41 protein-coding genes (1 of these 41 cut by a window edge) are annotated in these 57671 nt (G+C 58.8%); 7 read left to right on the top strand and 34 right to left on the bottom strand.

The window, feature by feature from the left end; translation table 11 throughout:
* The 15 genes from HMPREF2942_RS03405 to HMPREF2942_RS03475 form a co-directional block, all read right to left on the bottom strand.
* Positions 1–637 (bottom strand): type I restriction-modification system subunit M N-terminal domain-containing protein (locus HMPREF2942_RS03405; protein ID WP_246824343.1); only part of this gene is annotated, 637 nt, incomplete at its 3' end.
* Between the two features lie 443 nt (positions 638–1080).
* Positions 1081–3558 (bottom strand): RelA/SpoT family protein, encoded by a 2478-nt coding sequence (locus tag HMPREF2942_RS03410; protein WP_070688392.1) that lies wholly within the window; start codon positions 3556–3558, stop codon positions 1081–1083.
* 281 nt (positions 3559–3839) lie between these two features.
* A complete protein-coding gene (secF, locus tag HMPREF2942_RS03415; RefSeq protein WP_070688393.1) occupies positions 3840–5039 on the bottom strand; it encodes a protein translocase subunit SecF in 1200 nt (399 codons plus the stop codon).
* A 2-nt stretch (positions 5040–5041) separates the two neighbouring features.
* Entirely contained in the window at positions 5042–6733 is a 1692-nt protein-coding gene (gene secD / locus HMPREF2942_RS03420) for a protein translocase subunit SecD (protein WP_070629820.1), read from the bottom strand.
* A gap of 99 nt (positions 6734–6832) precedes the next feature.
* Positions 6833–7192, bottom strand: a complete 360-nt coding sequence (gene yajC, locus HMPREF2942_RS03425) for a preprotein translocase subunit YajC (RefSeq protein WP_070688394.1) — start codon at positions 7190–7192, stop codon at positions 6833–6835.
* 366 nt (positions 7193–7558) lie between these two features.
* A complete protein-coding gene (gene ruvB / locus HMPREF2942_RS03430) occupies positions 7559–8545 on the bottom strand; it encodes a Holliday junction branch migration DNA helicase RuvB (RefSeq protein ID WP_172855776.1) in 987 nt (328 codons plus the stop codon).
* A 171-nt stretch (positions 8546–8716) separates the two neighbouring features.
* A complete protein-coding gene (ruvA, locus tag HMPREF2942_RS03435; protein ID WP_049350132.1) occupies positions 8717–9337 on the bottom strand; it encodes a Holliday junction branch migration protein RuvA in 621 nt (206 codons plus the stop codon).
* A gap of 214 nt (positions 9338–9551) precedes the next feature.
* Positions 9552–10241 (bottom strand): crossover junction endodeoxyribonuclease RuvC, encoded by a 690-nt coding sequence (gene ruvC / locus HMPREF2942_RS03440; RefSeq protein WP_070643479.1) that lies wholly within the window; start codon positions 10239–10241, stop codon positions 9552–9554.
* 280 nt (positions 10242–10521) lie between these two features.
* The gene (locus tag HMPREF2942_RS03445; protein WP_070506196.1) at positions 10522–11280 is read right to left on the bottom strand and encodes a YebC/PmpR family DNA-binding transcriptional regulator; all 759 of its coding nucleotides are present in this window, start codon (positions 11278–11280) and stop codon (positions 10522–10524) included.
* A 133-nt stretch (positions 11281–11413) separates the two neighbouring features.
* Complete coding sequence (locus HMPREF2942_RS03450) at positions 11414–12181, bottom strand: type 1 glutamine amidotransferase (protein WP_070688395.1); 768 nt, start codon at positions 12179–12181, stop codon at positions 11414–11416.
* Positions 12181–13464, bottom strand: a complete 1284-nt coding sequence (locus tag HMPREF2942_RS03455) for a Mur ligase family protein (protein ID WP_070688396.1) — start codon at positions 13462–13464, stop codon at positions 12181–12183. The genes HMPREF2942_RS03450 and HMPREF2942_RS03455 overlap by 1 nt, the downstream gene beginning before the upstream one ends.
* Positions 13465–13542: 78 nt before the next feature.
* Positions 13543–14721: a hypothetical protein gene (locus HMPREF2942_RS03460; protein WP_070688397.1), complete on the bottom strand. Its 1179-nt coding sequence runs from the start codon at positions 14719–14721 to the stop codon at positions 13543–13545.
* A 493-nt stretch (positions 14722–15214) separates the two neighbouring features.
* Positions 15215–15790: an HIT family protein gene (locus HMPREF2942_RS03465; protein WP_049350129.1), complete on the bottom strand. Its 576-nt coding sequence runs from the start codon at positions 15788–15790 to the stop codon at positions 15215–15217.
* Between the two features lie 87 nt (positions 15791–15877).
* A complete protein-coding gene (locus HMPREF2942_RS03470; protein WP_012903445.1) occupies positions 15878–16525 on the bottom strand; it encodes a hypothetical protein in 648 nt (215 codons plus the stop codon).
* 493 nt (positions 16526–17018) lie between these two features.
* Positions 17019–18701, bottom strand: coding sequence for a potassium channel family protein (locus HMPREF2942_RS03475; RefSeq protein ID WP_070688398.1), 1683 nt, complete (start codon positions 18699–18701; stop codon positions 17019–17021).
* Between the two features lie 113 nt (positions 18702–18814).
* Here HMPREF2942_RS03475 and HMPREF2942_RS09350 point away from each other — a divergent pair, with 113 nt between their 5' ends.
* The 3 genes from HMPREF2942_RS09350 to HMPREF2942_RS03485 all read left to right on the top strand — a co-directional run bounded on the left by HMPREF2942_RS09350 (position 18815) and on the right by HMPREF2942_RS03485 (position 23431).
* A complete protein-coding gene (locus HMPREF2942_RS09350) occupies positions 18815–19045 on the top strand; it encodes a hypothetical protein (protein ID WP_141755591.1) in 231 nt (76 codons plus the stop codon).
* A 140-nt stretch (positions 19046–19185) separates the two neighbouring features.
* Positions 19186–20181 carry a restriction endonuclease gene (locus HMPREF2942_RS03480; protein ID WP_070688399.1) on the top strand — a complete coding sequence of 332 codons (996 nt, stop codon included), beginning with the start codon at positions 19186–19188 and terminating at the stop codon, positions 20179–20181.
* Between the two features lie 340 nt (positions 20182–20521).
* Positions 20522–23431 (top strand): FAD-binding and (Fe-S)-binding domain-containing protein, encoded by a 2910-nt coding sequence (locus tag HMPREF2942_RS03485; RefSeq protein ID WP_070688400.1) that lies wholly within the window; start codon positions 20522–20524, stop codon positions 23429–23431.
* A 258-nt stretch (positions 23432–23689) separates the two neighbouring features.
* Here HMPREF2942_RS03485 and HMPREF2942_RS03490 read toward each other — a convergent pair whose 3' ends face one another.
* From HMPREF2942_RS03490 to HMPREF2942_RS03515, 6 genes are all read right to left on the bottom strand, one after another.
* Positions 23690–26083, bottom strand: coding sequence for an AIPR family protein (locus HMPREF2942_RS03490; protein ID WP_168165843.1), 2394 nt, complete (start codon positions 26081–26083; stop codon positions 23690–23692).
* 1107 nt (positions 26084–27190) lie between these two features.
* Entirely contained in the window at positions 27191–29224 is a 2034-nt protein-coding gene (gene thrS / locus HMPREF2942_RS03495) for a threonine--tRNA ligase (RefSeq protein WP_070688402.1), read from the bottom strand.
* A 132-nt stretch (positions 29225–29356) separates the two neighbouring features.
* Positions 29357–29800: an ArsR/SmtB family transcription factor gene (locus tag HMPREF2942_RS03500; RefSeq protein ID WP_070688403.1), complete on the bottom strand. Its 444-nt coding sequence runs from the start codon at positions 29798–29800 to the stop codon at positions 29357–29359.
* Positions 29801–29917: 117 nt separating this feature from the next.
* Positions 29918–32635, bottom strand: coding sequence for a Rib/alpha-like domain-containing protein (locus tag HMPREF2942_RS03505; protein ID WP_070688404.1), 2718 nt, complete (start codon positions 32633–32635; stop codon positions 29918–29920).
* Between the two features lie 869 nt (positions 32636–33504).
* Complete coding sequence (locus tag HMPREF2942_RS03510) at positions 33505–34395, bottom strand: fumarylacetoacetate hydrolase family protein (RefSeq protein ID WP_005505816.1); 891 nt, start codon at positions 34393–34395, stop codon at positions 33505–33507.
* A 68-nt stretch (positions 34396–34463) separates the two neighbouring features.
* Complete coding sequence (locus tag HMPREF2942_RS03515; RefSeq protein ID WP_070688405.1) at positions 34464–35162, bottom strand: lipoate--protein ligase family protein; 699 nt, start codon at positions 35160–35162, stop codon at positions 34464–34466.
* Between the two features lie 142 nt (positions 35163–35304).
* Here HMPREF2942_RS03515 and HMPREF2942_RS03520 point away from each other — a divergent pair, with 142 nt between their 5' ends.
* Complete coding sequence (locus HMPREF2942_RS03520) at positions 35305–36804, top strand: glycoside hydrolase family 1 protein (RefSeq protein ID WP_070688540.1); 1500 nt, start codon at positions 35305–35307, stop codon at positions 36802–36804.
* Positions 36805–36960: 156 nt separating this feature from the next.
* On the opposite strand, the gene HMPREF2942_RS03525 is transcribed toward HMPREF2942_RS03520, so the two are convergent.
* The 10 genes from HMPREF2942_RS03525 to HMPREF2942_RS03570 all read right to left on the bottom strand — a co-directional run bounded on the left by HMPREF2942_RS03525 (position 36961) and on the right by HMPREF2942_RS03570 (position 52570).
* On the bottom strand, positions 36961–38088 hold the full coding sequence (locus HMPREF2942_RS03525) for a GNAT family N-acetyltransferase (RefSeq protein ID WP_070688406.1): 1128 nt from the start codon (positions 38086–38088) through the stop codon (positions 36961–36963).
* A 45-nt stretch (positions 38089–38133) separates the two neighbouring features.
* Positions 38134–41022, bottom strand: coding sequence for an excinuclease ABC subunit UvrA (gene uvrA, locus HMPREF2942_RS03530; RefSeq protein ID WP_070688407.1), 2889 nt, complete (start codon positions 41020–41022; stop codon positions 38134–38136).
* Positions 41023–41148: 126 nt separating this feature from the next.
* Positions 41149–41922, bottom strand: coding sequence for an MBL fold metallo-hydrolase (locus HMPREF2942_RS03535; protein WP_070688408.1), 774 nt, complete (start codon positions 41920–41922; stop codon positions 41149–41151).
* A gap of 1356 nt (positions 41923–43278) precedes the next feature.
* Positions 43279–44991 (bottom strand): formate--tetrahydrofolate ligase, encoded by a 1713-nt coding sequence (locus HMPREF2942_RS03540; RefSeq protein WP_005508799.1) that lies wholly within the window; start codon positions 44989–44991, stop codon positions 43279–43281.
* 231 nt (positions 44992–45222) lie between these two features.
* Positions 45223–46266: a zinc-dependent alcohol dehydrogenase family protein gene (locus HMPREF2942_RS03545; protein ID WP_070688409.1), complete on the bottom strand. Its 1044-nt coding sequence runs from the start codon at positions 46264–46266 to the stop codon at positions 45223–45225.
* A 311-nt stretch (positions 46267–46577) separates the two neighbouring features.
* Positions 46578–47555, bottom strand: coding sequence for a class 1b ribonucleoside-diphosphate reductase subunit beta (gene nrdF / locus HMPREF2942_RS03550; RefSeq protein ID WP_049352870.1), 978 nt, complete (start codon positions 47553–47555; stop codon positions 46578–46580).
* A gap of 147 nt (positions 47556–47702) precedes the next feature.
* Positions 47703–49883 carry a class 1b ribonucleoside-diphosphate reductase subunit alpha gene (nrdE, locus tag HMPREF2942_RS03555; protein WP_049356802.1) on the bottom strand — a complete coding sequence of 727 codons (2181 nt, stop codon included), beginning with the start codon at positions 49881–49883 and terminating at the stop codon, positions 47703–47705.
* Positions 49856–50386: a class Ib ribonucleoside-diphosphate reductase assembly flavoprotein NrdI gene (gene nrdI / locus HMPREF2942_RS03560; RefSeq protein ID WP_049338466.1), complete on the bottom strand. Its 531-nt coding sequence runs from the start codon at positions 50384–50386 to the stop codon at positions 49856–49858. The genes nrdE and nrdI overlap by 28 nt, the downstream gene beginning before the upstream one ends.
* 74 nt (positions 50387–50460) lie before the next feature.
* Complete coding sequence (nrdH, locus tag HMPREF2942_RS03565; protein WP_005505794.1) at positions 50461–50685, bottom strand: glutaredoxin-like protein NrdH; 225 nt, start codon at positions 50683–50685, stop codon at positions 50461–50463.
* A 775-nt stretch (positions 50686–51460) separates the two neighbouring features.
* Positions 51461–52570: an App1 family protein gene (locus tag HMPREF2942_RS03570; RefSeq protein ID WP_049338467.1), complete on the bottom strand. Its 1110-nt coding sequence runs from the start codon at positions 52568–52570 to the stop codon at positions 51461–51463.
* A 177-nt stretch (positions 52571–52747) separates the two neighbouring features.
* On the opposite strand from HMPREF2942_RS03570, the gene HMPREF2942_RS03575 reads away from it, so the two are divergent.
* The 3 genes from HMPREF2942_RS03575 to HMPREF2942_RS03585 all read left to right on the top strand — a co-directional run bounded on the left by HMPREF2942_RS03575 (position 52748) and on the right by HMPREF2942_RS03585 (position 55655).
* Complete coding sequence (locus HMPREF2942_RS03575; RefSeq protein WP_049338468.1) at positions 52748–53869, top strand: polysaccharide deacetylase family protein; 1122 nt, start codon at positions 52748–52750, stop codon at positions 53867–53869.
* A gap of 215 nt (positions 53870–54084) precedes the next feature.
* Positions 54085–54825, top strand: a complete 741-nt coding sequence (locus HMPREF2942_RS03580; RefSeq protein WP_070688410.1) for a DsbA family oxidoreductase — start codon at positions 54085–54087, stop codon at positions 54823–54825.
* A 251-nt stretch (positions 54826–55076) separates the two neighbouring features.
* The gene (locus tag HMPREF2942_RS03585; RefSeq protein ID WP_083313458.1) at positions 55077–55655 is read left to right on the top strand and encodes an excalibur calcium-binding domain-containing protein; all 579 of its coding nucleotides are present in this window, start codon (positions 55077–55079) and stop codon (positions 55653–55655) included.
* 97 nt (positions 55656–55752) lie between these two features.
* Here the strand turns inward: HMPREF2942_RS03585 and HMPREF2942_RS03590 are convergent, their stop codons facing one another.
* From HMPREF2942_RS03590 to HMPREF2942_RS03600, 3 genes are all read right to left on the bottom strand, one after another.
* The gene (locus HMPREF2942_RS03590; protein ID WP_246824345.1) at positions 55753–56025 is read right to left on the bottom strand and encodes a hypothetical protein; all 273 of its coding nucleotides are present in this window, start codon (positions 56023–56025) and stop codon (positions 55753–55755) included.
* A gap of 46 nt (positions 56026–56071) precedes the next feature.
* Entirely contained in the window at positions 56072–57082 is a 1011-nt protein-coding gene (locus HMPREF2942_RS03595) for a polysaccharide deacetylase family protein (RefSeq protein WP_070688412.1), read from the bottom strand.
* 307 nt (positions 57083–57389) lie between these two features.
* Positions 57390–57671, bottom strand: partial view of a glutaminase gene (locus tag HMPREF2942_RS03600; protein ID WP_070688413.1) — the final stretch only. The gene runs 1119 nt beyond the window's last position; 282 of the gene's 1401 nt are visible here — the last part of the coding sequence; its start codon lies beyond the right edge, outside the window — the gene reads right to left on this strand; it ends in the stop codon at positions 57390–57392.

Here is a 57671-nt window from a genome sequence, read left to right on the forward strand (position 1 = left end):
CGCCGCCGCTCTTACCCGCATTCGCCGCGTACATACCCATCAGGAACTCGTAGGCGTCACCGAAAGCGTCATTCTCGCTATCCTCGTAACCCTTCTCCAGGTTCATGTCAGCCACAGCGTCCATGAGCTTGAGCAGGTTCTCGTGACGAGCCGCCGGGCTCACGCCCAGCTTGTTCGAGTCCAGCACGAAGTCGTCAAAAAGGCCCTTCACGTTATTCTCAGACTCGGTACCACGCGCCGACTCCTCAAACGCCTTGAACACGTTCGCCAGGGTCTCGTTCAGGTTCTGGTCCTGGCGAGCCTTCGCATGCACCACAGAGAACAACTGCGAAGGCAGCAGCAAGAAGCCGCGCTCCTCCACCAACATGCGGCGAGTATCCTCGTCAAAAGCCTCATCAGGAATCTGCTCAAAAGCCTGATCCAAACCGTACTTCTTCTCCACAAAGCGCACCTGGCTCTCAGAGAGATAACGGTAGAAAAGCATACCCAGCACGTACTGCTTAAAGTCCCAGCCATCTACCGAACCGCGCAAGTCATTCGCAATACGCCAAATCGTAGAGTGCAGCTGCGCACGCTCAGCGTTGCGGTTACGGTGCTCGTCAGTAGTAGCGGAAGAATCCGTAGACTGCGTCGTCATAGGGGCGGTCAACCTCTCATCAGTAATCGTTTCTACAATCGAAGAAACGCCAAACATTCGGGACCCGTGCGGTCCCGGTCGTACACATGCGCCAGCGCGGGTCTAGATGCTGTACTCGGTGGGAGCGTTCGTAGCTTCCACAAGCCATTTCGTACCCGGCGGCGCGAACTCTTTCAGTATACGGGTTCCCCAGACCCTGCACTCGCCAGTTCGTCACCGCTGAGCCTCCACCACCCCTCCCCGTAAACGGCGAGAAGCCACATGTGTTTCGAGAAGCCACCAAAGAAGTGGCTTTTCGAAACACATGTGGCTTCTCAATGTAAAGACCAGAAAATAGAAATCCGGCCCGTCTACTCCATCAAGAGTAGCGGGCCGAACGGTTAACTCCAGAGTACAAAAACCAGCACCCCAAAATCAACACATGAAGGATATTTCTAAAGAGCCTACGCCTCCGAGGGCTTCGCGCCGGTCAGGCGGTACGCCTTGTACACGCCCGTCACGTTACGGACCACGTTCAGCACATGCTCCAGCATGAAGCGGTCACCCAACTCCAGGGCGAAGCGGTCCACCACGGTACGATCCTCCGAGGTGTGCACGCGCGCATCCAGGATGTTCACGCCCGACTCAGAAATCGCGCGAATCAGGTCGCTCAGCAGGCCCTTACGGTCCAGCGCCTCCACCTGAATCTGCACACGGTACGTAGCAGTCGGCGAAGACGCCCACTCGACCGTGGTCACGCGCGGCTCCTCGTCGGCGTTACGCATGTTCGGGCAGTCGCGGCGGTGCACCGAAATGCCGTTGTAACGGGTCACAATGCCGATAATGTCATCCGGCGGGACCGGGGTGCAGCAGCGCGCAATCTTCGTCAGCACACCCTCAGCACCCGGCACGACCACGCCGTTATCGCCAATCGCTTTGCGGGTCGACTTCAGCAGCGTCTCGTCAAAGTCGCTGACCTCAACCTCGGGTGCCGGCTCGTCGCCGCGGTGCACCTCAACGAGGGTGTCAATGACCTGCTTCGGCGCGATCTCGTGCTCACCAATCGCACGGTACAGCGACGCCACATCGTTCTTGTGCAGCAGCTGAGCCACCTGAGTCATGATCTCCGGGCTCATCATCTTCTGCAGCGGCAGCTCACTATTACGCATGCTCTTGGTGAGCATCTCGCGGCCGGCGAGCAGCGCCTCCAGGCGGCGTTCCTTCGCGAAGTACTGGCGGATCTTCGTGCGAGCGCGTGAGGAGCGAACGAACTTCAGCCAGTCCTCGCTGGGTCCGGCGTCTTCGTTCTTCGTGGTCATGATTTCCACGGTCGCGCCGGTGGGCAGGACCGTGTGCAGCGGCACGAGGCGGCCGTTGACCTTCGCACCGACGGTGCGGTCGCCGACCTCACTGTGGATGGCGTAGGCGAAGTCCACGGGGGTGGAGCCGTTGGGCAGGGCGATCGCCTCACCGTTGGGGGTGAGGACCACGATTTCGTCGGTGTCGAGGGTGTCAGCGAGCGACTCGTAGAACTTCTCTGACTCCGGGTTGGAGTTCGAAATCTCGGCAATGGACTGCAGGATGCCGACGTTCATCATCGCCGAGGTCTGGGTGCCCGGCTCCTTCGGGTCCTTCGCGGGCGCGCCGCCACGAGCCGCGACCTTCTCGCCGCGCGATGCCGCCTTGTAGCGCCAGTGCGCCGCCACACCGTACTCAGCCTCTTCGTGCATCTTGTAGGTGCGGATCTGAATCTCAAGCGGCAGGTTGCCCGGACCGTACACGGTCAGGTGCAGCGACTGGTAGTTGTTGTTCTTCGGGTTCTTAATGTAGTCCTTGAAGCGGCCGGTCATCGACGGCCACAGGGACAGCACATGGCCGAGCACGGTGTAGCATTCCGCCTCTTCCTCAACCATGATGCGCACGGCGAGGATGTCATTAATCTCGTCGAAGCTGCGGCCCTTCGTCTTCATCTTCTGATGAATCGAATAGTAGTGCTTGGGGCGGCCGGTCACGGTCGCGTCGATGCCCACCTCTTTCAGACGCTCCGTAATCTTGGTGCGCGCCTCATTCAGGAACTTTTCGAGCGCGGGGGTGCGTTCGCCGACCATGCGCACCATCTCGGCGTAAATCTCCGGGCTCATGGCGGCGAAGGACAGGTCCTCAAGCTCCCATTTGATCGTGTTCAGGCCCAGGCGGTGCGCAAGCGGCGCGTAAATCTTCAGGGTCTCTTCTGCCTTCTTCGCGGCAGAAGCCTGCGGCACAAAACGCCAGGTGCGGGCGTTGTGCAGGCGGTCGGCAAGCTTGATGAGCAGCACGCGGATGTCCTTGCTCATGGACAGCACAAGCTTGCGGATTGTCTCGATGGAGGCGTTCTCGCCGTAGGTCATCTTGTCCAGCTTGGTCACGCCGTCGACCAGGTAGGCGACCTCCTCACCGAACTCTTCGGTGAGCTGCTCCATCGTGTAGTCGGTGTCTTCCACCGTGTCATGCAGCAGGCCGGCGGCGAGCACGGGGCCGGTCGCGCCCATCTCCGCAAGAATCGCAGTCACGGCGACCGGGTGGGTGATGTACGGGTCGCCACTCTTACGCTTCTGACCCTCGTGGCAGCGGTTCGCCACCTCGTAGGCACGCTGCAGCACCTGAATGTCCTCATCCGGGTGGTAGCGGCGCACGGCACGCACGACCGGCGCAATCATCGGGGAGAAACGGATGGTGCCGCCGTGCGAATCGGACGCCTCCATCGTGCTGCTGCGGCTACCGAAGACGAGGCGGTTCGGCACACGTCCGCCAGCAGCCATGACGCGGTGCGAGCCGCGTTTCTTCTTTGCGTCAGACGAATCAGTTTCAGGCAGAGGAATCGGGCCAGCGGGCCGAACCGCGGGCTTCTCGGCGGTCCCTGCAGGGTTCTCAGCGTTGGTGTTCACGGCAGGTTCTGCACTCATTCCAGGCTCCTTCGGACTCAAGATAATCAGCCGCACACTCAGGTTCCTCATCGTTGAGGGCTATACCGGCCAAACCAGCCATCAGCAGGCTCAAACGCGAGCGCACAGTATCTTCACTTCTTATCCTACCCAGCGGTCTGGAACGCGCCAAACTATGCGACGTTTTAACACACCAGAGCGCGTTGTTTAGGAAATAATCGGGCACGCTAAAGGGGAGCCGACACCTTTCGGTATCGACTCCCCTATCGTTAGTAACGCCAGTAGCGCTGGCGGAACGTTGGCTAACCGTTCAGGTTCACGCGGTGAATCTCAATGGTTGCACGTGCCGGCTTCTTAGCGGGCTTCTCGGTTGCCTTCTCGGCTGCGTTGTCCGCATCGGTCGCCTCGTCGGCAGAGTCCGCAGACTTGCTGGACTTCTCAGGCTTAGAAGCCTCGGCGGGCTCCTCCGAGCCCTCAGCATCGGCCTCGTCAGCATCCTCAGCGTCCTTGAAGCTGCCGCTCTCCACCTTCGCGGTGTGCTCACGAATCTGAGGCTCACCCAAACGCAGCGAAGCATACAGCGGCGCAGACACGAACAGCGTACCGAACATGCCCACCAGAATACCCACGAACAGCGACAGGGACAGGTCCTGCAGAGTACCCGCACCCAGGATGAACGCACCAATGAACAAGATCGCGCCCACCGGCAGAACACCCACAATAGCGGTGTTAATCGAACGGACCAGAGTCTGGTTCACCGCCAGGTTAATCTGCTCGGCAAAGGTCGTGTCGCGGCGTTCCAGCACATCCTCGGTGTTCTCACGGATCTTATCGAACACCACCACCGAGTCGTACAGCGAGTAGCTCAGAATCGTCAAGAAACCAATAATTGCACTCGGAGTGATCTCGAAGCCGAACGCGGCGTACAGGCCAACCGTCACCACCACGGTGAAGAACAGGCCCGCAATAGACGCCAGCGACATCTTCCAGGTGCGGAAGTAGAACGCCATACCAATCAGCGCAAGCACCACAAACGCGACCAGACCCCAGAACGCCTGACGGGTCACATCCGCACCCCAGGTCGGGCCCACAAACGAAGAGGTCACGTCATTCTCAGAGACGCCGTAACCCTCCTGCAGAGCCGCCTTCACCTGCAGAGTCTCATCATCGCTGAGCTTGCTCATCTGGGCACGAATCGTACCCGGCGCAATATTGGTCACGCGAACATCCGAAGCGTCCTTCGCCTTCTCGTGAATAATGCGCTCACCCGTAGCAGTATCAACGTGCGCGGTCTTCGAGACCACGAACTCCGAACCGCCACGGAAATCAATACCCAGGTTGAAGCCGCCACCAATAGCCGGAATCAGAACCGAAACCGCCATCAGCACAGCCGCAAGCAGCAGCCACAGGCGGCGCTTACCCACGAAGGGGTACGAGCGGGCACCCGAATGCAGGTCATTACCGAAGCGGGCAAAAGCATTAGGTTTCACATCGGTAGCCATGCTTAGCTCTCCTTCTTCTCATCAGAAGCAGACTCGTCAGCCTCAGCGGCGGCACGCTCTGCACGGCGACGCTCAGCAATGCTCAGCTGCTTCTCCCCCGGGCTGCGGAGGCGACCGGCACCACGGTACAGCGGCGTAGCACCCAGCGACTCAGGCGACAAGCCCGAGTGGCGGTGACCCTCACCAAAGTAACGAGTATTCGCCAGCAGAGTCAGCATCGGATGGGTGAACAGGTACACGACCACAAGGTCAGCAATCGCAGTCAAACCAAGGGTGAACGCGAAGCCCTTCACCGAACCAACCGACACCACGTACAGCACCACAGCAGCCAGCAGGTTCACAGCCTTCGACGCCAAAATAGTGCGGGATGCACGCTGCCAACCGTGATTCACCGCCGACGGGATCGTGCGGCCCGCACGGATCTCATCACGGATACGCTCAAAGTAGACGATGAACGAGTCAGCCGTAGCACCAATCGCCACAATCAGACCCGCCACACCAGCCAGGGACAGGCGGTAGTTCAACGCCCAACCCAGCAGCGCAATCGCCTCATACGAAATGATGCCTGCAACAATCAGCGACATCATCGTGACAAAACCCAGCAGACGGTACTGGAACAGCGAGTACACGAACACCAGCAGCAGACCAATCAGGCCGGTCAGCAGACCCACACGCAGCTGCTCCGAACCCAGGGTCGCAGAAATCTGCTGCTCCGACTGGATCGTGAAGCTAATCGGCAGGGCACCGTACTTGAGCTGATCGGCGAGAGCCTTCGCCTCCTGCTCGGTGAAGTTACCGGTAATCTGCGGCTTACCGTCAGAAATCACTGCCTGCGACACCGGGGAAGACAGCACCTTGCCATCCAGCAGAATTGCGAAGCGGGCACGCGGATCATTTGCGTTCTTCGCACGAATCGCGTTCAGGCGAGAAGTAATGTTCTGGAACTTCTCACGAGCCTCATCGTTGAACTGAATGTTCACAGCCCAACGGCCCGTAGTCACGCCCTGACCGCTCGTCTCCTGCGAGTGGCTTGCGGTAGAAATATCGCTACCGCTCAGCTCCACAGGACCCAGAATGTACTTCTCCTGACCGTCAGTGGAGCACGCCACCATCGGCTTAGTCGGGTCAGCACTATCGGCATCCTCATTACGTGCCGCGGTGCAGTCCTTCGCCTCGTACTGCTTGTACAGCTCCGGAGTAATCCAGTTGCGGTCCGAACCGTCAGTCGGCTCCGCAGACGGCTTGGGCAGCTTATCGTCCGCAGTGCGGGCATCCTCAGCCACCGCAGTACCGGCACCAGAAAGCAGCACCGGGCGGAACGTCATATTTGCAGACGCCTGAATCAGCTGACGAGTCTCAGCGCTAATCGTTCCGGGAACCGAAACAACCACGTTATTGCCCGAGCCGAAGGAGGTGGTAACCTCCGCCTCCGAAACGCCGGCACCATCAACGCGCTGACGAATAATCTCAACCGCCTGGTTCAACTGCTCCTGGGAGACGTTCTCATCCGAAGAGCCATTGACCTTCGGAGAAAGAATCATCTGAGTACCACCCGAAAGGTCCAGGGCGAGCTTCGGTGCCCAAGAACCTCCCGCGTAGGTGGTGCCGAAAATACCGGCAGCCATAACAACCATGAGCAGGACCATCGAGAGGAGCGCCCCTCGCGCGGCTGCAAGCGGTGAACGCTTAGCCATAATGTTCCTTCTTCGTGTGAATAGTATTGAGTGTTCTACAGATTCCGTAACGCGAAAACCCGACGCCGCTCACTGGGCGCCGGGCTCATACGCGCTGAATTACTTAGCAGTATCAGAAGAGGTATCGGAAGCGGGAGCTTCGGATGCGGTAGCCTCGTACACGTCCTCGGTCAGGGGCGCTACGGGGGCTTCCTCCTCAACGACGGCCATAATCGCGTTCAGTGCCAGGGTGATAACAACACCGTCCGCAATCTGAAGCTGCAGCTTGTTGTTCTCAAGGTCAGTGCTGACAACGGTGCCGTAGATGCCGGAACCAGTCATCACCTGGGTGCCGGGGACGAGAGACTGCTGCATTGCGCGCAGTTCCTCCATCTGCTTACGCTGACGCTTCTGGGCGGAGAACATCATCCATGCCAGCAGCGCCATCATGGCGATCATAATCAGGAGGTTAAAATCCATGGTCTCACTTTCACATCCGCACCCGTGCCGCTCACCGCGAGGGTTGAGCGTACCAGAAGGTGTGGAATCGTAGATACAGTACGTATCCATCCTACGCGAGAGCATGAGCTTTAGCGCCCCGAACCAGCGTTTTTGTGAGGTTAACCTGAGTTTTGGACTCTCTCGGCGTAATTTTATGTCGCCGACAGAGCCGGGCAGAGCTCGATGGAGCCTGCAGAACCGGTAGAAGAGCTTGCCGCGCCTGCAGAAGAACTACCGCCCCTGCAGAAGAGATACCGGGGGCACAGAGAAGCCCGCGGGAGGTTACTGCCTCCTACGGGCTACTACAGTGTTATCAGCTGGTGCCGACCTAAAGCTGATACGGATCTAGAGCTGAATCTCCGGGGCTTCCAAGCCGAGGTGCTCCCACGCCGCGGGCAGAGCCACACGACCGCGCGGGGTACGACCGATCAGGCCCTCACGCACCAGGTACGGTTCGGCAACCGTCTCCACAGTCTCCGTCTCTTCACCCACCGCAATGGCGAGGGTGGACAGACCCACCGGGCCACCGCCGAACTTGTGAATCAGCGCCTCCAGCACGGCGCGGTCCAGACGGTCCAGGCCGCGCGAATCTACCTCGTACATGTCCAGCGCGGTTGCGGCATCGGTCGCATTGATGCGGTCCACGCCGTTCACCAACGCCCAGTCACGCACACGACGCAGCAGGCGGTTCGCAATACGCGGCGTGCCGCGGGAACGACCGGCAATCTCCGTGAAACCCTCGGAGGTAATCTGCATATCCATCAGACCAGCGCTACGGCGCAGCACCAGCTCCAGCTCCTCCACCGAGTAGAACTCCAGGTGACCGGTAAAGCCGAAGCGGTCACGCAGAGGACCGGGTAGCAGACCCGCACGGGTCGTCGCACCCACCAGAGTGAACTGCGGCAGCTCCAGCGGAATGGAAGTCGCACCCGCACCCTTACCGACCACAATGTCCACACGGAAATCTTCCATCGCCATGTAGAGCATTTCCTCAGCCGGGCGGCTCATACGGTGAATCTCATCCAGGAACAACACCTCACCGGGAGTCAGCGAAGACAGAATCGCCGCCAAATCACCCGAATGCTGAATCGCCGGGCCGGAGGTGATGCGCAGCGGCGCCTCCATCTCTGCCGCAATAATCATCGCGAGAGTGGTCTTACCCAGACCGGGAGGGCCCGACAGCAGCACATGGTCGGCGCTACGGCCACGCATCTTCGAAGCCTCCAACACCAGGGACAGCTGCTGACGCACGCGGCGCTGACCCACAAAGTCGTCCAGGGACTTAGGGCGCAGTGCTGCCTCAATCATCTTCTCTTCAGGCTCTTCTTCCATCGCCACCAGGCGCTGGGCGGGAGCTGAAGACGCCTGAGTGCCGGGCACCTGACCGGGAAAATACCCGCCGGAAACCAGGGACGCCGCGGGCTGCGGCTCATAGGGATTCTGGCTCATAGAATTCTTCTTTCACAAAAGTTTGAGTGGGATACGTCGAACAGGGCGCACCGCTTAGTGGCGGCCCACCGTGTTCTGAGTACCCAAGGAGGCGAGCACACCGCGCAGAGCCACACCCACCGGCTCAGTCTCTGCGGCAGGGTTGTGCTGCACGTAAGCGTCAATAGCGGCGGAAGCGTCCTTCTCGCTCCAGCCCAGAGAGGTGAGAGCGTCAAGCACCTGCGGCTTCCAGACAATGCCCTGGCTCAGCGGCAGCTCATCAGTCTGACCATCGCTGAGAATCAGCTTGCCGGCAAGCTCCAGTACAATACGGCGGGCACCCTTCGGGCCAATACCGGGAACCTTCGTGAACGCCTTATCGTCACCGGTCGCCACGGCGCGCTCCACCTCAGCGGCAGTGTGAACACTCAACACCGCCAGAGCAATACGCGGACCAATACCGGAAACCGAAAGCATCATATCGAACACTTCACGCTCGGCAGGCTCCGAAAAACCGTACAGAGTCATCGACTCTTCACGCACAATCATGGTGGTCAGCACGGTAGCTTCCTCACCGGTGCGCAACTTGGAGAGAGTACGCGCGGTAGCGTACACGAGCATGCCGAAACCGTTCACGTTAATCACCACATGATCAAGGCCCACCTGAGCCACACGACCGGTCAGGGATGCAATCATTTCTCTCCACCTTTCAACACCGCGCCCCGAATCAGGCTCGCGGCAGTGTGAGGGCACCGGACACTCCGGCACCCACAGAACGCACTCCCCCAGTTCAACGGGGAGACACTACAAGTATATTAGAATATTTCTTCTGAAATCAAGCATATATTCGAACTTCTTAGCGAATACATGCGAGCCAGCAAGAGGTACGAAAAAGCCCACGAATGCGCCTCTAGCGGCGAGCGCGCGCCTCCGCCTCCATCCAGGCACGCTGCGCCGGAGTCAACGACCCGCCGCGGCGAGCCTGCGCCGGGCGTGAACCCTGGTGAGTCTGCGTCTGAGCGGACATGTTAATGCCCGAACCGATGCCACCGCCACGCCAGCCGTGACAGATCGCAATCGCCAGGGCATCAGCAGCATCAGCGGGCTTCGGCATGGAATCCAGCCCCAAAATGCGGGTCACCATGCGGCCCACCGACGCCTTGTCCGCGCGGCCGCTACCGGTCACCGCCGCCTTCACCTCCGAGGGGGTATGGAAGAACACCGGCACGCCGCGCATCGCCGCAGCAGAAATCACCGCGCCCGAAGCGTGCGCCGTACCAATCACCGTGTTCACCTGCTCCTGAGCGAAGATACGCTCAATCGCCAGGGCATCCGGCTTGTAGGTGTCGAGCCAGTGGGAGGCGGCGTTGAAAATCCAGAGAATACGCTGGTCCAGGGACTCCGCCGGGATTGTGCCGGCAACACCCACGTTCACGAAGTGCGCCTTACGGTCGGCAGTCATGTCGAGCATGGAGAAGCCGCAGCGGGTCAGGCCCGGGTCAACACCCATGATGCGGGTTGCACCCGGCACACGCTCCACGGCGGTGGCAGCATGGTTCTCACGCATGCTATCGCGTGCGGCAGGTTGAGCGGCGGCCATCATCTCCCCTTTCGACAAACTCCCTCTAGAATCTCTAGATTCTAGCCCTTCAGAATCCTAGCACCCGGCACCGGGGCGTGCCACGAGCGCGGTCATAACGAGCACAGTCACCACAAGTACAGCCACCGTGCGCCCCGCGAAAAGCACCCAGCGCATCCCCCAAATAGCCCCAAGACGCTAAGAAGCCACTCCCCCAACCAGCCACCCTACGGCGGCTCGGTTAAAGGAGCGGCTTCTTCAAGCATCAGATATCAGAACCCGAGTGATTACTCAGCTATGATTACTCAGCTTCCAGCTCTGCCATAACCTCGTCAGAGACGTTAGCGTTCGAGTAGACGTTCTGAACGTCGTCGAGCTCTTCAATAGCATCTGCCAGCTTCATGAACTTCTTAGCACCCTCAGCGTCCAGGTCAACCTGCATGGTCGGGCGGAAGACCGGGTCGTCGTTGTTGTACTCCAGGCCAGCCTCGTCCAGTGCCTTACGGATCTCGGGCAGGTCGGTCGCTGCGGAAACAACGGTGAAGATATCGCCCTCGTCCAGAACCTCTTCAGCGCCTGCATCCAGAACAGCCATCAGAACGTCGTCCTCGGTCAGACCGTCAGTCTTGGTGACCTCAGCAACGCCCTTACGCTCGAACAGGAACGCAACCGAACCCTGGTCAGCCATGGTGCCGCCGTTACGGGTCACAGCCAGGCGAACCTCAGACGCTGCACGGTTACGGTTATCGGTCAGACACTCAATGTACAGAGCGGTACCCTGCGGGCCGCGTGCTTCGTACATGATTTCGGTGTAGTCAATGGTCTCACCGGTCAGGCCAGCGCCACGCTTGATTGCGCGGTCAATGTTGTCGTTAGGAACGGAGTTCTTCTTCGCCTTCGACACAGCCAGGTCAAGAGCGGGGTTACCAGCAATATCAGCGCCACCCATACGTGCCGCAACTTCAATTGCCTTAATGAACTTCGCGAAAGCCTTCGCACGCTTAGCGTCGATAGCAGCCTTCTTGTGCTTAGTAGTCGCCCATTTAGAGTGACCGGACATTCGTATCTCCCTTAGTCAAAACCTCTGCACGGACACGGCGAAACGCCCCGCGCACTGTACTATAACTCAATCAACTATACCGTAGCGGAGGCGCACACCACCTCAGAAAGTGCACGCCACCGCCAGGAATAGGCTAGCGGGGGCGGGACGCAGCCGAAGCGCGCGCCTTCTCCACCAGCGAGTCGTCAATCGTGTTCGGCGTGAACTCGCCAAACTTACGCTGAGCCGCCTGCTTAATCAGGTAGTCCGAAATCTTCGGGTTCTTCGGCAGCAGCGAACCGTGCAGGTAAGTGCCAATCACGTTGTGCACGCGCGCACCCTCATACGCATCGGTCACGTTGTTGCCCTCACCCTTAGTGACGGTAGCCAGCGGGGTGCAGCCGGAACCCAGGTAAGTCAGGCCCGAGTGGTTTTCAAAACCAATCACGGTGCCGAACTCCTCAGACTCCTCAACAATGTTGCCGATCAGTCGGTCATCGCCGCCGACCGTGTGCGCATCAAAAATGCCGATACCCTTCAGCACCTCACCCTCACGGGTGCGGAATTCCTTGCCGAACAGCTGGTACAGGCCACAAATGACGAGCATCGGCACGCCAGCCTCAGCCAGCGAGCGCAGCGTGTCACCGTTCGCGTGCAGGTCATCCTGAATCACGGACTGACCCGAGTCCTGGCCGCCGCCACCCAGAATGATGTCAACATCTTCCGGGAAAGGCTGACCGGGGTTGTGGTCCAGAATCTGCACGTCAAAGCCGTGCGCCTGCGCGCGACGAGCCAACGCCAGAGTGTTACCCCAGTCGCCGTAAATGTTCATGTCGAGCGGGTACAGCTGCAGAATACGCAGAGTCTTACCGTTATTGGGGCCGGAGGCGGGGGTGCCCTCAAAAGTGTGAGTTGCCGTCATTAGGAGACCCTCTCAACGTCAGTGATCTTTGCGAGCTCTTCACGCAGAGCCAGCATTGCGGTGTAGGTGCAGAAAATACGCATGGGCGCGTTACCGCTGGAGGCGATGAAGCCCTTGAGCGCATCGGCGAGGTTCTCGTTAACATCGTCAACCTTCACGCCGTCATGCTCCAGACGCAGCGCCATATCCCAGGCACGCACACCCGAAACCATCTGCACGCCGGTCTTCTTCAAGCTGTCGAAGTCAACATCCCACAGCCAGGACACGTCACGACCGTCAGCGTACTGGTCGTTGATCGTAATCATGGTGGCGTAGTCGTCAGCGTTCGCGCTCGCCAGGGACAGGCGGAAACCGCTCGGGTTCTTCACCAGCAGCAGCTGCAGCGGGCGGCCGTTCACGTTCAGGGTCTCACCGCGACCGAAGGCGGGGGTAATCTTCGCCAGCTCGGCGATGAGCTTATCTTCGTTGAGCTTCTCGCCCATGACGGCGCGGGTCAGCGCCATAGCGCCTGCCGCGTTGAAGATGTTGTAAATGCCGTAGAGGTTGATTTCGCCGACTCGCTCCACGCCCGCCAGGTCGAAGGTTGCGGAGGTGCCGGAGAACGCGGTCAGGGTGACGTCGGCATCGGGCAGGGTTGCCTTCGCGACGGTGCCGCCGCGCATCTCATCGTCCGAGGGGAAGTACGAGCGCAAGGACTCATCCAGACCGTAGTACTTGACGGTCACGCCCGGCTGCACGTTCTCAGCGAGGGAGCGGATGCGCGGATCCTCACGGTTGAGCACCACGGTGCCGGTCGTTGCGGAGGCGACAGTCGCCAGCATGCGGCGGGTCGTGTCAATCTCACCGAAACGGTCCAGCTGGTCACGCAGAACGTTCAGCAGCAGAGCGTAATCGGGCTTGACGGCCTTGACGAAGTGCACGGCGTGCGCCTCGTCCAGCTCAAGCACAGCAATATCAGCGTCAAGCTTGCCGCCGAGGGTCATCTCGCCCAGCAGGGCCGCGGCGACACCGCGCACAAAGTTCGAACCGGTGCGGTTAGTGAAAACCTTCAGACCCTGAGCTTCAAGTAGCTGCACAGCCATCTTCGTGGTGGTGGTCTTACCGTTCGTGCCGGAGACAACAACCACGCCGTAGGGCAGCTTCGCGAGCTCTTCAGCGACGAAGTCGGGGTGCAATTTTTCCATGACAAGGCCGGGGAAGGCGGAGCCGCCGCCGCGAAGCTTAGTCGCGGCGCGTACGCCCTGGCCGAGAAGACGAATGAGGGGTTTGGACATGCTTTCCATTTTAGTACACGCACGCCAGCGGCTGAATGGTTCGCCCGGCTCGTTCGCTCATGCCGGACGGGGCGGCAGACGGCGGTATTAGAACAGCGAGCCCTGCACCCTCACCCGCGTGAACTCCTGCGCCGGCTCCACCAGCACGTTCCGCCACGCGGCAGTGTTCACCAGGAACGCCGCGTCAGCATCGCCGGTGTGAGCGCTCAAAAACTGACCCGCCGCGCCCGTACAAAAGAAGCCAGCTGCCCCGCTCTCCAGACCAGATTCACAGGGTGCCAGCGGTTCGGGTGATTGCGCACGCAGAGCTGCGTACGGGCGGTTCATGGCGAGCGACGGAATCCACGGCTCATCCAGGGCGGTGAGTGGCACTTCCGGCTCGGTGCGCGCCAGTTCGGCGAGCGCTTCGCGGGCGCGGGCGACCGCCTCCTGATGGGCGGTGCGAAGCTGCGCGCCGGGCAGCGGGTTCGTCCAGGCGCGGTACTTGCTCGCCATCTGCTTGACCTGCGGAATCTTCGCGAGGGCGGTCACGGCGTCCTCGGCGCGGCGAATGGCAAGGCCGTCGGGTGCGAGCGCAATGTAGGTGGCGGTGGCGACCGCCTGCTCATCCAGGCGGCGCGGGGTCGAATGTAGGGAGCTGGTGCCGACCTTGTGCGTGCCGTCGGGGAAGGTCGCGATGTAGAGGCGATGCTCCAGCATGGCGTAGGCGCGCATGGATTCGGTGAGCGTTCCGGGGTACAGGTGCGCGCTGTGCAGGGCGGTAAATTCGTCACGGGCGGTGCAACGCGGGCACTGCTGGCCACGGTGGATGCGGGTGCCTTCGGGGCAGGGTACGCGGCGGATTCCGGCGGAGGCTCCCCCAGCCTCGGGGGCGGCGTCATTGCTCGTGCCGGTGGTGTAGCCTGCGCAGTAGCGGTACAGCTCCCCTTCGCTATCGCGCGGAATGCGCAACCCCAGGTAGGCGCCGGGGGTCAACGGAATCTGGATGCGAACCCCGCTCGGAACGCCAGGCTGCGCGAGGCTTCTTTCCTGGTTAGGGGTGCTCTCCCCCGTCATATGGGGCGCCCCCGCCGCTTGAGATGCCCGGTTATGAGCTCCTTCAGCGACCCCTCCGGGCACGACCGGTTCCACCTCAATGAGCGGGCGGCGGTTGGCCCAGCGGACCTGCCTCCAGATGAGCAGCTGCGGCGTGCCTGCAGAATTACCGGCGGCAGGCGCAGTAGCAAACTCGTCAAAAGCAGTCTCAAGCAGGTTGGGGTACTCCATAGCATTCCACTCTAGCGGGTCTGGCAAGTTCTGGCGTTCTCTATACAACTTCCCTGGCGCATCCTCAGGCGTTCAGTACAGGCGCACATCCTCGGAAAACAAAAAAGAGGCCAGCGTCCTTCACGCTGATCCGCACCCCCGCAGTGTTGCCGTGCGTTCACGCACGACGGGGTGGGTTCTCAGCTGAGGCGCTGACCTCTGTGGTTGAGGCAGGGCGCTTACCCTGCCAAGCCCGAAAGCGATCGGTGACCGCTATTTTTCGGTGAGCTATGCGGTGTTCATGGAAGCCGGAAGCTTCCCCGAAGCGTCGCTGCATTTAAAACTTTGCCATATCCAATGGACATAACATCATTCAAATACGCATCGACTGCCCAATCTGCGCATTTATGACGCAGAATTTCTGTGCACTAGCTGGCAAATTGAAGCAATTAGTGCAAAATTTCAAAATCACCAAGCCGCTCAGCCGGACTATCTGACGGATGAGCCACGCCATCTAGCTGAGGCGGGCAAACCCCTCCGCGATGGCCACACGCATATCGTCCAGCGTGCGGGACATAGTCTTGGTGTGAGCGATAATCGGCAGGAAATTCGTGTCTCCACTCCAGCGCGGCAGAATGTGCTGATGCAGGTGATCAGCAATGCCCGCGCCGCCAACCTTGCCCTGATTTATGCCAATGTTGAAGCCGTCATTATGCGACACCTCGCGCAGAACCTTCATGGCAAGCTGCGTCAGCTGCGCAATCTCCATGGTTTCTGCCTCGGTCGCATCGTCATAGAACGGGATGTGGCGGTACGGGCAGACCAGCAGGTGACCGGGGTTATACGGGTAGAGGTTGAGAATCACGAAGGCATGCTCGCCGCGGTGCACAATCAGCGACTCTTCGTCACTGCGGCTGGGCGCGGTGCAGAAGGGGCAGGTCTTCTCGGTGTAGTCCTTCTGGCCACCGCTCACGTAGGCGGTGCGGTGAGGGGTCCACAGGCGCTGGAACTGGTCCGGTGCGCTGGGTAGCTCGAAGGAATCCTGCACCGAGGCTGCGGTGCCATGCTCGGGGGTCGTGTTCTCGCTCATAGTCCCATTCTATAGCCCGCACGCGGCAACGGGAACGCCCCGTCCGTCATGCGTGCCAGATATGAGATAACTCCCCCGGCAGCGCGCTTAGCTGTGCTGCTTTTCCAGGTGAATGATGCGGGTGGCACCCTCAAAGGTCATGGGGAAGCTCAGCACGCCGTCCTCCATGACGAATTCCTTGGTTTCCTTATCGGAGGCGTACGGTGCGTGGCTCAGCTTCGCGTGGTCCACGTGCGAAATGTAGCTGAAGTTGCCGGTCTTCGCCTCGAAAGTGCCAGCCCAGAAGGGGGTTGCCAGCTCTTCGTGGTTCAGGTGGTAGGTGACCTCGATAATGCCGTCGTGAATGACTGCGTCCATGTAGTTCTCAAGGTTGGTAGAGTCCTGCTGAACCCAGGTGCCGTCCATGATTTTCTGCGAGCGCGCAACGGCTGCCGAGGAAGGCATGGGCGCCGCGGTGTATGCGGCAGGCTCCTGGTTGCTCGTGTTGTCCGGCGCGGGGGTCTCAGTGGGCTGGGTCGCAGCCGGGTGAATCGACGGGTCATGCGAGGCATTAACCGCCGCCTTAATTCCGGTGCTGTCATCGCCGGGGGCGGAAACGGCACTAGGCTCGACGGTTTCAAAAGCTGCGGGGTCAACAACCGCACTTGCGGAGGCGTTATTCGGTGCGGGTGCACACGCGGTGAGAGAGAGCGCGCCGAGTAGAGCGAGCGCGCCCAGAGTGGACTTAGGTACCACGAACGTGTCCTAACAGAGTATGTGTTTGAGTGAGTTTGTGAGTTGAGTGGTGCCTCCCCGTGAGTGAGGTGGGGATACGACGACACCCCGTAGCGCATTGAGGCTACAGGGCGTTCGATAACCGGCACGGTAGATAGTTTATAGGCTCTGGCTAGGAGTTTCACCAGTGGCGGCCATTTTTAAAAGATAGTTTGGTCACATTAGATCTTAAGTTGAGGGGTTTTTCGCGCACACGAGCCCCAATTTGCACTCTCCACGGGCTAATTTTGCCTCGACAAGGCGAAATATCCCGCACGGTGGCGTGGGCGGCAATTTTCTTGCCTTCGTCTTGCCTTCGCGTGGGCTCGGCACCCAAACCCACCGCTTCAATAAGTATGCGGTGTGGGTTTGAGCGCCAAGCCTCAACTGAACTGTTATATCTGCGCTGCTATCTGCGCTACCGCAACCGAGCCGCTACAGCCCGGTTACTGTCCGCAGGGTATTTGCGAGCGGACTACTGCTTGCGGGAACGTAGCGAGAACTTCTCACGAATAATCGTGAACGTCTGGCGGGTCTCCTCCAGCAGGGCGACCGGCTCCTGCTCGCGCACCGCAACCTCATGAGATGCCGAGGAGTCGGCAGGTTCACCAGCCCGCGCGGCGCCGGGCGCGGTGTTCGGGGTAGCCTCCGCAGAAGCTGCCGCAGCAGCACCCGGAGCGCCAGGAGTACCAGGGGCAGTAAAGCCCGCGGCGGCGCTGAAACCGGCGCGGCGTGCCGCCTCCGCTTCCGAAGGAACCGGGTGCACACCGTCTTCATCCACGACCTCACGCAGCGTGTAGTCGTGGGCTTCACGGCGCGCATACTCACGAGCCAGCAGGGCACGCAACTCAGAAATCTCCTGGCGAAGATCGTCCACGTCAGCCTTGGTTGCGGGGTACTCCTGCTCCTCCCTGCCACCAAACTTTTCGATAATCCAGCTCGCGAGCGCACCGGTAGCAACCGCGACCAAGCCCCCGCCGTACAGCATGACGATCACGGCGATGACCCTGCCGATACCGGTGACCGGGTAAACGTCTCCGTAGCCGACCGTGGCGAGGGTCGTGAACATCCACCAGTAGGCGGTGGGCAGGTCACGAATCATCGCGCCCGGCTCGGAGGACTCCACCGAATAGATCGACAGGGCAAACATGATGATGAAGATCGCGGTGTATCCGAAGAGCTTCACCGCCAGCTCTGAGAGCCTCTTATATTGGCGGTTGGCGGTCATATAAATCATGGAGAGGAAGCTGACAATACGCCACGCGGGCAGCAGCACAATCGCCAGGTTCATCAGGTTATGCGTGATGAAGTAGAGTCGCCGCGGCGCCAAGTACAGGCGAATGCAGTAGTCGGCGGCGAATAGGCCCCACAGGATCATCTGAATGATGTTGAGGTACGCGTCGTACGGCTCCTGAATGCGTGTGCTCATGATGGGCGCGGCGAACGCGAGCAGGTACAGTACGGACGCCACGAACATGGGCGTGGAGGAGCGTTCCTCCCACGCCGCCAGGTTCTTCTCGCCGCGGTACTTGCTGAGCGTGCGGAACAGGCGGGTGCGCGGGGCGCGACGCGGCGGGTCCGTGACGGTGCGGGTGACCGTGCGGATAGTCGTGGTGTGCGTTTCAGGTTCGCCTACATCAATAATCTCGGCGTCACCATCGGGGTTACCCTGGGTGCCCGCTTTCTGGTCGCCCTTGCTGTGCGGGTGATGCGTGGTGCGGGTGATGCGACGCTCCTCGCGGTGCGTACCGTCCGGCGCGTCGGTGGTGGCGTATTCTTCGACGACCTCTTCGTAGTCGTCGGGGTCCAGGTCGGTGGAGTAGACGGAGTGGGTGCTGTCCAGGCGGGCGCTATCAATCTGCACGGCATCAACCTGTACTGCCTCCATGCCGGGGGCGGTAGCCTCTGCGGGGCTACTTGCTGCAGCACTAGTTTTGGCGGCACTGGATTCTGCCGGTGCCGACTGGGTATAACCAGCCTTCGTGGTATTCTCAGCGGCGGCTTCAGATGCGGTAGTTTCAGATGCAACAGTTTCAGGGCGCGCAGACGCACCCACCGGGCTGTTCCCCGGAATATTGCCCGAGGTATTCCCCGAGGTATTGGGTGCTGTGCCGTTCTTTACCGTGTTGTCTGTCTGGTTCTGTTCTGCCTTATCCATAGTGTGAATGATACTCCACGCCGTTGCGTTTGCGTTTCTATTTCGTTGCACTGTGACCTTGTGCTGTGACCTTTGGGCGGCGGTCTTTACACCGCGGTTTTGTGCACGATACTGTGTCGAAATCGGGCGGCGGTTCGGTTGCGGTGGAGAACCGTTCGGGTGCGAAGATGACGGTGTATTGTGCGGGTGTGGATCGTAAGGAGCGTAGTGTGCCTGCGGGTGGCCGCGTGTTTGTGGAGGATTTGGGGGTGCGTGCTTCGGCGGGTTCTCCCCTATTTTGTGGTGTGGTGACTTCTGATAGTACTGCTAGCTGGAATGTTACGACCCTCGGCGGGCGTGCCTAAGAGCAGCTGCGGCGCTAATAAAGCCTGCACAAGGGAAAACAGGCACCTCTGGTAACGATTATCTTTTGTATTAGAGGTATATTAAGAACGGACTACCCGCCGTTATTAACCAGCCGTTATCAATCAATGGAGATACACCGATGACCGCTCAGTCGCCTGATACCACTGAGGTTGAACTTCCCAAGTTCTACGAATTCATTCCCAGCATTCTTGCTTACCTATCTGACGGCAACTCCCCCACCAATAAAGAGATTTATAGCGCTGTAGCAGAGCGCTACCCGCTTTCTGACGAGCAGCTACTACCCTACCTGCCGAACGGCAAGCGTCCCGTCTATGTGGACCGCATTAGTTGGGGCTTGACCTATCTCAAGATGTTCGGTGCGGTTGATTCCCCTCGCCGCGGTCAGCAGGTTATTTCTGACGAAGGCTTGAAGCTGATTGAGGCTCATCCTGGGGGCATCCCCGATGATGTCGTCGCGCATATCGTTCGTTCCGCCCGCAGCACGCGTGAGCGTTCCCAGTCTGATAGTTCCGAGCAGGACCCGCAGGAAACCCCGAAGACCGCTACCAAGACTGTTGCCGTCACGACTGCACCCTCTGAGGTGTCTGATAGCACCCCGCAGGAACTCATTGATGAAAGCATCACTCAGATTGAGTCCGCGCTGACGCACGATATTTTGGAACGCGTCCGCGCAATGTCTCCGACTGCTTTTGAGCATCTGGTGGTGGATGTTCTGTTGGCGATGGGCTACGGCGGCCCGGCAGGACGCGGCACCGTTACTCCGGCTTCCAATGACGGCGGCGTGGACGGAATCATTGACCAGGATGCGTTGGGTCTTTCAAAGATTTATGTCCAGGCTAAGCGTTACGCCAAGGACAATGTGGTGGGACGCCCTGCCCTTCAGAGCTTTGTGGGCGCACTGCATGGCAAGGCAACGCAGGGAGTGTTCATCACGTCGAGCTCCTATACGTCTGACGCACGCGGCTATGCGGAGGAACTTGGTGGCGGAGTTTCCCTCGTTCTGATTGATGGTGAGCACCTGGCGCGCCTCATGATTAAGTACGGTGTTGGCGTACAGGTGGCACGCACGTACACCATCATGAAGCTTGATGAGGACTTCTTCGACGAAGCCTAAACGTTACACAAGCGTGGGGTGGAAAGCATGTAGCTTTCTGCCCCACGCTTTCTTTTGGGTTAGCCGCCTTTTGGGTTAGCCGCTGGAATGTTACAACCCTCGGCAGCCGCGCCTAAGAGCAACCGCGGCGTTCAGAGTGTGGTGGGTGCGCCTCCGCAGGCCCGGGCGTATTCCCCCGGAAAGCCAGCAAATACGCGGCAAACCACCGCATCAGCACGGTGTATAACCCACCCCCTTTATGGTGACAAGTAGTCGCCAAGCTTAGCCATAGCTAAGCGGAAAAGACGGTGTTCAAGAGCACATACTGAAAGGTAAGACAGTCTCACTAAGGAGATTCATCATGACCACCGTTGTGTCAAACACTTCCAAAGCACTCAAGTCCCCCTACGAGGACACCCTCAAGCGTCTACTCTCCGATGCGCGCGCAGAAGCCGTCGAATCCAGCGTCTCCGAACTCGAGCGCCTGGCAATCTCCCACGACGCATCCCACTACCTGCTCGTGCCCGCCGGCCTGGTCCGCCCCGACTCCGCCGAAGACGTCGCCAACATCTTCCGCGCAGCCGGCGACCTCGGTCTGCCGCTGACCTTCCGCTCCGGCGGCACCTCCCTCTCCGGCCAGTCCAGCGGCGACGGCCTCATGGTCGACACCCGCCGCCACTTCAAGAAAATTGAGGTCCTTGAAGACGGCAAGAAGGTGCGCGTGCAGCCCGGCGCGACCATCATGATGGTCAACAACTACCTGGCACCCTACGGCTACAAGCTCGGCCCCGACCCGGCATCTTGGTCCGCCTGCACCATCGGTGGCGTGGTCGCGAACAACTCCTCCGGCATGTCTTCGGGCACCAAGTACAACACGTACAACACCCTCGACTCCATGGTGTTAGTGCTGCCCAGCGGCACCATCATCGACACCGCCGAGCCGGACGCCGACCAGAAGCTGCGCTCCCTCGAACCTGAACTCCACGAGGGCCTGCTGCGCCTGCGCAAGCGCGTGCTTGAGAACCCCGAATCCATGGCGAAGATTCGCCAGCAGTACTCCATGAAGAACACCATGGGTTACGGCCTGAACTCCCTGGTCGACTTTGAAACCCCCGTGGACATTCTGCAGCACCTGCTGATTGGTTCGGAAGGCACCCTCGGTTTTGTTGCTTCGGCTACCTACCGCACCCTGCCGATTCTGAAGAACATTTCCACCGGCCTGCTCGTGTTCGACAACCTGATTGATGCTGCACGCTCCGTACCCGAGCTGGTTGCCAACAAGCTGGCCACCGTCGAGCTGATGGACGCCACCAGCATCCGCGTGGCTCAGCGTACCGGCCAGGCTGCGGAGGCGCTCGCCGCCATTGACGTGAAGGACCACGCCGCCCTGCTGGTTGAGTTCCAGGGCAACTCCGAGCAGGAGCTGAACGACCTGGCTGCCGCTGCGGCACCCATGTTTAAGAGCCTGCCCGTGGCGTCGCCGGTGTCGATGACCAGCAAGCTGTCTGAGCGTAACGCACTGTGGGCTGCCCGCCGTGGCCTGTACACCACCGTGGCGGGTAACCGCCGTTCCGGCACCAACGCACTGCTCGAAGACGTGGTTGTGCCCGTCGAGGTTCTGGGTAACACCTGTAGCGACCTGACCAAGCTGTTCGATTCGCACGGCTACAAGGATTCCGTGATCTTCGGCCACGCGAAGGACGGTAACATCCACTTCATGCTGAACGAGCAGTTCCGCGACCCGAAGCAGCTGGACCGCTACCGCGAGTTCACCGAAGAAATGGTTCAGCTGATTCTTGCCGCTGACGGCTCGCTGAAGGCTGAGCACGGTACCGGCCGCATCATGGCGCCGTTCGTGAGCCGCCAGTTCGGTGAGGAACTCTTCGACGTGATGCGCCAGATTAAGCGCCTGATTGACCCGAAGGGCTTCATGAACCCGGGCGTTCTGCTGGTTGAGCCGGACACCGACTACGTGACCGACCTGAAGGTCGCTGAAACCGTTGAGGAAGAAGTCGACCGTTGCGTGGAGTGCGGCTACTGCGAGCCTGTCTGCCCCTCCCGTAACCTGACTTTGACCCCCCGTAAGCGTATTGTGCTGCGCCGTGAGATTGCTGCCGCTGAGGCGAACGGCGATCACGAGCTCGCTGAGCGCCTGCGTAAGGAGTACGAGTACTACGGCATTGAGACCTGTGCTGTGGACGGCATGTGCCAGACCCGTTGCCCCGTGAACATCAACACCGGTGACCTGATTCGCCGCCTGCGTTCTGAGAACCAGGACAAGCTGGCCGCTACCGGCTGGAAGATTGCCGCACAGCAGTGGGGCATCATGGATAAGGTTGCCGGTAAGTCCCTGACTGTGGCGAAGAAGCTGCCGTTCCCCGTGGTGCACGGTACCACCAACATTGCCCGTAAGGTCATGGGCGACGATATGGTTCCTTCCTACAAGAAGGACCTGCCGGTCGGTGGCCCGGCACGTAAGCCGCACAAGGACGCAACCGCTGAGATTGTGTTCTTCCCCGCCTGCGTGAACTCCATGTTCGGCGGCGTGGACGGCGACGGTAAGCACGACCCGGTCAACGCAACCCAGGCGTTCATCCGCCTGTGCGAGCGTACCGGCGTGAAGTACCGCATCCCGGACAATATTGGTGAGATGTGCTGCTCCACCCCGTGGAAGTCGAAGGGCTTCACTGACGGCTACTCGATCATGAGCGACCGCGTGCTGAAGTCCCTGTGGGAGGCTACTGACGGTGGCCGCCTGCCGGTCGTATGTGACGCTTCGTCCTGTACTGAGGGCCTTGAGGTGATGCGTGAGAAGGTTATTAAGGCGCTTGAGCACAAGATCGTGAACGGCCTGAAGCCGGGTGAGCCGGACTACTCGCGTCTGCGCATGTACGATGCGGTGCAGTTCGCCGCGGACAACATGCTGGACAAGCTGACCGTGTCCGCTCCCCTGCCGTCGGTCGCTCTGCACCCGACCTGCTCCATGACGCACCTGGGTACTCAGCCTGCGTTTGAGAAGATTGCGAACGCGATGAGTGCCGACGTGTACGTACCGAAGCACTGGGGTTGCTGTGGTTACGCGGGTGACCGCGGTATGCTGCACCCGGAGCTGACTGCGAGCGCTACGGAGGCGGAAGCTGCGGAGCTGAGCGAGCAGAAGCAGTTCGCCGCATACATTTCGGCAAATCGCACCTGTGAGCAGGGCATGACGGAGGCGACCGGCCACAGCTACCAGAACGTGCTGCAGCTACTGGAACGCACCACCCGCTAAAAGCGGTTGAGCGCATAGCAACGGCGTAAACAAAGGGACCCGGCGGGCTATCTTATGTGATAGTCCGCCGGGTCCTTACATTTTTCTTTATACTGAGCGCTCTTCCCCACAATTTGGATATAGCAGTAAAAATAGAAAAAATAAAGTTGGACACAATATCTATCTTAATAAATGACAAATTGACAAGAAGTCTCTCTAAATCACTAAACCCGGTGAATGTCTTATTTAAAGACATCCACCGGGTATATTTACACAAAACTAAATTACATTATTTTTTACCATATAGGTTTTTGAAATAATATCACTTATCAATCGCGACAGTTCATCCGAAGAATTATGAGAGAAAATTACAAGAGCATGCTCATGCTTATTCGCTCCAATCTTCTGCTCAGAGAGGTCACATGTAAAACCTTCCACCCCTCTTTTCAGGAAATCATCGTAGAAATTCGGGTTATCTTCAAGCTGCTTATTTTGCAAACCTAGGTCAATCCTGAAATCTTTACTTCGCAATCTATATTTAATCTCTCCAACCTTTGTGGAGGAAGAGTTGGCTTTAGAATTATCTGAAACATATATAGTAAATTTATATTCGTTTTTCTCCCTCGCGGAATTTGTCCAACCGAAATGAATATTCTCTTGTTTTACTGCATAATCAAATATCCGGTCAAACAACCCAGAAACAGACTCCCCCCATTTTTGCTTCAGGAGATTAGAAAGCTCATTCATTTCATATGTCTCAGGACCAGGAGATACGCTTTCATTTATACCAACTGCCTCCATGGAATAATTAAGGAATATATCTTCTTTTTCCTGATTCCAGCTTTTTTTCAATGAATCAACATGACTCTTTAAACGCCTTGTAAAATCCTCCCTCTTATTTAGAGTTCGAACAGGCATATCGGAGTACTCGGGGTTTTTTTGAATAAATTCAAGAACAACATTATTTGCAATCAAAAGATTATCAACCGAAGCATTTCTCTTAATTTTCTTAATCTCATCATCTAGCTTAAAACTCCTTCGATTACACTCATTCCTTGTATAGTACTTACCAAAAATTATATTGTGTGTCATTAGAGTATGCCACCTCAAGTTCTTATTAAACCTCTTTTCAGACTCATACTGACGGTAAGCATACGCTGCGGAGAAGAAATTAATCGGGTGATTTTCTTCATTAAAAACACGCTCAAGATTTTCTGCGGTCTTAAGCACCTTAACATATCTTGAACTTTTATGCGGCAAGTATAAATATGTCGCTGAATATATAGATAGCATTTTTTCATGCTTTATGACACGTGACTTAATTACACTCTTATCATACGCATATTCATTACTCCGTCGCTCATAATACATATCTTGTTTATCATTATCGCCCCGAATCTCATTAAAGAAATCCTGAACTTCCCTAGCAACAGAAGTCAAAGCATACAGCTGCTCTGAATTTATGCTTGTCTGATTATTAGTTGACTCCACAATTCTTGAAGTCAGCTCACTATTACTAACCTCAATGATTTTAAGAGGGACAGAAACTTCCTTTAGCTTACTTATCAAAGCATCCTTTGATTCACATTCGTCTCGGAGGTACTGATAGTACCTGTACAACATGTTACTAGTCTGACATCCATTAATAATTTGGGGATCATGAACCGCGAATTCTGTGTTTGTATTGTCTGGAATCACTTTCTCTGCAATCATGGTGATACCATTATTGAGGATAAAGAATTTTTGCGCGTCTCCATTTTTGAGGGTATCAAGAATTTTTGAATTAACCTCATTCTTCTCCCCCTGAAAACTTCTAACATTTTCTTCAAAAATTGTTTCATTTAACTTACTATTCCTGTCCTCGACATTAATTTTTTTCTCGCTAGTGAATATAATATTTAAAAATTCATCAAGGCTAGTGTAGGTCATATAGGACTTTGCAATCCCTTCGACTGCTGGCAATGGAAGTGCATCATTAACGCTAAACCTTGCTTTCTGCTGGAATTGAGAATACTTTTTATACATTTCTATCACACCAATTGCACCACAAGGAATAAACCTAAACTCTCCACAGGTATACCCATAATCCCCAATAACATCATTACGGGTTCTTAAAATTTCTGATTCAAATTTTTTAATTTCACCTGAATCAATATTGCTTTTAGCCTGACTCATATAGTACATATAAACATTAATCTTTTCAATGTTTTCTATTTTGTTATCTAGGCACTTTTTAGCCTGAAATCTATCTTGGAGATCCTCATTTCTACTGTAAAGTTCATCGCCCAACATAAATTGCCTGAAACCACTAATCATTTTATGTATACCACTGACCTCAAAACTCTCTGAAGTTTTTGCCTGCGTAAATATAAAATCAACACTGTTAATACTTCTTTCATTATCAAATATACCATCGAGGACTTCTTGTACCTGTTCAGAATTATCTACAATATATTCATTATTAATAACGATAATTACAGAATCTAATCCCATATCATCGCCTCCACCTATGGTCAATGATACTGGGTCATCAACCTTCCTCAATACAAGAGGGGAGAAACTATGTAACGCCAAGAAAGCCGTAAATATTTCAAACTTTTTTGTATACAGAGCGGTATTTTCATACTCTGACAATCTTTCATCTAATTCAAAATCGTCAGAGAATTGATTCATGAATCGTCTAAGGGTGGCATTACTGCTTTGAGTTTTGTGATTTTGGACATTCATTAGCCCAACCTCCTTGCACGGTTAAAATTTATTCAAATTAAAAATTACGCGGATTTCACCATGTTAATCCAATATAATTTTCATTTGAATACGACAACATATTTCATCATTAGTAGACAGAAAATTTCCTTATGTATTTCCCCCTCGAATTTGTAATCAGACGCGTCTCACGGAACATGCACACACATTGTGATTGAGCTCCCCTCAGACGTCCTTATCCGAATCGTACAGTTACCGGCACCTCCGAACGGCAACGAACGTAAGTACCATCATTCACATTAGCACGAAGACACCTACCCGGACTAGGAATAACTCCACCGCAACACAACTTTCTGCGCCCAACCGCACTCCCCCATTCGACCGTCCCAAAGTGCACAAAGAAACCACCCCTCCGTAGCTTGTCGTCGCAAGGGGGGGGGTTTCTATATATAGGCTCGGTGCCAGTTCGCCAGCATAGCTGGTCACAGTCAACCGCAGTCAGCCCGCACCGGCCACACCTACCAGAACGTGCTGTAGCTACTGGAACGCACCACCCGCTAATTAGGTTGAGCGCATAGCGGCGATATAAAGAAGGGACCCGGCGGGCTATCTTATGTGATAGTCCACCGGGTCAGATTTTGTCTGTTACAGCACCTATTTTCGACTATTAGATAGTCCAATAATCAATACTGCTATCGAGATGCCGTAGAGAATTCCAAGCACCATGTCGCTGACATTTGACACTACATTCAAGATAATTGCCAGAATCAAGAACAGCATCCCAACAGGAACATACTTATTCGACTTCATACGCTCGTGCTCCCTCAATAATCAACAGTGAGACATCATTTTCAGGACCATCCAGCTACCCATTTTCTGAATGACTATGGACGTTCACCTTACTACTACGCTAGCACTCTGGAGCTAAAAACTAGCCCGCGACACAACTTTCTGCACCCAACCGCACTCCCCCACTCTCGCTTCCTCAAAGCAAACAAAAAACCACCCCCTCCGCAGCTTGTCACCGCAAAGGGGGTGGTTTCTATATGGCTAGGTTAGAAGCCTAAACCCTTACTACTCAGCAGCTTCAGTGCTGGGCTTGGGGTCTTCGTTCACGCGGTTGCGGATATGCTCCACAATACGTGCCACAGCCTCATCCACGGGCACACCGTTCTCCTGCTTGTTGCCGCGGAAACGGAACGAAACAGCGCCGTGCTCCGCATCCTCACCGCCAGCAATCAGAATGAACGGAACCTTCTCAGTAGACGCGGTACGAATCTTCTTCGTGAAGCGATCCGAACCGTAGTCGACCTCAACACGCACACCGTGCGCACGCAGCTTATCCGCGATCTCAGTCATGTAGTCGTTGAACGCCTCAGCCACCGGCACACCAATGACCTGGACCGGCGACAGCCACGCCGGGAACGCACCCGCATAGTGCTCGGTCAGCACACCCAAGAAGCGCTCAATCGAACCGAACTTCGCCGAGTGAATCATGACCGGCTCCTGCACGGTACCGTCCGCAGCCTGGTACTCCAGACCGAAACGGCTCGGCTGGTTAAAGTCGTACTGCACGGTCGACATCTGCCAGGTACGGCCAATCGCGTCCTTCGCCTGAACCGAAATCTTCGGGCCGTAGAACGCAGCTCCACCGGGATCCGGGACGAGCTCCAGGCCGGTCTCCTTCGCAACCTGCTCCAGAACCGCGGTAGCCGCCTCCCACTGCTCATCAGTACCGATGAACTTATCCTTCTTATCACCCTCAGTGTCGCGGGTGGACAGCTCAAGGTAGAAGTCAGTCATGCCGAAGTCCTCAAGCAGGCTCAGCATGAACTTCAGCAGGTGACGTACCTCGTCCGGTGCCTGCTCCTTCGTCACATACGAGTGGGAGTCATCCTGGCTGATCATGCGCACACGGGTCAGGCCCTGCAGCACGCCGGACTTCTCGTCACGGTACACGGTACCGAACTCGAAGAAACGCAGCGGCAGCTCACGGTACGAACGGCCACGAGAACGGTAAATCTCGTTGTGCATCGGGCAGTTCATAGCCTTCAGGCGGTAATGACCGTTATCCAGCTCCATGGGCGGGAACATGCCGTCCGCATAGTACGGAAGGTGACCGGAAGTGTAGAACAGATCTTCCTTCGAAATGTGCGGGGTGCTGACGTACTGGAAGCCTTCCTGAATGTGGCGGGTACGCACGTAGTCTTCCATCTCGCGCTTAATCACGCCACCCTTAGGGTGAATCACCGGCAGGCCGGGGCCAATGTTCTTCGGGAAGGAGAACAGGTCCAGCTCACGGCCCAGACGGCGGTGGTCACGGCGCTCCGCCTCAGCGATGCGCTCCTTGTACGCCACCAGCTCGTCCTTAGTCGGCCAAGCGGTACCGTAAATACGCTGCAGCATGGGGTTCTTCTCAGAACCGCGCCAGTACGCGCCACCGGCACGCATCAGGGCGTAACCGTTAGCAATCAGCTTGGTGTTCGGCAGGTGCGGGCCGCGGCAGAGGTCCTTCCAGACGGTCTCGCCGGTCTTCGCGTTCACGTTGTCGTAAATGGTGATTTCACCCTCGCCGACCTCCACGGATGCACCCTCGGCAGCATCCGCACCAGAACCGGGGCCCTGGCTCAGGGAGAGCAGCTCCAGCTTGTACGGCTCGTTCGCCATCTCAGCGACAGCCTCGTCGTGGGTGACCACGCGGCGGCGGAACAGCTGACCGGACTTGATGATCTTAATCATCGACTTCTCGATCTTCTTCAGATCTTCCGGGGTGAACGGCTCAGCCACATCAAAGTCAAAGTAGAAGCCGTCAGTAATGTACGGGCCGATGCCCAGCTTGGCGTCCTTGCGGTACTCCTGCACCGCCTGCGCCATCACGTGCGCAGCGGAGTGGCGCAGAACGTTCAGGCCGTCCGGCTCGTGAATGAAAACCGGCTCAACAGAATCGCCAGCAGACAGCTCGTGGGAGAGATCAACGAGCACGCCGTTCACGCGTGCCACAACAATCTTCGGGTCGTCAGCGAACAGCTCAGCGGCAGTCTTCGCGGTAACCTCGCGCTCCTCACCAGAAACGCTAATAACAATTGCTGAAGAATCAGCGGCAGACATAAGTCTCCTTAACTCAGGCGCGCGCGTGCCACTGGGGGCGCCGCGGGTGCGCATACTATTCCGCACTGTACTGGTGCACGGACACACACCATCTTACAACGGCTCCCAGGCAACGCTCAGCTTGAGGGCGGACTAGTCCGCATGATGCTCACGCGTATGCTCATACACGTCAACCACAATGTGGCTAATGTGGTCGTCCTTCAGACGGTAAATGGTGGTGCGGCCCTGCTGCTCACGGTCAATCACGTGCGCCTCACGCAGGATGCGTAGGTGATGCGATGCGAGCGGCTGCGAAATGCCCAGGCAGGTGTGCAGTTCGCTCACGCTGTGCGGGCGGTGCATCAGGTGGTGCGCAATCGCCAGGCGCAGCGGGTTAGCGAGCGCCGAGAAAATTGCGACGGATCCACCGAACTGCTCCTCCCAGTCTTTGGGGCCACTGCCTTCGAGGAGGGGCGCGTTGGCGGGCGCCTCGTGGGCGTGCTCCGCGGTGTGCTCGGCTACGTGCTTCGCTACCTGCTCGGCGGCGTAGTGAGCGTGGATGGTTTCGGTCTGGTCTGTGTGCTGGCTCTGAGTCATAGTATTTTCACCTTATGTACAGGAAAGGGGGCACGTCAAGGAAGTTACGCCTGCGCGGCGTGCTTTCTTGAGCGTGCCCCTCTCCCCTATGTGCACTAATACTGCAGGTGCGTCCGGCTAGCGGTTAGCGACTGCCACCTGCAGGTAACCCTCAGCGGACTTTACGCCCTTGTCGGTCACTGCGCGGTAGCGGACCAGCGGCGCGAAGCCCTGCTTATTCTTAGCAGATACCGCGATGCCCTGGGTGCCGTCGGGCAGGGTCACCACACGGTAAGTGCCGTATTCGTCGCTGTATGCGCTGACGGCCTGGCCGCGCTGGTTGAGCAGCTCCAGCTTCTTCACGGTTTCGCCGCGGCTGTATGCGCCGAAGGATGCTTCGTCGTTGTTCAGGACTGCCACGTTCTGGGTGGTGCCCGAGTACAGGGAGACGGAGTCCTCACGTGCGATGGGGCTGTTCTTGTCGACCACGTGTACCTTCAGCGGGATCGAGTACAGCTGTGCGGCTGAGCCCTTCTTCGCCTTCACATCGGACATGCGTGCGGGTGCCTTGCCGGTGCGGTTCACGGTGATGTTCGTGCCGTTGTCGCGGCGCAGGTCCCAGGTGGTGCCGGTGACGTCGTGGGTGTTCAGGTCGATCGAGTAGGTGCCGGTCTTGCCGTTGGAGGCAAAACGGATGCCGGTCTCTGCACTGGAGAACTGGCCGCCAGCAGTGTTGACCTTCTCCTTGTTGACCCAGCGGCTGGGGCGGAAGTTCGGGGTCTGCTCGATTTCCTGGAAGTTGTAGTCGCGGGCGTAACGGTAGTTCGGGGAAACCTTGTGCGACTGGTGAACGCTCTGCGCGACTGCGGTCTCGCCGGCGTAGACGGTGGCGTGGTGCTCGGCGGGCTGGTAGAACACGCCGGAGCCGGTGCCGGTCTTGCCGTAGGAATCCGAGGGGTACTTGAACTTCACGGCGGAGGCGGTGTTGCCGCTGAATGCTGCCGCCTGGGTGTCTGCGTCGCTGATGCGGTCAGCGTTGGGGGTGCGCACGGCGGAGCGGCGCACGGTCACGGGGCGTGCAATCTTGTGCGCGTCAGCGTTCGAGTTTGCTGCCTGGTTGTTGCTCTGCGGCAGAACCTGGGTGCCCTCGCGGCGTGCGGTGTTCTCAGCGGACTCGGTGTAGTTCACGGGCATCCACTGCACCTGCTGCCAGGGGAACTGGTTGCCGGTGAAGCCACTGGGCACAAAATTCGCGAACATTGCCGCCAGCTGCGGGTCTTCCTTGTACACGTTCTTACCCTGGCGGGCGTAGGGTGCGTAGGAGCTTGCCGCCTCCAGGTTGAATGCGTTGGTGAAGAGGTTGTGGTCCGTGAGGATGAAGCCGTATTCCTTCATGGCGGTCAGGATCATGCGGGTGAGCTGGTCGTCGGCGTGGCCGGTGTTTGCCAGGTGCTCTTCCACGTCAAAGCTTGCGGGCAGGAAGCCGCGCTGGCCAGCGCGGGGCGCGTTCGGGTACTTGCTCATGTCCAGCTTGCCGTCGGTGCCCTTCGCGGGGAAGGAGGAAGTCAGCGCCGCATAGTCAGCCGCGGTGATGGACACCATGTGGTTGATCTTGCCTGCCTTGAGCTCGTCCACACCAATCTGGGTGAGCTCGTTCGCCATACCCACCACGGAGGAGGTGCCGTTCTTGAGGGTCAGCCAGTAGTTGTCTTCGCCCACGCCGCCGAAGTTCGGCTTAGCGAGCATGTAACCGCCGGAAGACACGTGGTAGGTTGCCGGGTAGTCAACCGCAACGGGAATATCCACGGTGCCGCGGGTGCCTGCGGGAATCTTGTAGGTGATAACGCCGGTGTTCGCGTCGATGGACGCGCCGGGTACGTTCTTTGCCAGGCGGAACTTCGCGCCGCGAGCAATCGGGTAGGAGGTGCGGGCATTGCCGGACTTCGCGTCGATGCTCACGGGTGCGTTGATGGTGACGGTCTGACCTGCGTTGCCGCGGCCGACGTTGTCGTACTGAATCTTTGCGCTCTTGGGGGTGGATACGTTGCCGCCACCCACCTGCACGCGGGCGGTGCTGGTGTAGGTCTGTGCGTCTACATCCTTGACGAACTTGAAGTAGGAGCGCCAGATGCCGGTCGCTTCGTCGTAGAGGGCGACGGACTGGTCGCCGGAGAGGCCGTGGTCCTCGGCAAGCCACTTCGGGATCGGGACGCCGCCGGTGAGGATGCGCTTGTTCTCTGCATTGGCGTTGACGCGGTTGTCGCGGGAGACGACCTCGACGTACTCCTGGTGCGGGTTCGCGGAGTTCACGGCGAGGGTCGGGATATTCTCGTGGCCGCCGACGGTCTGGGCGCGGTCCTTCTTCACAGTGCCCGCGTTGATGGCGGTGGTGATGGGGTGGTTACCCGCATCGGCACTGTATTCGAGGAAGGTGCGGCTGATTTCGCTGCTGTTGGGCGCGACGGCTTCGGTACCGGTGAGCTTCTGGGCTGCGAAGGAGTCGCTGGCGAGCTTGCCGCTCAGGGGCGAGGTGTTCTCGGTGGTGGTCAGCTGCGCCTTGGTGAGGGAGGAGTTGACCGGTGCGAGGGTCGCGATGCTCTGTGCCTTCTGGTCGGGGTTCCAGTAGCAGGTCGGACCGGGCGCCACGTTGGTGAGGTTCGCCAGGGTTGGCACGGTGCGGTAGCCTGCGTCGACGCAGGTGGTACCGGCTACGTTGCGGATGGGGGCGGTTGCACCGAAGGTCGCGGGGAGGTTCGCGCCGGTGATGACGGTTGCCAGTGCTGCGGAGGCAGCGATGGTGGCACGGCGGCGGTTTGCAGGGCGCTGTGCCGGGTTTTTGGATGCAGTTGTGGTCATGTTTTTCTTCCGTTCGTGTCGGCTTGTTTGAGTGAGTGCGTTTGTATGAACAAACACGGACGTGAGTGAAATATGCATCTGAGGGTGTGCCCGGGTGGGTCCTGATCTTCTGGCAGGAATTCTCAGGAAACTCTCAGATAATCCCCATACCCTACATAGTCTTTTGGGTGAACGCAAAACGAGTTTGTGATTCAGGGCACTGATTTTTTGCTAAAGGTTCAGGTTTAGAGTCACATCTCCTTGCACCTTCATGCATTTATTGGTGTTTGAAGACGCAGAATTTGCACCGCAGTGTTTAGGGTTTACTCCTAGTCAAGCGAGGGTGACGTGAAGAAAACGAAAAATGCGTACAGGGAACTAAACCTTAAACCTTGAATTTCCCTGAAAGACGCGCCAAAATATCCTGTTGAATTTCTCACACGTGACCACAATCTGAGATTCTGCACTGAGGGTAGATATGGTCTCAATCACTGAAACAGGGGTTTTTGTGAGCCCCATCAACCATTTTCGAGTCGCAATCACCACCGGGAGCACCCCCTTGTTTCACCCCTATAGACCCACAAAACCCACCCAAAACCCTAAAATTTAGGTCAAAGTTTAAAGTTTGCGTGTGTTTAATAGTGTGTAACCATGCATGCACCGCACTCCCCCACGCAGGACGCCCTTCACTGTACATTCCAAGAATTCCAAGCCGCCCACCGGGAGCTTTAGAAAGCATAGAAACACCCCGCATGCGCCTCAAAAACACATACGGGGTGCATAGATATTCATTTGTGGGTGCCTTCTAGTGCACCCAACAGCAGGTGCCGCGCCCGCCTCCGTGGGTTCAGGTGGGTTCAATAGCGGTTACTCACAGAGCTACCGGATAACTACAGCGCGCCCGCCTCCGAGCAGACATTCACCAGCTCACCAATGCCCTCAATACGGGTGCGCACCGTCTGACCCGGCTTCAACCACTGACGCGGATGCAGCGACAAACCAACCCCCGCCGGGGTACCCGTCGCCACCAGGTCGCCCGGCTCCAGGGTCATAAACCGCGAAATATAGGACAGCAGCTGCGCCGGGGTGAACACCATATCCGCCGTCGTGCCGCGCTGACGCACCACACCATCCACCTCACAGACCAGCTCCAGGCCGGCAACCGGGTCAACCTCATCGGGGCTCACAATCACCGGACCGAACGGAGTCATCGCATCCCAGTTCTTACCCTGGAACCACTCCGAGGAACGACCCTGCCAGTCACGCACCGACACATCATTCATGACCGTGTACCCCATCAGAGCCTCAAGTGCCTGCTCCTCCGTGGCGTTACGCAGGCGAGCGCCCACGACCAGGCACAGCTCAACCTCCCAGTCGACCTTCGTGCTACCGGTGCCGTCGGCGGCGGGCATGCGAATCTGCTCGCCGGGGCCAATCAGCGCGTTCGGGAACTTCGCGAACAGCGCCGGATGCTCAGGCACCTCAAGGTTCATTTCCGCGGCGTGGTCGCGGTAGTTCAGGCCGGCGCACACAATCTTGCCGGGCTTATCCAGCGGGCGAATAAAGGGTAGGGAGTTCCACAGCTCCTCGCCGTGGCCCATGACGGTCGCGCCGTTCTCCTTCAGGATCGCCACGGCGTTCTTCGGGTCGCCAAAGTTCAGGCGGAACCGGCTGTAGAAATTCAGTAGCGGGCTGAGCTTCGCCGGAAGCTCGTACACGGTCTCTTCGAAGAAGCAGACCGCGCGGCTGCCCTTCGAGTCTTTAATCTGTGCCCAACGCATGGATGCTCCTTCGCTTCAGGTGGGGATATATCGAATAAGTTACGGATAAAAGTCAGAAATAAAACAACCTAGTGAAAACCGTTTTGGGCGTACACCTCAACGATGGCGTCTTCCAGGTCTTCCATGAGCAGGGCGGGGTTCGCGTCCTGCGCCGCGCCAACCGTGGCGGGGTCCAGCTCCATGCCGAGGGCACGGTACACATCCGCGGTGACCGCCCGCAGCGGCGCAGAATCAGAGACCACGATGCCGGTGCTGAACCACCAGCCGCCGGTCACCACACGCTGGGCGGTGCCGACCAGTTTAATGCGGCCGCCACCTGCGGAGGCGGGAAGTTGCGCGTGCACCGAATACTCGCCGGGGCAGTACTCCCCCGGGATCTCGCCCATGCGCGCATCCACGCCAACCTCGCGGAGCGCCTGCGCGTACATGGAACCGAACAGTTCGTAGCGTAGGGTGTTGCCGCTGCGGGCGTCGGAGGCGGGCTGAAAATGGTCCACGACCAGGCACCCCTGATGGTAGGCGGCGGCGTGCCCGCCGACCTTGCGCACCAGCACCTCGAAACCGTGCTCGGTACACGCCGCGGAGGCCTCCGCGAAGCCGGGGTTCAGTTCGTCACGGCGGCCGAACGCGACCGTCGGGTTCGGCTGATACATGCGCAAGGTGGCTTCACGCTTGCCGGTTGCCACCTCGCGGAGCATCTGCACCGTCTGGTCGTGGTGAATGAGGATATCGCCGGAATCAGGGCCGGTCTCTCGAATAATTTGCACGTTCCTATTTTACGGTTACGCTCGCCACAGCTCCCACGTCTCCCCACAATGCGAAAACGCCCACCCGGGTAGCTAAAACCTAGTAATCCCCCACCCCCTCCGCTAGGGTAGAAGAAAACCCCACAACACCTTGGAGGATGCCGTGCATCAGGACCAGCACATCACCGCCCAAACCACCGCGCTACCCCGCGTCAGCACTGAACAGCGCACCAACCCGGCGCTGACCGAGCCGCAGCCGCTCGGCGCATTCCCTGACGGTTTCCTCTTCGGAGGCGCCACCGCCGCCAACCAGTTTGAGGGCGCCTGGAACGAAGACGGCAAGGGCCCCAGCCTGCAGGATGTACTACCCGCCGGCGGCCTGCACCCGCGCACCGCCGAACCCACCGAGGACAACCTCAAGCTGGAGGGCATCGACTTCTACCACCGCTACCGCGAAGACATCGCCCTGCTCGCGGAGATGGGTTTTAAGGTCTTCCGCTTCTCCATCGCTTGGTCGCGTATCTTCCCCCGCGGCGACGAAGAAACCCCCAACGAGGCGGGCCTCGCCTTCTACGACCGCGTGCTCGACGAGCTCGAAAAGCACGGCATGGAGCCGCTCATCACCCTCAGCCACTACGAAACCCCGCTGCACCTGGTCGAGCAGTACAACGGCTGGACCAGCCCCGAGCTCATCGGCTTCTACGAACGCTACGCCCGCACCGTGTTCGCCCGCTACGGCAAGCGCGTAAAGTACTGGCTGACCTTCAACGAAATCAACTCGATGCTGCACCTGCCGTTCATGTCCGGCGGCATTAACACCCCGGCGGAGCAGCTCAGCGACGCAGACCTGTACCAGGCGATGCACCACGAGCTGGTCGCCTCCGCGCGCGCCACCGCTGCGGCACGCGAACTGGCACCGGGCGCGCAGATTGGTTGCATGATTCTTGCCATGCCCACCTACCCGCTCACCCCCGACCCCGCCGACGTGCTCGCCGCCATGCAGACGGAACAGGCGAACTTCGCGTTCGGTGACGTGCACGTGCGCGGCGCATACCCCGGCTACTTCCTGCGTGCCCTGCGTGAGAAGGGCGTGGAGCTGAACATCACCGAACAGGACCGCGAGGACCTGAAGAACACCGTGGATTTCGTGTCGTTCAGCTACTACATGTCCACCTGCGCGACCGGCGACCCGGCACGAGGCGAGCGCGGCGAGGGCAACATCCTCGGCGGCGTGGCGAACCCGACCCTATCTGCCAGCGAATGGGGCTGGCAGATTGACCCGACCGGCCTGCGCGTGGTCCTCAACCAGTATTGGGACCGCTGGCAGAAGCCGCTATTCATCGTGGAGAACGGCCTGGGCGCCCGCGACGAACTGGTCGAAGTGAACGGTGAGCTCACCGTGGAGGATGACTACCGCATCGACTACCTGCGCCAGCACCTGCACGCGGTACGCGAGGCGATTGAGGACGGCGTGAACGTGCTCGGCTACACCACCTGGGGTTGCATCGACATGATTAGCGCCTCCACCGCGCAGATGTCCAAGCGCTACGGGTTCATCTACGTGGACCGCAACGACGACGGCACCGGCACCCTGGCGCGCTACCGCAAGAAGTCCTTCCACTGGTACCGCGAGGTGATTGCCAGCAACGGCGCGGAGCTGTAACTGGTAAGGCTCTAGAAGTTGTTCCTTATACGGCGAGTCTAGACGCTAAACCTCGCGAAAATCCCTGCACGCTGAACCCCGCGCGGCTAACACGCGAAACTCAGTAAATAAAAGGCCCCCGAGATGCAGAATCTCGGGGCCTTGTGCATATAGCGTCTAGTCTATGGGTAGGTCGTTCAGGCTGGTGGACACGTACTCCCACCAGGTCGGCACCAGCCCGGCGTTCATCGCGACCCTCTGCGAGAGGATGTGCGAGGGGCTCGTACCGTAGAACGGCAGGTACCCTTCCGCCAGGGTCAGACGTGCGGCATCACGCACCAGCACGCTGGCGATGCCGGCGCCGCGCCAGGCGGGCAGCACATCGATACCGATTTGGCGCATTACCGGCGAATCGTCGCTCACACCCACGAGGGCGATAGGGTCTGCGAGCGCAGGGTCGCTCTCCCCCGCCGCGGGTACATCAGCTGCATCCTCTTCCACCGGGTATGCGGCGAGCACCAGCACATCCGGGCGGGTCACGCTAAAGCCTAACGCGTTCGAGTAGCGTTTATCCCCGCGGAAGCGCTCAATCTGCTCAGCGTCCAGCAGCTCCACACGCAGGTGGGTTACGCACGCCTGCGTGTCCTGCGGGTCAACCTCAAGCGCACCCGCGGAGGCATTCGCCTCCCTACGGATGGTGCGCTCGCCGGTGATTTCGGCAAGCAGCGCCGCCTTCAGCTCGGCGGGGTCGACGCGGCGCATCATACCCACACCGGGCACGGCGCACTTCACTTCCTGCGCCTGCACGCCCTCGGGTACGACCGAGTTCAGCAGGGCGCGGCCGGGCGTGTAGTAGACGCTCGTGCCGCTGACCTGCAGCGTGTAGGGGGTGACCAGTTCGTTGAGCTGGCGCAGCGGCGCGTAATCGCCCAGCCAATTCGACTGGTCGCCGAGCATGTAGTCAATGGCCCTGTCCAGCACGCGCGGATGCTTGGCGCAGAGAATGCCGACGCTCGCGTAGTTGGCGACGCGCAACTCCCAAATGTCGTCGTTGCGGCGGCGTGCGGCACCCATCTTCTCGGAGGGCGGCTGCACGGTGGCGAGTAGCGGCAGGCTCTCGGCTTCCGGGTAGTCGCGTAGCTCTTCCAGGGCGCGGCTAATCGAGCCGGGTGCCTGGCAGAAGTCTGCCTCCAGCTGGGTGTGCAGGATATGCCGCGCACGGTCCGCAGTGGTCACAGCACCACGATTCACGGCTCCCCGGTTCACAGCTCCCCGAGTGGGTTCGGTTCCTTGAGTATCAGTCACGTAGGTTTCCTCTAGGTCAAGTTCTTGACTAGTTCAGGATCTCGGCTAGTTCAGGATCTCAGCAAGGAACGCACCGGTGTGCGAGCCCTTCACCTGAGCCACCTGTTCCGGGGTGCCCTCGGCGATGACGGTGCCGCCGCCGCTACCGCCTTCGGGGCCCATGTCGATAATCCAGTCGGCGCACTTGACCACGTCCAGGTTGTGCTCGATGGTGATGACGCTATTGCCCTTGTCCACCAGCGATTGCAGCACGGCGAGCAGCTTGCGGATGTCCTCAAAGTGCAGGCCGGTGGTCGGCTCGTCCAGCACGTAGATGGAGCGGCCGTTGGAGCGCTTCTGCAGTTCGGTTGCGAGCTTCACGCGCTGCGCTTCACCGCCGGAGAGGGTGGTTGCGGGCTGGCCCAGGCGAATGTAGCCCAGGCCCACGTCCACGAGGGTGTTCAGGTGGCGCGCAATCGGGGTGAACGCAGCGAAGAACTCTGCGGCTTCTTCCACGGGCATTTCGAGTACGTCGGCGATGGTCTTGCCCTTGTAATGCACTTCGAGGGTTTCGCGGTTGTAGCGCTTGCCGTGGCAGGTTTCGCAGGGTACGTACACGTCCGGCAGGAAGTTCATTTCAATCTTCAGGGTGCCGTCGCCGGAGCAGTCCTCGCAGCGGCCGCCCTTGACGTTGAAGGAGAATCGGCCGGGGGTGTAGCCTCGCATTTTCGCTTCGCTGGTCTCTGCGAACAGCTTGCGGATGTGGTCAAACACGCCGGTGTAGGTGGCGGGGTTCGAGCGCGGGGTACGGCCGATGGGCGACTGGTCCACGTGAATGACCTTGTCCAGGTGTTCCAGGCCGTCGATGCTCTTGTGGCGGCCGGGCACCTGCTTGGCGCCGTTGAGCTTGTTCGCCAGCGAGGTGTACAGAATGTCGTTGACGAGGGTGGACTTACCCGATCCGGACACACCGGTCACCGCGGTGAACACGCCCAGCGGGAAGGACACGGTCACGTTCTTGAGGTTGTTTTCGCGGGCGCCGCGCACGGTCAGCTGGCGTTCCTTGTCCACGGGGCGGCGGGAGGTGGGCACCTCAATGCTGCGGCGGCCAGCCATGTAGTCGCCGGTAATGGACTTGGTGTTCTTCAGCAACTCCTCAAAACTGCCGGAGTGCACGATTTCGCCGCCGTGCTCGCCGGCGCCGGGTCCTACGTCCACGATCCAGTCGGCTTCGCGCATGGTGTCTTCGTCGTGCTCAACCACGATAAGCGTGTTGCCCATATCGCGCAGCTTGGTGAGGGTTTCGATGAGGCGGCGGTTATCGCGCTGGTGCAGACCGATGGAGGGCTCGTCGAGCACGTAGAGCACGCCGACCAGGCCCGAACCAATCTGGGTTGCGAGGCGGATGCGCTGCGCCTCACCGCCGGAGAGCGTACCGGCGGAGCGTGAGAGGGTCAGGTAGTCCAGGCCCACGTCCAGCAGGAACTGCAGGCGCGCGTCGATTTCCTTGAGGACCTGTTCACCAATCTTGGCTTCGCGGGCGCTGAGCTGCAGGCTACGCACGAAGGCGAGCGCGTCAGCTAGGGACAGGTCGGTGATGTCTGCGATGGACTGGCCGCCGACCTTCACGCCGAGGATGGTCGGGTTCAGGCGCGCGCCACCGCAGGAGGGGCAGGCGACCTGGCGCATGTACTGTTCGTAGCGGTCGCGGGCAAAGTCCGATTCGGTTTCTTCGTGCTTGCGCTTAATGTACGCCTTCACGCCTTCGAATCCGGAGGTGTAGCGGCGTTCGCGGCCGAATCGGTTGCGGTAGGACACCTCAACCTTGTAGTCCTTGCCCTCCAGGATGGCGGCGCGGGTCTTGGCGGGCAGGTCCTTGAAGGGGGTGTTCAGGTCAAAGCCGAGCTCCTCCCCCAGGCCTGCGAGCAGGCGCAGCCAGTATTCGGTGGTTGCTTTGCCCTGCGACCAGGGGGCGATAGCGCCCTCCCCGAGGGTCAGGTCGGGGTTGGGTACGAGCAGTTCGGTGTCTACTTCCAGGCGCGAGCCGATGCCGTCGCAGGCGCTACATGCGCCGAACGGCGAGTTGAAGGAGAAGGCGCGCGGCTCGATGGTGTCGATCTGCAGCGGGTGGTTGTTGGGGCAGGCGAGGTTTTCGCTGAAGGAGCGGGTGCGTTCGGGGTCGTCCTGCTCGCGGTCCACGAAGTCGATGAGTACGCGGCCGTCGGCGAGCTTGAGCGCGGTTTCGATGGAGTCGGTCAGGCGCTGGTGAATACCGTCCTTAATGACGATGCGGTCGACGACCACCTCAATGGTGTGCTTGTACTGCTTGGCGAGCTTGGGCGGGTCGGAGAGCTGCACGGTTTCGCCGTCCACGCGGGCACGCGAATAGCCCTGGGTCAGCAGGTCCTTAAAGAGGTCCACGAACTCGCCCTTACGTGCGCTGACGACGGGCGCGAGAATCTGCAGGCGGGTGCGTTCGGGGTACTCCTGCAGAATGTCCACAATCTGCTGCGGGGTCTGCTGGGTGATTTCTTCGCCACATTCGGGGCAGTGCGGGTGGCCGATGCGCGCCCAGAGCAGACGCATGTAGTCATAGATTTCGGTGATGGTACCGACGGTTGAGCGCGGGTTCTTGGAGGTGGACTTCTGGTCGATAGACACCGCCGGGGAGAGGCCCTCGATGAAGTCTACGTCGGGCTTATCGACCTGTCCGAGGAACATACGCGCGTATGAGGACAGCGACTCGACGTAGCGGCGCTGACCTTCCGCAAAGATGGTGTCGAAGGCGAGGGAGGACTTACCGGAGCCGGAGAGGCCGGTGAAGACGACCATCGCATCACGCGGAATGGTGAGGTCTACGTTCTTGAGGTTGTTTTCGCGGGCACCCTGCACCCGGATACTGGTCAGATCGTTCGCTTTGAGTGCGGTGCTACCGTGTGCCGAGCGGGGTGTCATCGAAAATCCTTTCGTCTTATCTTCGAACTTAAATTCTACACCCTCACGCCTTTCACCAGCGGGATTATGCGGCGGGTGAAGGCATGAGGGTGCAGTACTTATATGAGGCGGACTGTCAGGCGCGGTTTACCAGCCGCGGGTTCCCCAGTCTTCCAGATGGGGGCGCTCGTCGCCGAGGGTGGTGGAGCGGCCGTGGCCGGGCAGTACGATGGCGTCGTCTTCGAAGCCACCGAAGAGCTTTTCGAGCACGTTGGAGAAGAGCTCGCCGAACTGCTGCGGGGAGTCGGTCTTGCCCACGCCGCCGGGGAAGAGAGTGTCGCCGGTGAACAGCAGGGTTGCGGGGGTGCCGTCTTCCCAGGTGGTTTTGAGGGTGTAGACGATGGATCCGGGGGTGTGGCCGGGCACGTGCAGGGCGCGGATGACGGTGTCAGAGAGGTAGAAGTCGAAGCTTTCGCCGCCGGTCAGTTCTTCTTCGACGGTGTAGTCTTCCTGCTCCTTAATAGCGGCTGCATCAGCTGCACCCGCGGAGGTCACGGCACCGGTGAGGTGGTCGAGCTCCTTAATAGCGCGGATGTGGTCCCAGTGGCCGTGAGTAACGAGGATGCCGGTCAGACCGATTGCGCGGGGCCTGATGGAGTTGAAGTCCTCTTCCTTCTCCATGACTCGCACGCGGCGTTCTTCGCCGTCTGCCAGTTCAAGCTGCGGGCAGTCCTTCAGGAGCGCGTCGAGGGTGAATGCATAGAGTTCTTCTGCGTCGTCTGCAGGGTCGATGAGCACCTGCTCGCCGGTGGCGCGCATGGTGATGAGGTAGACGCTGTTGTCCATCTCGGAGACACTGAACGCACGGACGGTCAGTTCGGGGTTCTCAAAGATGAGGGTGGGTTCGGGGTAAGTAGTCATAGTTCCAGTGTAGGGGGTTGTGACCGCACAGCATGCGCCTATGCGGTTCGCTCCCCTATCAGCGCATTCGGCGTTGAACGCGCGGGATACATGTACGGGTTGCATGTGCGGGATGCACAGGGAATAGATTCTGGAGCACGCCCGGTACAGATTAGGCTCAGTACAGATTGGGTTCAGCACGGATTAGGTCCCGGCTGGATTCCGCCTGGCTGAGGGTTCAGTGAAATTCAAAAGTCCGCCGAAATTCAAAAGTTAAACAGAGAAGCGACTGCGCATCGATACACAGTCGCTTCTCATGACACCCAGGGGTATCTATCACTCACTCAAACACAAGCAACCCGAGGACTTTGGAAATCTCACGATTACTTGATGACTCAATAGTAGCGAACTTTTTAGGGGCTGTTTTACCGCCCAATTTGGTACGGAGAGCCGGATTTAGTGACCCGCGCCTCAATGTAATCATTCTGTAATAAAAACAGGTGTTTTTTAGGGTATCCATACGTACCAATTTCATTTTTTTCGAGTTTTAGTGTGACTTATTTCACCCAAAATAATTTTAGATTTTCCCTCATTTGACACTTCAGTGCACCTTTAACCTAAGCTCCACACTCGGCAATCCCAAAGGTTCAATACCCAGTTTTAGCCCGGTATTCTGCGGAAGTAGAGGGTTAAGGTGAAAGTATCTTCAAGTACTTGCAACTTCATGAGCAGGAAAAAATGTACTGCTCACCGTTCAAAATCTGCACAATTATTCGCGCGAGGGCAAAATCAATTGGTCTGTTTTACCCCTGTAGGTACCCCCTAAAGTAGAGGTTTTATTACAAAACAATAACAATACCTCACCCAAAAGGCTCCCTAGAGCCACCCAAAAAAACATCTTTCAAAAAACAAAGTACCTAGTCAATACCATATTTTCACAAAATGCAAGACAGTGTGTCACTAAAAAATCAACCTCTATAGATTGTTTAATAAAACCTGACCTTCAAGCACAAATAGAGCCCAATTATTAACCAGCACGTACCAATTTCACCCTCAAAACAGGCGCCCTAGAAGCCTCAATAAAAGGTTGAAAGACCCCTCCACCAGGGGTTTCAGGATCCTTCACTCCCCCTGGTTGCTGCCTGGTTGCAGCCGGGTTGCAGCCTAGTTTCATTCTGTTTTCAAGAGCTCCGCTCCCCCGCCCTCAAGCGTTGCGCACCTCGTATTCACCCCTCATGCTTCCATGTATCTGGGGCAGAGCACCCCACAAAAGCACCATAGGGCACAGCAAAGGCGGCACCCCTCCTCCGCTGTGGGGAAGGAGCGCCGCCTCCACTAGCTATAGATCAGCTGGCACAGTCACCTTAGGACAAGCCCTTAGGACAGGCCGACCATCACGCCGTTCTCGTCGAAGCCGATGCGCTCAGCTGCGGGGCTCTTGCTCAGACCCGGCATAGTGCGCATGGTGCCGCAGATAGCGTAGACGTAGCCAGCACCTGCAGCCAGGCGAACCTCGCGCACGGGCAGAGTCCAGCCGGTCGGTGCGCCCTTCAGAGTTGCATCCGAAGAGATGGACAAGTGGGTCTTCGCGATAACCACGGGCAGGTGCGAGTAGCCCAGCTCAGCGAAACGCTTCAGCTGCTTAGCGGCGGCGGGAGCGATGGAGATGCCGTCCGCGCCGTAGACCTTGGTCGCGACCTTCTCGATCTTGGTCTCGATGGAGTCCTCAAGATCGTAGGTGTACTTCAGATCCGAAACGTCGTCACATGCCTCAGCAACCACGTCTGCCAGGTCGGTGGTGCCCTTACCACCCTCAGCCACACCGCGGTGGATAGCGACGCGAGCGCCAGCTTCCTCAGCGATACGGCGGATGGTCTCGTGCTCGGACTCGAAGTCGGTCGGGAAGGCGTTGATTGCCACGACCGGCTGAACACCGAAGTTGCGCACAATCTCGATGTGCTTCTTCAGGTTCTCTGCGCCCTTCTCCACGTCGGAGGGGCTTTCCTGCAGCATGCCTTCGGGCAGGGGCTTGCCCGGAACGATCTTGTACAGGCCGGAGTGGGACTTCAGGGAGCGCACTGTTACGACGAGCACTGCTGCGTCCGGCTTCAGGCCGGAGACGCGGCACTTGACGTTGAAGAAACGCTCCGCACCCATATCGGCACCGAAGCCAGCCTCGGTAATCACGTAGTCGGAGTACTCCAGACCAACGTAGTCGGCGACCACGGAGGAGTTACCGGTTGCGATGTTGCCGAAGGGGCCCGCGTGAATCAGTGCGGGGGTGTGCTCCAGGGTCTGCAGCAGGTTCGGGTTGATTGCGTCTGCCAGGATGACGGACATTGCGCCGTCAGCCTTCAGATCGGCTGCGGTGACGGGCTCGCCGTCGTAGTTCAGGCCGATCACAATCTTTGCCAGGCGCTCGCGGAGGTCCTTGAAGGAGGTTGCCAGCGAGAGAATCACCATGATTTCGGAGGCGCTGGTGATGTCGAAACCGGTCTCGCGGACCACGCCGTCCATGCGTTCGCCCAGGCCCACGACGATGTTGCGCAGGGAGCGGTCGTTCATGTCGATAACGCGGCGCCACTCGATTGCGCGCGGGTCGATGCGCAGCTCGTTGCCGTGGTGCAGGTGGTTGTCGATCATGGCGGCAAGCAGGTTGTGCGCTGCGGTGACGGCGTGGAAGTCGCCGGTCAGGTGCAGGTTCAGCTTCTCCATGGGAACGATCTGGGAGTAACCGCCGCCTGCTGCGCCGCCCTTGATGCCAAAGGTCGGGCCCATTGCGGGCTGACGCAGCGCCAGGATTGCCTTGCGGCCGGTCTGTGCGAAGCCCTGTGCGAGGGAGACGGAGGTTGCGGTCTTACCTTCACCGAGCGGGGTGGGGGTGACTGCGGTAACCACGATGTACTTAGAGCCGCGCTTGCGGGCGGTCTCTGCGTTGGTGGTTTCGTCGAGGAGGACCTTAGCGACATACTTGCCGTAGGGTTCAAGGCGATCTTCGCTGATGCCGTTGTCTGCTGCGATCTTATTGATAGGCCAAAGATCGGCGGCAAGTGCGATTTCGAGGTCGGAAGGGAAAGGCTTCTTCGTCATTGTCATCCTTCGAGTTGTACGAATCATGCTCTTTTATTCTATGCCTTGGCTCACTCATTTGTCCCTCACCTCGCCGGAAGGTGGCAAATAAACCCAATTTTTAATGCACTAATCCCCGCAACCGGCACCCTACGCTCACGTGGAGCGACAGGGTCGGTGCGGGGATTAGTAGCGCATACACGCCGGGTTGCCGATACAAGAAGGCACAAGAACCGGCGCTACAGCAGGCTATTACGGCATGGTCAGCAGAACCTTGGTGGCGGTACGCTGGTCCATTGCCTCGTAACCCTTAGCCGCCTCGTCGATGGGCAGAACCAGGTCGAAGACCTTACCGGGCTCAATTTCGCCCTTGTAAATCAGGTCGATGAGGGTCGGCAGGTACTTGCGCACGGGGGCGGGGCCACCCTCCAGGTGAACCTGCTTGCCGAAGAGCTTATCGGTGCCGATGGAGCTGTCGTGCGGAACGCCCACGAAGCCGATGTAGCCGCCGTGGCGTACGCAGCCGAGAGCCTGGTCGAAGGACTGCTGGGTGCCGACAGCCTCCGCAACGCCGTGTGCACCCACGCCGTCGGTGAGCTCCATGACCTTGGCGATGCCCTCTTCGCCGCGCTCTTCCACGATGTGGGTTGCGCCGAATGCCTTAGCGAGCGCCTGACGTTCGGGGTTGCGGGACATGATGATGATCTTCTCCGCGCCGAGCTGCTTGGCGCCGATGACTGCGCTCAGGCCGACTGCGCCGTCGCCAACAACGACGATGGTCTTGCCGGGGCCTGCCTGCGCTGCGTCTGCCGCGTACCAGCCGGTGCCGAGTACGTCGGATGCCGCCATCAGGTGCGGGATCTGCTCTTCGGTGGGGGTTGCGGGGGTCTTGACGAGGGTGCCGTCTGCGAAGGGTACGCGGGCGTATTCTGCCTGGGTGCCGTTGGAGCGTGCGCCGATGAAGGCGTCGCCTGCTGCGATTGCCTTGAGGCAGCGGGAGGGGTAGCCTGCGGTGCAGGTTTCGCATTCGCCGCAGGAGATGCAGAAGGAGCCTACGACGAAGTCGCCGGGGGCTACGGTGGTGACGTCGGAGCCGACCTCTACGACCTCGCCGATGTATTCGTGGCCCATTGCCCGGTGGTCGACGGGCTGTGCGCCGCGATAGGGCCACAGGTCGGAACCGCAGATGCAGGATGCTGCGAGCTTGATGATGGCGTCGGTGGGTTCGAGCAGGGTCGGCTTGTCGACTTCGTTGACGACGACCTTGCCGGGGGCTTCCATAACAACTGAACGCATGATGTTCCTTTCAAATCTGCGTTGATGGTTAGTCGTATCAGAGTACGCCCCACACCCCGATATATCAATAATTTTTTATGCTACGGGGTGAAGGCAAAAATTCCGACAACCGGAACCAGAAAGGAACCAGAAAAACCGCTCCTACTCCCCCGATTCCCGAGCGCTTCCGTGCCAGGTTAAACCGGGGAATCCTGGGCATCCCGGCACGCTAAATAGCCCGGTTAAACGGCGGAACCCCCGCGCATCCACGGTGGACACGCGGGGGTTCCGCTCGGTTTATTCAGCCTTATATCTGAAGGCGAGAAGGGTGCTTAGAAGTCCCAGTCCTCGTCCTCGGTGTTCACGGCCTTACCAATCACGTAGGAAGAGCCGGAACCGGAGAAGAAGTCGTGATTCTCATCAGCGTTCGGGGACAGCGCCGACAGGATCGCCGGGGACACGTTAGTCACGGACGCCGGGAACATCGGCTCGTAGCCCAGGTTCATCAGAGCCTTGTTAGCGTTGTAGTGCAGGAACTTCTTAACGTCCTCACTCCAACCCACACCGTCATACAGGGAGTGGGTGTACGCCACCTCGTTCTCGTACAGTTCGTACAGCAGGTTGAAGGTGTACTCCTTCAGCTCTGCCTGACGCTCCGCGGACTCCTTTGCCAGGCCGCGCTGGAACTTGTAGCCAATGTAGTAGCCGTGCACTGCCTCGTCACGAATAATCAGACGAATCAGGTCAGCGGTGTTAGTCAGCTTCGCGTGCGAAGACCAGTACATGGGCAGGTAGAAGCCCGAGTAGAACAGGAAGGACTCCAGCAGAGTGGAGGCAACCTTCTTCTTCAGCGGGTCGTCACCGGTGTAGTAGGACAGAACAATCTTCGCCTTCTTCTGCAGGTGCTCATTCTCAGAAGCCCAGCGGAACGCCTCGTCAATCTCCTTGGTGGAGGCGAGAGTCGAGAAGATCGAGGAGTACGACTTTGCGTGCACGGACTCCATGAACGCAATGTTGGTGTACACGGCCTCTTCGTGCGCGGTCACAGCGTCCGGCAGCAGGGACACAGCACCGACAGTACCCTGGATGGTGTCCAGCAGGGTCAGACCGGTGAAGACGCGCATGGTCAGCTGCTTCTCTTCCTCGGTCAGAGTCTTCCAGGAGGGCACGTCGTTGCTCAGCGGCACCTTTTCCGGCAGCCAGAAGTTACCGGTCAGACGATCCCAAACCTCAAGGTCCTTCTCGTCCTCAATACGGTTCCAGTTGATAGCCTCGACCACGTGGTCGACGAGCTTCACCTTTTCGCTCATTAGTAATTCTCCGATTCTTAAGGGGCGGTTACGGTGCCACGCGCGGCCAGCCAGTCGCGCAGGCGGTTTGCGTGTTTACCGTAACCGCCCCTTCCAGTCTTTAGTTATAGTGTGCCAGCTCAGGCTGAATGCGTCACAGCATTCGGGCTAGAGCATGCAGGATACGCAGCCTTCAACCTCGGTACCCTCAAGAGCCATCTGACGCAGACGGATGTAGTAGATGGTCTTGATGCCCTTACGCCATGCGTAAATCTGGGCGCGGTTGATATCGCGGGTGGTTGCGGTATCGCGGAAGAAGAGGGTCAGCGACAGGCCCTGGTCCACGTGCTGGGTTGCAACAGCGTAGGTATCGATGATCTTCTCGTAACCAATTTCGTAGGAGTCCTGGTAGTACTCCAGGTTCTCGTTGGTCATGTACGGCGCCGGGTAGTAGACGCGGCCGAGCTTGCCTTCCTTACGGATCTCAATCTTCGAAGCGATCGGGTGAATCGAAGAGGTCGAACCGTTGATGTAGGAGATGGAGCCGGTCGGCGGAACAGCCTGCAGGTTCTGGTTGTACATGCCGTACTGTGCCACGTCAGCAGCCAGCTGAATCCACTCTTCACGGGTGGGGATGTGGTGCTTAGCGAACAGTTCGCGGGTACGCTCGGTCTGCGGTGCCCATTCCTTCTCAATGTACTTTGCAAAGAACTCACCGGATGCGTACTTCGAGTTCTCGAAGCCCTCGAAACGCTGACCGCGTTCCTTAGCAATCTGCATGGAGGCGCGGATTGCGTGGTAGGCAACGGTGTAGAAGTACATGTTGGTGAAGTCTAGTGCTTCTTCGGAACCGTAGTAGACGTGCTCGCGTGCCAGGTAGCCGTGCAGGTTCATCTGGCCCAGACCCACGGCGTGGCTCATGTTGTTGCCGCGCTCGATGGAGGGTACGGAGCGGATGTCGGACTGGTCGGAGACGGAGGTCAGCGAACGAATCGCGGTTTCCACGGTCTTGCCGAAGTCGTCGCCGTCCATGGTCAGTGCAATGTTCAGCGAACCGAGGTTGCAGGAGATGTCCTTACCGACGGTCTCGTAGCCGAGGTCAGCGTGGTAGGTGGACGGCTCAGAAACCTGCAGGATCTCGGAGCACAGGTTGGACATGATGACCTTACCGGCGATGGGGTTCGCGCGGTTGACGGTGTCTTCGAACATCACGTACGGGTAGCCGGACTCGAACTGGATCTCTGCGATGGTCTGGAAGAACTCACGCGCGTTGATCTTGGTCTTGGTGATGCGTGCATCGTCGACCATTTCGTAGTACTTCTCGGAGACGTTGATGTCGGAGAAGGGCACGCCGTAGATGCGTTCCACATCGTACGGGGAGAAGAGGTACATGTCCTCGTTCTTCTTCGCCAGCTCGAAGGTGATGTCGGGGATGACAACGCCCAGGGAGAGGGTCTTGATGCGGATCTTCTCGTCAGCGTTCTCACGCTTGGTGTCCAAGAAGGCGTAGATGTCGGGGTGGTGTGCGTGCAGGTACACGGCACCGGCACCCTGACGTGCGCCGAGCTGGTTTGCGTAGGAGAAGGCGTCTTCCAGCAGCTTCATGACGGGGATAACGCCCGAGGACTGGTTCTCAATCTTCTTAATGGGCGCACCGGACTCGCGCAGGTTGGTCAGGGCGAATGCCACGCCGCCGCCGCGCTTGGAGAGCTGCAGTGCAGAGTTGATGGAGCGGCCGATGGACTCCATGTTGTCTTCCATGCGCAGCAGGAAGCAGGAGACGAGCTCGCCGCGCTGCTTCTTACCTGCGTTGAGGAAGGTCGGGGTTGCCGGCTGGAAACGGCCGGAGATGATCTCGTCGACGATGTCTTCGGCGAGCTTCTCGTTGCCTTCTGCCAGCAGCAGTGCGACCATGCAGACGCGGTCTTCGAAACGCTCCAGGTAGCGCTGACCGTCGAAGGTCTTGAGCGCGTAGGAGGTGTAGAACTTGAAGGCACCCAGGAAGGTCGGGAAGCGGAACTTCACGGCGTAGGCGCGCTTGAACAGGTTCTTGATGAACTGGAAGTTGTACTTGTCGAAGAGTTCCGGCTCGTAGTACTGGTTCTCAATCAGGTACTCAATCTTCTCTTCCAGGTCGTGGAAGAAGACGGTGTTGTTGTTGACGTGCTGCAGGAAGTACTGTCGTGCCGCCTGGCGGTCTGCATCGAACTGAATCTGGCCGTTCTCATCGTAGAGGTTCAGCAGTGCGTTCAGCTCGTGGTAGCTCATACCCTTGAACTTCTCGGGCACGCTCTTGCCGCTGTGGCCCGCACCGAGAGTTTCTAGTGCTGAGGGCAGTTTTGCGTCCAAAATGCTTCCAATCCTTCGTTGACTTTTTCTACATCTGAATCGGTGCCCATGAGCTCAAACTTGAAGAGCACCGGTACGTCGCACTTCTTGGCGACAATGTCTGCCGCGATACCGAAGAGCGGACCAAAGTTGGTGTTGCCGGAGCCAATCACACCGAGCATGTGGTGGCGATTCTGCTCCACGTTCAGGAATTTAACCACCTGCGGGGGAACGTTACCGGCGCCTTCAGGCTTGCCGTAGGTGGGGACGATGAGCACGAACGGCTCATCAAGAATGAGGGTGTCTTCGCCGGTGCGCAGCGGCAGGCGGAGGCGGCGGGCACGGATCTTCTCCACGAACTTGTGGGTGTTACCGGAGATAGAGGAGAAGTACACGATGAGTGGCGCCGTATCGTCCAGTCCGACCTCGGTCGCTCGACCCTCGGAGGCGTTGCGTGCATCCAGAAGGATCTTGCGGATTTCTGCGTGCTCGTCGACGGGGTTGGGCGTGAGGGCGGTACTCAATCTGTACTCCTTATTCTCGTGTGCCGGTGTGGTTCCGTGCCGATTTTCCGTTTGTACGGGTTTCGGCAGGGTTGTTACGCTGCCAGAGCGTTGATCTTGTCGGGCTGGAAGCCGGACCAGTGCTCGTCGCCTGCGATGACGACGGGTGCCTGCATGTAGCCGAGGGACTTGACCATTTCGAGGGCCTGAGCGTCTTCGGTGATATCAACCTTGGTGTAGCTGATACCCTTCGCGTCGAGGGCGCGGTAGGTCATGTTGCACTGGACGCACTGGGGCTTGGTGTACACGGTCACTACCATGGGAGTGCCTCTTACTTTCTCCCGCTCGGGCGGGGCTATCTCGTGAATGAATCTGGCGTGTTTCGTCGGTGTTTCACCACGTATTGTTTACGGCGGGCGCTGTGCCGTCCGCTGCCCCCTCCTAGTGGGGGTGTGGCGGTTTCCTGCGCTGGGGCAGGGCGCCTAAAAGTGCCGTAGTGGTGGAACCGAGTATTAATACTACATCTAGTGTCGAGATTTTTCTGCACCACAAGATGATGTGGTGCGAGGGTCGTGTTTCGTTCGATAAACCCACAGTTGAACCCACTTAAGAGGGGGTGCCTACAGCTTATCCACACCCTGCCGCGGGGCTAGTTCGCCGTATTTTCGCGGGGTGTGCCGGGTTATCCACAGGTGGGGTTTAAGTTGGTCAGGATTTTTAAGGGTTCATTCGCCCGCTGAGTTGAGGTTCAGTTAACCTCATGTATGCGTTTGGGGGCATAAAACCCGGCAGATTCGGGCTTGATTTTAAAGAGATCTTAACTCTCGCCCGTTCTTGCGCGGAACGGCGCGGTTTTAAAGCAGAACGGACTTTCTTAAAGGCGGAGGTTAACCCCCTTCGAGCGGCTTTAAGCTATGTGATTAAGGCTGTAGAAAAGATTTTTAACTCTTTTTGGTGAGCCGGTGTGTCGTGGGTTTAAGTTGGTTAATTCCGCTGAAACACCAAAACCCACCGCATATACCGGCATTTCGCGGTATCTGCGGTGGGTTTACTGGGTATCAGCGCTGGTTTTAGCAACCGGCGAGCAGTAACCGCTTAGAAATCAATCAGGCCCAGCTCGCGCAGCTTCTTGCTCAGCGTTACGCCGTCGGTGGCTTCAATCCACAGCGGCGAGCGCATCATCTGTTCGGCGCGGTAGTCGCTCCACACGCGGCCGGAGGCGAGCATGGTCTCCCCCACGGTCAGGTTGCGGATGACGATTGCCGCCACGTTGTCCGGGTAGCGTACCGCAAAGCCGTTGTAGATGTACGGGTCGCGCTGCCCGTCGTCGCCGACGAGGATCCACTTCATCTGCGGGAATTCCTCGGCGAGTCGGCGCAGGGACTCGACCTTGTGGTTGGTTCCGGAGCGGAACCAGCGGTCGGGGGTGGGGCCCCAGTCGGTGAGCAGGAACGTGCCGCGCGGGTAGCCGTTGCGGCTGAGGAAGCGGCGCAGGGTCGGGGTGATGTTCCAGGCGCCGGTGGATAGGTACATGAACGGCGCATCCGGGTGGCTGCGGCGGATACGGTCGGTCATGACCGCCATGCCGGGGGTGGGGATGCGTGCGTGCTCGTCGAGAATGAAGGAGTTCCAGGCGGCGACGAGGGGGCGCGGCAGCATGGTGACCATGACGGTGTCGTCGACGTCCATGATGACGCCGAGCTTCTGGCTTTCGGGAACGATGTAGACGCTGGTTGCTACGGCGCGGGAGCCGGGCACGTACATGATGACTTCGTGCATGCCGGGGTCCAGGTCGATGCTGAGTTTGACGTCGAGCACGCCGCCGCGGTCGGTGTACGCCTCATATTTGGTGCCGTCGATGACGATGGTGACGGGTGCATCGGACATTGCGGTTGCGGTGAAAGAGCGCCAGCCGCGCATGGGGTTGGCGGTGTCTTGGGTGCCTTCTACAACCTGCAGCAGGCGTTCGAGGTTGACCGTCTTGTAGAGTGCGCGGGCGATGATGCGAACCCAGCCGGGGTTTCCTTCGGAGGCGGCACGGCCGTAGCCTTCGGTGGGCACGAGGATAGGCTCGCGACCGGCGACGATGGCGCGCTTTTCGCGCCACCTGTGCAGCCGGTCTGCAACACGGTAGCCGATGTTGACTGCCTCGTCGGCAGCATCGTTCACAAGGTTGCGCAGTTCGTGAGTGCCCAAATTCTCCATCCCACTAGTGTAGCGGAGCGTTACCGGCTTGCGGCTTTAGGATTTTGTGTTCTTATACGTAGTTTTTATACCTATTAATACTGTGGTGCTGAGCGCAGGGTGTGATGTGCACATTATTTAGGGTGTATTCGCTGTTCAGATTCGTTCCTTGCAGGTGGGGGCGTTATCCTGGAGAGTATGACCCACTCACAGCCTAACCGCCGACTTTTTGTGCTCGGCACTGCTATGCTTCCGCTGATTGCTGCCTGCTCGAAGAAGTCGAATGACTACGACGGCACCAGCGGTAATTTCACTCCGTATCAGGCTGGCGGCGAGACCTCTGCTGCTACTCGCCCCGCACCCACGAATTCGCCGACGGTTGCCGCTGCTGGCAACCCGGTTGATAAGCCGCGCGAATGGCCCGGCATCGGCAACTCCCTCGTTGGTGACGGCAAGTATGTTGCGTGGACTGTTGATGACGGCGCAAGCCCGGAGGCGATTCGCGGCTACGCTGAGTTCTCGAAGCGTACGAATACTCGCCTGACGTTCTTCATTAACGCTTCTTACACCGGTTTTAAGGAGCATGTGTCGTTGCTGCGCCCGCTGGTTCAGAGCGGCCAGATTCAGGTTGCGAACCACACCTACAGCCACGCTGACCTGACCACCCTGGATGCTGAGGGCGTGAAGGAAGAGCTGCAGCGTAACGAAGACGAGATTATGAGCATGTTCGGTGTCTCGTCGAAGCCGTACTTCCGCCCGCCCTACGGCCGCTACAACGATGCGGTGCTGAAGGCTGCCGGTGAGATTGGTTTTACCCGCCCGGTCATGTGGAACGGCACTACCGGTGACGAGGCGAAGACCAGCTCCCGCGTGATTTACATGCGCTGCATCCGCTACATGCTGCCGCAGCAGATTGTGCTGGGTCACCTGAACTACGAGACGATCATCCCGATCCTGGATAAGGTGAAGGGCCTGATTGATGACCGCGGCCTGACTGCGGTGACGGTTCGTGACTACTACGGTGACGCATCCGAGGAAGAGATTAAGGCGGCGGCTCCTTCGCCGACCCCCACCCCGGAGGAGAACACCCCCTCCCCCGAGGCAACTACGGAGGCGCCTACCCCTACCCCGGAGCCGACTACTGAGGCTCCGACTCAGGCGCCGACTACCCGCTATGAGGATGAGGCAGCGGCAAGCCAGCAGGCTACGACCGCTCCGGCGGCAACGACGGCTCCGCCGGCTCGTGCGACCGCCGCACCTGCGGCTACGACTGCTCCCGCGGCTACTGCCACGACCGCACCGGCGGCTGCCCGCCGATAGGGTCGCGTATTTCGCGTGTGCTAAGCCCCCTTGACCCGGTTCCTGTACGGATATTCCTGTGCAGAAGATTCTGTACGAACCGGCGCGAGGGGGCTTTGCCGTACCCGGCGGGAATAAACTCTGGGGAATAGCCGGGAATAAACACGGCAACCGGGGCGTTAGGTGAGCATACAGGCGGCAACGTGCCGCATCCGAGTATGAGAGGAATAGATAACATGCGTATTGATATTTGGTCCGATATTGTGTGCCCCTTCTGCTACGTGGGCAAGCGTAACCTGGAGCAGGCGCTCGCCGAGTTTGAGCACCGTGACGAGGTTGAGGTGGTGTGGCATAGTTTTGAGCTGGACCCGTCGGCTACGGAGCATCCTGCCGGTTCGCTGCCTGAGATGATTGCCGGTAAGTATCAGATGCCGTTGGAGCAGGCGATTGCGAGCCAGGAGTCGTTGGCGGAGCGTGCCCGCGAGGTGGGTTTGGATTTCAATTGGCGTCAGGCGCGTTACGGTAACACGTTTGATGCGCACCGTGTGATTCATTATGCGGCGGAGCAGGGTTTGGCATCGGCGGCGGAGGAGGCGTTTAAGCTGGCGTACTTTACGCAGGGCCGTTCGGTGCAGGATCACGAGTCGATTCTGGATATTGCTTCTGAGATTGGCCTGGATACTGCTGAGGTTGAGGCGGTGTTGAAGAGCGACCGTTACGCGGCGGATGTGCGTGCTGATGAGCAGTTGGCGCGCCAGCTGGGCATTAATGGTGTGCCGTTCTTCTTGATTGAGTCGAAGTGGGCGGTCAGTGGTGCGCAGCCTGCGGAAGTGCTGGTGCAGGCGCTGCGTCAGGTGTGGGAGGAGACTCACCGTGTTGAGTTTTTGAACCCGCTAGCGGGCGCGGCTGGTGATGCTGCAGGTAACAATGCTGCGGAGGCGGGTCCGTCCTGCGATATGAACGGCAACTGCTCCTAGTAGCCGCTGAGAAGTGCGCGGCGGGGGTGCTACTCCCCTAGCGCCCCGGCTAATGCAGCCCCAGGTGTAGCGAAGCCCCCTCGTACTATTTCTAGTACGAGGGGGCTTTACTATGCCCGCACGTTACGTCTTCCCTTGTCAGAAATGTTTGGGGGGCTCAATATTGCCTGCGAATGGGGCCGTTTTCATTTACACTTGAGTGTGTGTTCTACGGTGAACACACTTGTCCACTCACTTTATAAAGGAATATTGTGTTGAAAATTCACACCGCGACCGCTGGTGTTCTTGCGGGTGCTCTGCTGCTGACTGGTTGCTCTTCGTCTGTTCGCGCTCCGAAGCCTGTGCCTTCTGCGTCATCGTCGACGTCTGTTTCTGCTAGCCCTTCGGTTTCAGCTACTCCTAGTTCTTCTCCGAGTGCGTCTGCGACTTCTTCGGAGTCTCCTACCCCGACGGTAACCCCGTCTCCGGTTCCGACTACTGAGGCTCCCATGCAGGCACCGGCGGCTGAGGCACCTTCCGCGGAGGCGCCGGCAGCTCCGGTTTCTGAGGCTCCCGCGCAACAGGCTGAGCCTGTTCAGCAGGCGCCGGTAGCTACGGAGGCGCCCGTCCAGCAGGCGCCCGCGCAGGCTCCGGCGGCTGAGGCTCCCGCTCAGCAAGCTCCCGCGCAGCCGGTTCAGCAGGCTCCGGCGCAGTCGAGTGTTTATTACAAGAATTGTGATGCGGTACGTGCAGCTGGTGCGGCGCCGTTGCATCGTGGCGAGCCGGGTTACCGTCCTGGTCTTGATTCTGATGGTGACGGCGTGGCGTGCGAGCCGAAGAAGAAGCACTAAGCTTCTACCCCCAGATATAGCGAAGCCCCCTCGTACTATTTCTAGTACGAGGGGGCTTCGTCATATCAGCCTCGTTCTGTCAGCTCAGCCGGTGAGGTTAGCGCGGCTGGTAGGCGCGGGCACGCTCAGCACGAGCACGGCGCGCCTCCGCATCCTGCAGGACCGGCACCAGCATACGCACCACCTGGCCCATACCGCGCAACACCAAATTCAGCCACAAACCCACAGACCACACCGCCGCCACACGCGGATGCCCCGTGCGCACCCACCGCACACCCAGAAAAGACAGCGAATAATACAGCAGAAGCAACAGCGACTCACGGAAACGGTGCACCTGCCGAAGAATAGGGTTCTGAGAAAGCTTCATCATGCCTCCCAGTATACCCACCGGAACCCCTCGCCGGGGCTCCCCCGCACTACCCGTAATAGTCGCGAATCGTCACCGTCTTCAACACGCGCCGATCCAACAACGCCCGAATACGGTCCAGCTCAGACACCACACCCCGATAATTCAAATGCCCAATCACAATATGCTGAGCCAACGCATACCTCTCCGCATAGGCATACACCTCAGCCGAAGAAATATTAGACGAATCCGCCAACGACCCGTACCACAGAACCGGGCGCGTAAAACCACACGACGCCGCAGCCGCCAACACGCGCGCATCATAATACCCGTACGGCGGGCGGAAATACGGCTTCGAAGACACCCCAAACAGATGCCTAATCTCCTCATCATTACGGGTCAACTCCTGAATAATCTGCTCATCCGTCAGGCTCGTCAACGCCGCATGACTATACGTATGGTTCGCAATCTGCAACTGACCGCTCTTCACCAGCGGCAACAACAGGTCACGATGCTGCCTAAACGCCGGGTACTGACCGTTGATAAAGAAGGTGAGGCGCGTGCCGGTACGGCGAGAAAACTCCGCGTAGGCGCGTACCACCTCCGGGTCGGCGCCGTCATCGACCGTCCACGCAATATACTTGCCCTCACCGGGCAGGCCGGTCTGCGGGCCGGTCCAGGCACGAGCTTCGGGAACCGGGTTCGACGAGGTCGCAGTCGCAGAAGCGGTCTTAGATGCCGCAGCGGTCGGGGATGGGGTACCCGTTGCGGAGCCAGATGCGGAAGGGGCAGCCGCCGAGCTTGCCGAAGGGGTCGAAGAGGGGCTCGCCGGGGCGCTACCCGACGCACTACCGGACGGGCTGCTCGATGGGGTGTTCGACGGGGTACAACCAGTGAGTCCAAGACCCAGCACACCGAAGCCCACCGCGCCCAGACCAAAGGTACCAACGTGTTGTAAGAGTTCCCGTCGCCCCATGGAGGCGCGGGCAGAAGCACCCGCCACCGCCCGGTCAGCGGTGGGGTCAGTAATAGTGGATTGACGAGTAGTGATAGGGGTTTCTGAGTGTGGAACAGTGTTCATATTACGAGTGTATGATGAGACCGCCGTCAGCTATCGAAAAATTCAAAATATTACTTAATGATTAACAACGGCGCTATTAAAGAACCTTTATACACGTTCAGTCCACTCACTCACCGAAGACCACGCTCAGTACACTAAGCTACCCCCACGCCAGGCAATCCAGGTACGGCTCCAGCTACAGCGCAAGGCGCAATTCTAGGTAAGCACAGCAAGACCCCTCCCCCAGAACACGTTCATAACGCGCCTGGGAAAGGGGCCTCAATATATAAGTTCACACAATCGTACAACCAAGTACGCGGAGAGAAACCTACTCGGACTCCGAAGCTTCCGGCTGCTCCGCCTGAGCGGATTCCAACGCATTCAGCGCCTCCAGAGCCGCAGCCTCCGCAGCCTCTTCGGCGTCCGCCTCAGCCACACGCTCAGCATCCGACTCAGCAGAAGTCACCGCCGCCGGGTTCGTCAGAACCTTCACACCCATGCTGCGCAGCGCATCCGTATTCGTAATCGTCTCGTCATTATCAATCAGGTACACCTTGAACCCGTCATTCCGCAGACGACGCATCAGCTCCAGGAGCATGCTCTGAGCAAC

The organism is Rothia sp. HMSC071C12, from assembly GCF_001813895.1.
GTDB classification, from domain to species: Bacteria; Actinomycetota; Actinomycetes; order Actinomycetales; family Micrococcaceae; genus Rothia; species Rothia mucilaginosa.

Excerpts from the sequence above, each read along its gene's own strand:
- ruvC (WP_070643479.1), bottom strand. The coding sequence starts at position 10,241 with ATGGCCGCCGCTCAACCTGCCGCACGCGATAGCATGCGTGAGAACCAT.
- HMPREF2942_RS03570 (WP_049338467.1), bottom strand. The coding sequence starts at position 52,570 with ATGGAGAATTTGGGCACTCACGAACTGCGCAACCTTGTGAACGATGCT.
- yajC (WP_070688394.1), bottom strand. The coding sequence starts at position 7,192 with ATGGATTTTAACCTCCTGATTATGATCGCCATGATGGCGCTGCTGGCA.
- ruvB (WP_172855776.1), bottom strand. The coding sequence starts at position 8,545 with ATGGAAGAAGAGCCTGAAGAGAAGATGATTGAGGCAGCACTGCGCCCT.
- HMPREF2942_RS03540 (WP_005508799.1), bottom strand. The coding sequence starts at position 44,991 with ATGACGAAGAAGCCTTTCCCTTCCGACCTCGAAATCGCACTTGCCGCC.
- HMPREF2942_RS03595 (WP_070688412.1), bottom strand. The coding sequence starts at position 57,082 with ATGAACACTGTTCCACACTCAGAAACCCCTATCACTACTCGTCAATCC.
- ruvA (WP_049350132.1), bottom strand. The coding sequence starts at position 9,337 with ATGATTGCATCCCTGACCGGTCGTGTGGCTCAGGTGGGCCTTGATCAT.
- HMPREF2942_RS03410 (WP_070688392.1), bottom strand. The coding sequence starts at position 3,558 with ATGAGTGCAGAACCTGCCGTGAACACCAACGCTGAGAACCCTGCAGGG.
- HMPREF2942_RS03535 (WP_070688408.1), bottom strand. The coding sequence starts at position 41,922 with ATGACTACTTACCCCGAACCCACCCTCATCTTTGAGAACCCCGAACTG.
- HMPREF2942_RS03450 (WP_070688395.1), bottom strand. The coding sequence starts at position 12,181 with ATGACGGCAACTCACACTTTTGAGGGCACCCCCGCCTCCGGCCCCAAT.
- nrdH (WP_005505794.1), bottom strand. The coding sequence starts at position 50,685 with ATGGTAGTGACCGTGTACACCAAGCCCCAGTGCGTCCAGTGCAACATG.
- HMPREF2942_RS03510 (WP_005505816.1), bottom strand. The coding sequence starts at position 34,395 with ATGCGTTGGGCACAGATTAAAGACTCGAAGGGCAGCCGCGCGGTCTGC.
- HMPREF2942_RS03580 (WP_070688410.1), top strand. The coding sequence starts at position 54,085 with ATGCGTATTGATATTTGGTCCGATATTGTGTGCCCCTTCTGCTACGTG.
- nrdF (WP_049352870.1), bottom strand. The coding sequence starts at position 47,555 with ATGAGCGAAAAGGTGAAGCTCGTCGACCACGTGGTCGAGGCTATCAAC.
- HMPREF2942_RS03545 (WP_070688409.1), bottom strand. The coding sequence starts at position 46,266 with ATGCGTTCAGTTGTTATGGAAGCCCCCGGCAAGGTCGTCGTCAACGAA.
- HMPREF2942_RS03455 (WP_070688396.1), bottom strand. The coding sequence starts at position 13,464 with ATGGAAAGCATGTCCAAACCCCTCATTCGTCTTCTCGGCCAGGGCGTA.
- HMPREF2942_RS03575 (WP_049338468.1), top strand. The coding sequence starts at position 52,748 with ATGACCCACTCACAGCCTAACCGCCGACTTTTTGTGCTCGGCACTGCT.
- HMPREF2942_RS03475 (WP_070688398.1), bottom strand. The coding sequence starts at position 18,701 with ATGGATAAGGCAGAACAGAACCAGACAGACAACACGGTAAAGAACGGC.
- HMPREF2942_RS03490 (WP_168165843.1), bottom strand. The coding sequence starts at position 26,083 with ATGAATCAATTCTCTGACGATTTTGAATTAGATGAAAGATTGTCAGAG.
- secD (WP_070629820.1), bottom strand. The coding sequence starts at position 6,733 with ATGGCTAAGCGTTCACCGCTTGCAGCCGCGCGAGGGGCGCTCCTCTCG.
- HMPREF2942_RS03460 (WP_070688397.1), bottom strand. The coding sequence starts at position 14,721 with ATGGAGTACCCCAACCTGCTTGAGACTGCTTTTGACGAGTTTGCTACT.
- thrS (WP_070688402.1), bottom strand. The coding sequence starts at position 29,224 with ATGTCTGCCGCTGATTCTTCAGCAATTGTTATTAGCGTTTCTGGTGAG.
- secF (WP_070688393.1), bottom strand. The coding sequence starts at position 5,039 with ATGGCTACCGATGTGAAACCTAATGCTTTTGCCCGCTTCGGTAATGAC.
- HMPREF2942_RS03485 (WP_070688400.1), top strand. The coding sequence starts at position 20,522 with ATGACCACCGTTGTGTCAAACACTTCCAAAGCACTCAAGTCCCCCTAC.
- HMPREF2942_RS03505 (WP_070688404.1), bottom strand. The coding sequence starts at position 32,635 with ATGACCACAACTGCATCCAAAAACCCGGCACAGCGCCCTGCAAACCGC.
- HMPREF2942_RS03500 (WP_070688403.1), bottom strand. The coding sequence starts at position 29,800 with ATGACTCAGAGCCAGCACACAGACCAGACCGAAACCATCCACGCTCAC.
- HMPREF2942_RS03445 (WP_070506196.1), bottom strand. The coding sequence starts at position 11,280 with ATGTCCGGTCACTCTAAATGGGCGACTACTAAGCACAAGAAGGCTGCT.
- uvrA (WP_070688407.1), bottom strand. The coding sequence starts at position 41,022 with ATGACACCCCGCTCGGCACACGGTAGCACCGCACTCAAAGCGAACGAT.
- HMPREF2942_RS03465 (WP_049350129.1), bottom strand. The coding sequence starts at position 15,790 with ATGAGCGAGAACACGACCCCCGAGCATGGCACCGCAGCCTCGGTGCAG.
- HMPREF2942_RS03480 (WP_070688399.1), top strand. The coding sequence starts at position 19,186 with ATGACCGCTCAGTCGCCTGATACCACTGAGGTTGAACTTCCCAAGTTC.
- HMPREF2942_RS03590 (WP_246824345.1), bottom strand. The coding sequence starts at position 56,025 with ATGATGAAGCTTTCTCAGAACCCTATTCTTCGGCAGGTGCACCGTTTC.